The sequence below is a fragment of the Clostridium sp. AF35-15 genome, assembly GCF_003477745.1.
GTDB lineage: Bacteria > Bacillota > Clostridia > Lachnospirales > Lachnospiraceae > Otoolea > Otoolea fessa.
In genome coordinates, this window is record NZ_QUDY01000002.1 from 173,015 (window position 1) to 230,685 (window position 57,671).

Annotated in this window: 44 protein-coding genes, 2 tRNA genes and 1 riboswitch (2 of these 47 running past the window's edge); of the genes, 40 read left to right on the plus strand and 6 right to left on the minus strand. The window is 48.2% G+C overall.

Going from position 1 to position 57,671, the window contains the following annotated elements; all coding sequences use genetic code 11:
* The 9 genes from DWZ76_RS03895 to proC form a co-directional block, all read left to right on the plus strand.
* Positions 1-805 carry the 3' end of a transglycosylase domain-containing protein gene (locus DWZ76_RS03895; RefSeq protein ID WP_233430244.1) on the plus strand. It extends 1,772 nt beyond the left edge of the window, so 805 of the gene's 2,577 nt are visible here — the last part of the coding sequence; its start codon lies beyond the left edge, outside the window; its stop codon occupies positions 803-805.
* A 381-nt stretch (positions 806-1,186) separates the two neighbouring features.
* Complete coding sequence (locus tag DWZ76_RS03900; RefSeq protein ID WP_107001112.1) at positions 1,187-2,266, plus strand: Gfo/Idh/MocA family oxidoreductase; 1,080 nt, start codon at positions 1,187-1,189, stop codon at positions 2,264-2,266.
* Positions 2,267-2,282: 16 nt separating this feature from the next.
* Positions 2,283-2,999: a hypothetical protein gene (locus DWZ76_RS03905; RefSeq protein WP_107001111.1), complete on the plus strand. Its 717-nt coding sequence runs from the start codon at positions 2,283-2,285 to the stop codon at positions 2,997-2,999.
* A gap of 68 nt (positions 3,000-3,067) precedes the next feature.
* Positions 3,068-3,577 (plus strand): TRAP transporter small permease, encoded by a 510-nt coding sequence (locus DWZ76_RS03910; RefSeq protein WP_107001110.1) that lies wholly within the window; start codon positions 3,068-3,070, stop codon positions 3,575-3,577.
* Positions 3,578-3,593: 16 nt separating this feature from the next.
* Positions 3,594-4,874 carry a TRAP transporter large permease gene (locus DWZ76_RS03915; RefSeq protein ID WP_107001109.1) on the plus strand — a complete coding sequence of 427 codons (1,281 nt, stop codon included), beginning with the start codon at positions 3,594-3,596 and terminating at the stop codon, positions 4,872-4,874.
* Between the two features lie 30 nt (positions 4,875-4,904).
* Positions 4,905-5,963: a TRAP transporter substrate-binding protein gene (locus DWZ76_RS03920; protein WP_182430844.1), complete on the plus strand. Its 1,059-nt coding sequence runs from the start codon at positions 4,905-4,907 to the stop codon at positions 5,961-5,963.
* Between the two features lie 35 nt (positions 5,964-5,998).
* Entirely contained in the window at positions 5,999-6,970 is a 972-nt protein-coding gene (locus tag DWZ76_RS03925; protein ID WP_107001107.1) for a hypothetical protein, read from the plus strand.
* 189 nt (positions 6,971-7,159) lie between these two features.
* Entirely contained in the window at positions 7,160-7,774 is a 615-nt protein-coding gene (locus DWZ76_RS03930) for a GntR family transcriptional regulator (protein ID WP_181357223.1), read from the plus strand.
* Between the two features lie 105 nt (positions 7,775-7,879).
* Complete coding sequence (proC, locus tag DWZ76_RS03935; protein ID WP_107001105.1) at positions 7,880-8,710, plus strand: pyrroline-5-carboxylate reductase; 831 nt, start codon at positions 7,880-7,882, stop codon at positions 8,708-8,710.
* 96 nt (positions 8,711-8,806) lie between these two features.
* Here the strand turns inward: proC and DWZ76_RS03940 are convergent, their stop codons facing one another.
* Positions 8,807-9,715 (minus strand): AraC family transcriptional regulator, encoded by a 909-nt coding sequence (locus DWZ76_RS03940; RefSeq protein WP_107001104.1) that lies wholly within the window; start codon positions 9,713-9,715, stop codon positions 8,807-8,809.
* A 179-nt stretch (positions 9,716-9,894) separates the two neighbouring features.
* Between DWZ76_RS03940 and DWZ76_RS03945 the strand changes: the two genes are divergently transcribed.
* From DWZ76_RS03945 to DWZ76_RS03960, 4 genes are all read left to right on the plus strand, one after another.
* Positions 9,895-12,282, plus strand: a complete 2,388-nt coding sequence (locus DWZ76_RS03945; RefSeq protein WP_118471924.1) for a formate C-acetyltransferase/glycerol dehydratase family glycyl radical enzyme — start codon at positions 9,895-9,897, stop codon at positions 12,280-12,282.
* A 117-nt stretch (positions 12,283-12,399) separates the two neighbouring features.
* Positions 12,400-13,386, plus strand: coding sequence for a glycyl-radical enzyme activating protein (locus DWZ76_RS03950; RefSeq protein WP_118471926.1), 987 nt, complete (start codon positions 12,400-12,402; stop codon positions 13,384-13,386).
* Positions 13,387-13,597: 211 nt separating this feature from the next.
* Positions 13,598-13,885 (plus strand): DUF2325 domain-containing protein, encoded by a 288-nt coding sequence (locus DWZ76_RS03955; RefSeq protein WP_022358490.1) that lies wholly within the window; start codon positions 13,598-13,600, stop codon positions 13,883-13,885.
* Between the two features lie 241 nt (positions 13,886-14,126).
* Complete coding sequence (locus DWZ76_RS03960; RefSeq protein ID WP_118471928.1) at positions 14,127-14,537, plus strand: metal-dependent transcriptional regulator; 411 nt, start codon at positions 14,127-14,129, stop codon at positions 14,535-14,537.
* 181 nt (positions 14,538-14,718) lie between these two features.
* Here the strand turns inward: DWZ76_RS03960 and DWZ76_RS03965 are convergent, their stop codons facing one another.
* The 3 genes from DWZ76_RS03965 to DWZ76_RS03975 form a co-directional block, all read right to left on the minus strand.
* Positions 14,719-15,348, minus strand: coding sequence for a DUF4397 domain-containing protein (locus tag DWZ76_RS03965; protein WP_107001100.1), 630 nt, complete (start codon positions 15,346-15,348; stop codon positions 14,719-14,721).
* A gap of 240 nt (positions 15,349-15,588) precedes the next feature.
* Positions 15,589-15,660, minus strand: a tRNA-Glu gene (locus DWZ76_RS03970).
* An 18-nt stretch (positions 15,661-15,678) separates the two neighbouring features.
* Positions 15,679-15,752 (minus strand) — tRNA-Pro (locus DWZ76_RS03975).
* 317 nt (positions 15,753-16,069) lie between these two features.
* On the opposite strand from DWZ76_RS03975, the gene DWZ76_RS15020 reads away from it, so the two are divergent.
* Positions 16,070-16,213: a hypothetical protein gene (locus DWZ76_RS15020; RefSeq protein ID WP_022358601.1), complete on the plus strand. Its 144-nt coding sequence runs from the start codon at positions 16,070-16,072 to the stop codon at positions 16,211-16,213.
* 225 nt (positions 16,214-16,438) lie between these two features.
* Here the strand turns inward: DWZ76_RS15020 and DWZ76_RS03980 are convergent, their stop codons facing one another.
* A complete protein-coding gene (locus tag DWZ76_RS03980; RefSeq protein ID WP_182427335.1) occupies positions 16,439-17,122 on the minus strand; it encodes a 3D domain-containing protein in 684 nt (227 codons plus the stop codon).
* Positions 17,123-17,592: 470 nt separating this feature from the next.
* Between DWZ76_RS03980 and hrcA the strand changes: the two genes are divergently transcribed.
* The 17 genes from hrcA to DWZ76_RS04065 all read left to right on the plus strand — a co-directional run bounded on the left by hrcA (position 17,593) and on the right by DWZ76_RS04065 (position 45,803).
* Entirely contained in the window at positions 17,593-18,636 is a 1,044-nt protein-coding gene (gene hrcA / locus DWZ76_RS03985) for a heat-inducible transcriptional repressor HrcA (protein ID WP_118471932.1), read from the plus strand.
* Positions 18,637-18,667: 31 nt separating this feature from the next.
* Complete coding sequence (gene grpE / locus DWZ76_RS03990; protein WP_118471934.1) at positions 18,668-19,279, plus strand: nucleotide exchange factor GrpE; 612 nt, start codon at positions 18,668-18,670, stop codon at positions 19,277-19,279.
* A gap of 144 nt (positions 19,280-19,423) precedes the next feature.
* The gene (gene dnaK, locus DWZ76_RS03995; RefSeq protein WP_022359496.1) at positions 19,424-21,292 is read left to right on the plus strand and encodes a molecular chaperone DnaK; all 1,869 of its coding nucleotides are present in this window, start codon (positions 19,424-19,426) and stop codon (positions 21,290-21,292) included.
* Between the two features lie 385 nt (positions 21,293-21,677).
* Entirely contained in the window at positions 21,678-22,832 is a 1,155-nt protein-coding gene (dnaJ, locus tag DWZ76_RS04000; protein WP_118471936.1) for a molecular chaperone DnaJ, read from the plus strand.
* A 459-nt stretch (positions 22,833-23,291) separates the two neighbouring features.
* Entirely contained in the window at positions 23,292-25,400 is a 2,109-nt protein-coding gene (locus DWZ76_RS04005; RefSeq protein WP_118471938.1) for a L,D-transpeptidase family protein, read from the plus strand.
* Between the two features lie 167 nt (positions 25,401-25,567).
* A complete protein-coding gene (gene rpsO / locus DWZ76_RS04010; RefSeq protein WP_022358577.1) occupies positions 25,568-25,834 on the plus strand; it encodes a 30S ribosomal protein S15 in 267 nt (88 codons plus the stop codon).
* 216 nt (positions 25,835-26,050) lie between these two features.
* The gene (locus DWZ76_RS04015) at positions 26,051-28,150 is read left to right on the plus strand and encodes a polyribonucleotide nucleotidyltransferase (RefSeq protein WP_118471940.1); all 2,100 of its coding nucleotides are present in this window, start codon (positions 26,051-26,053) and stop codon (positions 28,148-28,150) included.
* Positions 28,151-28,315: 165 nt separating this feature from the next.
* Positions 28,316-28,987, plus strand: a complete 672-nt coding sequence (locus tag DWZ76_RS04020) for an ABC transporter ATP-binding protein (RefSeq protein ID WP_118471942.1) — start codon at positions 28,316-28,318, stop codon at positions 28,985-28,987.
* A 65-nt stretch (positions 28,988-29,052) separates the two neighbouring features.
* On the plus strand, positions 29,053-30,867 hold the full coding sequence (locus DWZ76_RS04025; protein WP_118471944.1) for a zinc ribbon domain-containing protein: 1,815 nt from the start codon (positions 29,053-29,055) through the stop codon (positions 30,865-30,867).
* A gap of 10 nt (positions 30,868-30,877) precedes the next feature.
* Entirely contained in the window at positions 30,878-32,071 is a 1,194-nt protein-coding gene (locus DWZ76_RS04030) for an ABC transporter permease (protein ID WP_118471946.1), read from the plus strand.
* Between the two features lie 3 nt (positions 32,072-32,074).
* Positions 32,075-33,184 carry an ABC transporter permease gene (locus DWZ76_RS04035; protein ID WP_118471948.1) on the plus strand — a complete coding sequence of 370 codons (1,110 nt, stop codon included), beginning with the start codon at positions 32,075-32,077 and terminating at the stop codon, positions 33,182-33,184.
* 371 nt (positions 33,185-33,555) lie between these two features.
* On the plus strand, positions 33,556-34,911 hold the full coding sequence (mgtE, locus tag DWZ76_RS04040; RefSeq protein WP_022360674.1) for a magnesium transporter: 1,356 nt from the start codon (positions 33,556-33,558) through the stop codon (positions 34,909-34,911).
* A gap of 162 nt (positions 34,912-35,073) precedes the next feature.
* Entirely contained in the window at positions 35,074-36,531 is a 1,458-nt protein-coding gene (gltX, locus tag DWZ76_RS04045; RefSeq protein WP_118472008.1) for a glutamate--tRNA ligase, read from the plus strand.
* 281 nt (positions 36,532-36,812) lie between these two features.
* Positions 36,813-38,654, plus strand: a complete 1,842-nt coding sequence (locus tag DWZ76_RS04050) for an ATP-dependent helicase (protein WP_118471950.1) — start codon at positions 36,813-36,815, stop codon at positions 38,652-38,654.
* A 531-nt stretch (positions 38,655-39,185) separates the two neighbouring features.
* Positions 39,186-42,485 carry a YDG domain-containing protein gene (locus DWZ76_RS04055; RefSeq protein WP_147353123.1) on the plus strand — a complete coding sequence of 1,100 codons (3,300 nt, stop codon included), beginning with the start codon at positions 39,186-39,188 and terminating at the stop codon, positions 42,483-42,485.
* 331 nt (positions 42,486-42,816) lie between these two features.
* A complete protein-coding gene (locus tag DWZ76_RS04060; protein WP_118471954.1) occupies positions 42,817-44,097 on the plus strand; it encodes a 2-hydroxyacyl-CoA dehydratase family protein in 1,281 nt (426 codons plus the stop codon).
* Entirely contained in the window at positions 44,094-45,803 is a 1,710-nt protein-coding gene (locus DWZ76_RS04065; protein WP_118471956.1) for an acyl-CoA dehydratase activase, read from the plus strand. The genes DWZ76_RS04060 and DWZ76_RS04065 overlap by 4 nt, the downstream gene beginning before the upstream one ends.
* Before the next feature lie 10 nt (positions 45,804-45,813).
* Here the strand turns inward: DWZ76_RS04065 and DWZ76_RS04070 are convergent, their stop codons facing one another.
* Complete coding sequence (locus tag DWZ76_RS04070; RefSeq protein ID WP_347561278.1) at positions 45,814-46,212, minus strand: GyrI-like domain-containing protein; 399 nt, start codon at positions 46,210-46,212, stop codon at positions 45,814-45,816.
* Here DWZ76_RS04070 and DWZ76_RS15025 point away from each other — a divergent pair.
* The 9 genes from DWZ76_RS15025 to ribD all read left to right on the plus strand — a co-directional run.
* Positions 46,144-46,293: a hypothetical protein gene (locus DWZ76_RS15025; protein ID WP_182431260.1), complete on the plus strand. Its 150-nt coding sequence runs from the start codon at positions 46,144-46,146 to the stop codon at positions 46,291-46,293. The two genes, DWZ76_RS04070 and DWZ76_RS15025, sit on opposite strands and share 69 nt — an antisense overlap.
* Before the next feature lie 595 nt (positions 46,294-46,888).
* Positions 46,889-48,202 carry an ATP-binding protein gene (locus DWZ76_RS04075; protein ID WP_118471960.1) on the plus strand — a complete coding sequence of 438 codons (1,314 nt, stop codon included), beginning with the start codon at positions 46,889-46,891 and terminating at the stop codon, positions 48,200-48,202.
* 135 nt (positions 48,203-48,337) lie between these two features.
* Positions 48,338-48,673: a pyridoxamine 5'-phosphate oxidase family protein gene (locus tag DWZ76_RS04080; RefSeq protein ID WP_118471962.1), complete on the plus strand. Its 336-nt coding sequence runs from the start codon at positions 48,338-48,340 to the stop codon at positions 48,671-48,673.
* Between the two features lie 228 nt (positions 48,674-48,901).
* Positions 48,902-50,770: a TIGR03960 family B12-binding radical SAM protein gene (locus DWZ76_RS04085; protein WP_118472009.1), complete on the plus strand. Its 1,869-nt coding sequence runs from the start codon at positions 48,902-48,904 to the stop codon at positions 50,768-50,770.
* A gap of 13 nt (positions 50,771-50,783) precedes the next feature.
* Positions 50,784-51,590 (plus strand): TIGR03936 family radical SAM-associated protein, encoded by an 807-nt coding sequence (locus DWZ76_RS04090; protein ID WP_118471964.1) that lies wholly within the window; start codon positions 50,784-50,786, stop codon positions 51,588-51,590.
* Positions 51,591-51,695: 105 nt separating this feature from the next.
* The gene (locus DWZ76_RS04095) at positions 51,696-52,973 is read left to right on the plus strand and encodes a ribonuclease E/G (RefSeq protein ID WP_118471966.1); all 1,278 of its coding nucleotides are present in this window, start codon (positions 51,696-51,698) and stop codon (positions 52,971-52,973) included.
* A 40-nt stretch (positions 52,974-53,013) separates the two neighbouring features.
* Entirely contained in the window at positions 53,014-54,375 is a 1,362-nt protein-coding gene (locus tag DWZ76_RS04100) for an NCS2 family permease (protein ID WP_022359656.1), read from the plus strand.
* A gap of 670 nt (positions 54,376-55,045) precedes the next feature.
* Positions 55,046-56,437, plus strand: a complete 1,392-nt coding sequence (locus DWZ76_RS04105; protein WP_118471968.1) for an MATE family efflux transporter — start codon at positions 55,046-55,048, stop codon at positions 56,435-56,437.
* Between the two features lie 134 nt (positions 56,438-56,571).
* A riboswitch (FMN riboswitch) is annotated at positions 56,572-56,687 on the plus strand.
* Positions 56,688-57,052: 365 nt separating this feature from the next.
* Positions 57,053-57,671, plus strand: partial view of a bifunctional diaminohydroxyphosphoribosylaminopyrimidine deaminase/5-amino-6-(5-phosphoribosylamino)uracil reductase RibD gene (gene ribD / locus DWZ76_RS04110; protein ID WP_118467254.1) — the 5' portion only. Its footprint extends 524 nt past the window's final position; only the first 619 of its 1,143 coding nucleotides appear in the window; it begins with the start codon at positions 57,053-57,055; its stop codon lies beyond the right edge, outside the window.

Here is a 57,671-nt window from a genome sequence, read left to right on the forward strand (position 1 = left end):
TATCAAGATGATCAATAACCAGGGCGAAGATATTTTTGAAGATTATGAATCGGTTCAGGTTTACCAGGAGAGCAGCGCCGTGATGATGACCGATATTTTAAAGGGAGTTGTCACAAAAGGTACGGCGGCATCGATGGGGTGGAGCGGCAATATAGAGGCGGCCGGAAAGACCGGTACGACCAACGGCAGCCGTGACGGCTGGTTCTGCGGCATGACGCCATATTATACGATGACGGTCTGGGTTGGCTACGACCAGCAGAAGACACTTTCCAGCCTGTACGGCGGCACGTATCCGGCGAAGATCTGGAAAAATGCGATGGAAAAGATGGTAGAGGGGCTTCCGGCGGCGTCCTTTGATACCCCGGAGACGGACAATGGACGCGGAGAAGGAACCTATCTGGCAGGTCATCCGGATGCATTTGAAATCACAACCAGCGGATATACCGCGGCGAATTTCAGAAGGGATCATTTGCTCTCGGATGAGGCGGCGAAGCTTCTGGAGTCTGCAAAGAGCGGCGATTCCGGCCGCAGCAGCAAGGAGTTAAAAGAAGACGCCAGCGCCAAGATCGAGCAGATCAAGAGCGAATCCATCAAAGAGCGGATGCAGCGGATCCACAAGACGGGTACGGCAGGAAAACGGTATTCAGCCCCGGCGGTGGTGCCGGAAACACCTGCCGAGACAGTTGAAGATCCGGCAGAATCTAGCACGACGATCGTGCCGGCAGGACCGGGCAGCGACATCGGACCAGGACACGGTCCGGCGCAGGAACCGGCAGTGGGTCCGGCGGCGGAGATTGGGCAGTAAAGAATTGAAAATGAGAAGAGTCATTTGATGCAGAGACATTAAATGGCTCTTCTTTGTTTTGTAGAAAAGAATTGTTCTATGAAATCTGTTCAAGATTTATGTGGAATCAATGGCGGAAGAATATTTGAATGAGAATAAAATTGACCGATTGTTTATGCAATAAGGGAAATATGGGGGAAAATGGATTGGAAATGTACAATACAATGAAATAAAACATGATAAAAGATCAATACGATTTAAAGTTCGTCAAATAAAATCAGAAAACGACTTGAAAATAAAAAAATAAAGTGCTAATATATCAGTAAGATATCTGAGATATATTAAAGAAAACAAAGTGCATGTACTAATAAAAGATTAAAAAAGAAAGGAAGGAAAAAGAGTATGGGCGACAAAATCAGATTTGGTATTATCGGCGGCGGTATGGCAGGTCCGTTAAATGCAGGAGCACTTCGGGATATCCCGGAAGCAGAGGTTGTTGCATTCTGTGACGTGAAAGAGGATGTGGCAAAGGAATTCAGCAAAGAGTACAATATTCCGTCTTATTACACGGATTATAAAGAGATGCTGAAACGAGATGATATCGATGCTGTCTGTGTAGTAACACCTCCATTCCTGCATGAGCAGATGGTTGTGGACTGTGCGAAGGCTGGCAAACACGTAATGTGTGAGAAACCAATTTCTGTCGATTGTAATGCAGCTGACAGGATGATTGCAGCATGTAAAGAAGCGGGCGTTAAATTTGGTGTTATCTTTATGTACCGTTTCATGGATCAGGCTCAGCTGATCAAGAAAGCGCTGGATGAAGGCAAGCTTGGTAAACTTCTTTCGGTTGATTGTTCTGGAAAATGCTTCCGAAGCGATGAATACTATGCTTCCGGTGCATGGAGAGGTACATGGAAAGGTGAGGGCGGCGGTTCCCTGATTAGCCAGACCGTTCATTTTATTGACTTAATGCTTTATTTAGTCGGCGATGTAGAGAGACTGACTGGTAATTATATGACAACCCTGCATCCGGATATTGAAGTAGATGACGTAGCCAACGCAATATTCAAATTTAAGAATGGGGCGTTGGGAAGCCTGGTAAGTAGTAGTGCAGTCCGTCCGGGTTATCCGCGTCACATCGAAATCCATGGTGAAAAAGGTACGATCAAGATTGTGGAAGAAGAGATCGTAGAATGGAAAGTAGAAGGCATGAACGAGGATGATTACCTGACCAAGGTAAAAGTTGACTCTGGTGATACAGCAACGGGTGCTGGCTATGTGGCAACCGAAAATCACAGAAGACAGCTTACTGATTTCATCCATGCGATCAAAGAAGATCGTGAGCCGATGGTAGACGGCGTAGAGGGAAGAAGAACACTTGAATTTATCCGTGCGATTTATCAGTCGAGCGACCTTGGTAAAGAAGTGCATTTCCCGATCCAGGAAGATGAAAAATACGGAAAGAAGACAGCTTGGTAATAAGGAGGTATAGATTATGGAAAAGAAGATGTATACAGAGACGTTGGAAAAGGTTCGCAATGATTATGCGGTTCGCAATATTGATAAATTAGAGGCAGCGATCAAAGCCGGTGATATGGAAAAAGCGCTGGAGCTGCACAAATTAAATGTAGAGAAAAAGACAGGATTTCACCATTTCGCAGTCCGCTGGGTAAATCAGACATTACGCAATTTCAAGAAATGGGCACCGGATGAGGCGATCTTTGAATGTATGGAAGACTATGCATTATGGTGCTATCCGCCATGTCTGCAGGACTGGATGGAGAAATATAAAGCGGGTCAGGCTACATATAAAGATTTCCCAATGGAAGATTTCCTGGAGAACCGTGCAGTATTATGGTCTGCTCTTCATGATAACGGCGATCAGATTTGGGAAGAGGATGAGGAGAAGATTACCTTTACACTTCCGCGTTGTAACAGCGGCGGCTGGCTGGTAACCGAATGTCAAGACAAGGTACAGACTTTAGATAAACCGGATCCAAGAGCTTATAATAAGGAAGGATTCCAGTGCTACTGCCTGAACTGTACAACCATGTGGGAGTTTGGTTGGTACAAATGGTTTGGATGGCCATTATTCATTATGGATGTGCCGACTATCGGCAGTGACGGTAAGTGCGTGATGGTTATGTACAAAGATCCGAAAGATATCCCGGATTCTTACTATGAGAAACGCGGCTTAGAGAGAAAGATCTAATAAAAAACCGGCGGCAGTTTCACCGGCTGCCGCCTTTGTAAAAACTATCCAGGAAAGGGGGATACATTATGAAAGAAAAGGGGAACCCACTTCTCCAGATAATTCGAAATGTAAATGATGCGGTAGTAGTTGTTCTTTTCCTTGCGATGACAATTACAGTTATTATTCAGGTTTTTTTTCGTTTTGTAATACAGAGTCCTCTTAGATGGACCGAAGAATTAGCGAGATATCTGATGATATGGCTGGTATTGATGGCATCGGCGATTGCGATGAGAAATCGTTCTCACCTTCAGGTAGATGTTCTGACATCTGCACTTCCGCAAAAGCCGAAACGCATTTTGACCGCGATTGTAGATCTTTTAACGATTGTTTTCTTATGTATTATGACATATTTCGGGTTCAAAGTAGTACAGTCTACGACGGCTCAGACGTCTCCGGCGATGCAGATTCCGATGGCTTTGATTTACGCGGCATTCCCAACCGGTGGAGTTTTGATGATTATGGAACAGCTCCTTACCTTTATCGAACGCTTAAAAAACAAGAATGCACCGGAAGAACCGAGAGAATTTATAGATTAGTAAAGGAGGCTGCGATATGTTAGGATTTTTATTTATCTGTATTTTGTGTCTGTTTCTAATCGGAGCCCCTATTTTTGTTGCACTCGGAATGGGAACGACACTTTCGATTATGCTTGAGGGAAATTTCCCATTGGTTCTGGTACCGCAGAGAATGTTTGCGGGTCTTGACAGCTGGCCGATCATGGCGATTCCGATGTTCATGCTGGCAGGAAATCTGATGGATCAGGGCGGTATGTCCAAACGGATTGTAGATTTTGCAAGTGCGTCGATCGGCTTTGTAAAAGGAAGTCTGGCGATGGTAGCCGTACTGGCATCCATGATTTTCGCGGCAATTTCCGGTTCAGCAACGGCTGGAACAGCAGCAATCGGTTCGATCATGACGCCTGCATTTAAAGAAAAAGGCTATAACATGAGTTTCGTAACGGTTCTGCTCTCAGCAGCAGGAAGTATCGGACCGATTATTCCGCCAAGTATCTTAATGGTTCTGATTGGATATTCCACAGGTGCATCTGTTGGTCAGTTATTCCTCGGAGGCGCTATTCCTGGAGTTATGATTGGTGTGGCACTGATGGTCTACTCCTATATTCACGCTTCCAGGGGCGGAGATGCATATATCCAGACAACCAAGTTTGATCCGAAAGAAGTACGGAGAACGATGTTTTCTGCACTTCCTGGTTTAGGACTTCCGATTATCATTATCGGTGGTATCATCAGCGGTATCTTTTCTGCAACTGAAGCAGCGGCTGTGGCGGTTGTCTATGGCTTCCTGGTAGGTATGTTTATTTACAAAGAAATTACATTGAAAGATTTACCTGGTATTTTTGTTAAGTCCGCGCAGACAGCGGCTGGCATCATGATTATCACAGGCTGCGCTTATATCTTTGCATGGTTTATCACAGCAAAACAGCTGCCGCAGCTCTTAATCCAGGTTATGAATACATTCATCACAAGTAAGACTGCATTCCTTATTTTCTTAAATATTGCGCTGTTCTTAGTTGGAATGTTTATGGAAAGTTTCTCTGCAATTATCGTTTTAATGCCGATCTTATTCCCGGTAGCAACCGCTTATGGAATCGACCCGATTCACTTTGGTGTTATTGTCTGCATCAACCTGGCGATTGGATACGTAACACCGCCTTATGGAGCAACTTTATTCGTTGCCTGTGGATTGACCGGCAAGAGTGTAAGAGAGGTATTCCCGTTTGTAATTCCTACGATTCTTGCAATGTTAGTTGTACTGATTATTGTTACATATCTCCCGCAGACCTATTTATGGCTGCCGCAGTTAATGGGATAAGAAGATGAAATGAAAGGAGGATTTATTGATATGAAGAAAAATGTGAAACGGTTTGTAAGCATGACGATGGCGATGCTGGTGGCAGCTGGCTCTCTGGCAGGATGTGGAGGAGGCGGCAGCGCTTCCACAGGAGAGTCCGCAAAGGCAGCGGCTAATACAGGCGGTTCATCCGGTGGTGCGGTGACCGTAAAGGTTTCCTTATCACAGGCAGCAACCGAACCTCCGGTAAAAGCAGCGGAATATTTTAAAGAGATTGTGGAAGAGCGATCCAATGGCGAAATTAAAGTAGAAATATATCCGGATAACCAGCTTGGCAATGAGCGAGATGTCATTGAGGGTATGCAGCTTGGCACCGTAGAGATGGCGATGACGTCGGTAGCGCCGTTCTCCAGCTTTGTTCCATCTGTTAATATATTCTGCCTTCCGTTCCTCTGGAGAGATAAGGAACATATGTATTCCGTTCTGGACTCTGACGAGATTGGAATGTCCTATAGCGGTGACTGTGAGGAGAAAGGCTTCCATCTGATGGGCTTCCTGGATTTGGGAACCAGACATATCATGACAACGCAGAAGACGATCAACAGTATCGAGGATTTAAAGAATCTCAAGATCCGGACCATGGAAAATCAGGTACAGCTGGATTCCTTTACCGCATTCGGCGCAAGCCCGCTGCCGATGGCATACGGCGAATTATACACAGCGCTGCAGCAGAACATTATTGACGGTGCAGAAGCGGCCAATACAAACTATTATTCCAAGAAGTTTTATGAGGCAGCGCCGCACTGGGCAATGGTTGGATGGACCAACGACTTAGGTATCTGCGTAGTTGCTAAGAATTTCTATGATTCTCTTTCGGACGAGCACAAACAGATTATCGATGAGTGCACCAAAGAAATGATCGATAAAGAGAGAGAACTTTATACAGCATCTGAGGATGAGTGCTTGGAACTGTTAAATGGAGAGGGCATCGAAATCACAGAGCCGGATCGCGAACCATTTATCGAGGCAGCCCAGAGCGTATATGATCAGTGGGGCGATAAAGTAGGCGGAAGAGATAAAATTGACGCAATCGTTAATTTTGGAAAATAAAATGTGTTCAGTGACAGAGAAAGGCAAAGGTGTATATGGGATTTGATTATCAAAGTTTTTTGAATGACAAGATTTTTGAAGAATTAAACAAGATAAAAGCCTTTTCTCCGGAGGTTATTGAGCAGGAAGCGGCGGCGCGAAAAAAACCGGGATTTCCGCATGATAAGCTGGTATTTGCGGCAGCGGATCACAATGCCAGAATGATCAATGAGTACAAAGGAAATCCGATTGGTTTAAGTAATAGGCGGGAGTATTTATCCCGCCTGGTGCGGATGCTGCAGAGTGATCAGATTGATGGAATCGAGGCGACACCGGATATTATTGAAGATTTATTTATCCTCAATAAGTTGCAGCGGGAACGTGGAGAAAAGGCGTTTCTGGATGGGAAGATGCTGGTTGGCACTGTGAACCGGGGCGGTCTGAAAAATACGGTATGGGAGATGGACGATATGCCGTCCTGTTATACAGTCGATCGCCTAGTGAAACTTCGGATGGACGGTGTAAAGTTTATGATCCGTCTGAATCCGATGGATGAGCGAAGCAAATATACGGTTCGGTACTGTGCAGAAGCTGTCAATGCAGCAGAGTCAGCTGGTCTTCCAATTTTTATCGAGGCGCTGTATGTAGAAACGACGGAAACGGGGTTTACGATGAAGACGGATTCAGAGAGTCTGTGTAAGGTAGTCGGCGTGGTAGGCGCTCTTGGCTGCCGTGCATCCGGCAAATGGATTGAAGTTCCGCTGAATCATGAATATGCAGTTCCGACGGCGGCGACCACCTGTCCGGTGCTGGTAGTTCCAGACGAGGTAAAGAGTGAGCCGATTGAGGTTGTAGAAGAGTACACGAAAGAGATCGGAATCAGCAGCAATATCCGCGGAATCTTGCTGGGACGAAATGTTATGTACAATGAATCGGATCCGCTTCCAATCGCGGAAGCGATCGCGGATATCTGGCATAAGGGCGGCAACGCGGAAGAAAATTACAAGCGATGCGTCGAAAAATTATAAAAAAAATAGGGCATATCAGGTTACTGGGCATGTATGCGTGAACAGTAACTATATCAGAAACGGGGTATATACAAAAGTCTAATTGAATTTGATCCTTATTTGCGCTATTATAAAAATAAGCATTCCTGTAGACTAAAAGAAGTTGGATGCAAATCACAGATTTGTTCTACAAGAAAGATGAGGGAAACAATGCGAGTTAGTGATGTGGCATACGAGAAGATTAAGATGATGATTATTACAGCCAGACTTCGCCCCGGACAGACATTAGTAGAGGCTGAATTGATGGAAGAGCTGGGGATGGGACGAACTCCCATCCGTGAGGCACTGAATCGACTGGCATGGGAAAACTTTGTGAAAATTGTCCCGAGACAATGTATTATGGTAAATGAGATTTCCTTATATGAAGTGGAATCGATTTATCAGATGAGATTTGCTCTGTCTCCACTTGAATCAGAGCTTGCTGCTATGAATCGGACGGAAGAAGATTTAAAGCGGCTGAAAGACAGCCTGGAAGTCCTGAGAGAGGAGACAGATGCGGAAGAAAGAGTTCTTTTGGATCGAGCATTTCATAGAATTATTTCTTCTATGACTAGGAATCCGTTTCTTGAGCGGGAGATGAATAATTACCAGGATTTGAGTATTCGTCTTCTGTTTTTAAACCGGATTAATTTATCTTCGATTGATGATATGGATATTGGACATCATGAGGAAATTTATCGTTGTCTTCAGGAGAGAGATGTAGATAAATTGATATCGGTTCAGAAAGCGCATGTTCAGGCATTTAAAGAAAAATTTATCCGCTGAGAGCGGGAACTTCCCTTCGCTGAAAGGCGAAGGGAAATATAAGCCACATAAGATATATTTGAAGTATATTACTAACTCGGACTTTAAGTTGAAAGGAGACCAGCTATGAAAAAAATTGCTTTTATTGGAAGTGGAACTATGGGTACAGCTCTTGCAACGGCAGCCTGCAAGGGAATTGATCCATCGGAAGTTGTGATTACAGATGTGGTTACAGAAAAAGGACAGAAATTAGCGGACGAGCTGGGATGCAACTTTGTTGAGACCAATGGAGAAGCGATCAAGGCAGCTCATTATGTTGTGTTCTGTGTAAAACCGCAGTTTTTAAAGAGTGTTCTGGAAGAGGTGAAACCGGTCTTTGCGGCATGTGCAGAAGAAGGGCAGGAAAAAATTATCGTTTCGATTGTAGCGGGTGTTGAGGTTTCAACCTATATGAAAGAATTAGAGTTAGAAGGAAAGAATGTTCCGGTTATCCGTATTCTCCCGAATACAGCCTGCTTGATTGGAAAAGGTTTTATCCTGATCGAACAGGGCGACAGCTACACGAAGGAACAGGAGGACGAATTCCGGTATATTCTACGTGAAGCCGGTGGATTTGACAGCCTTCCGGCCTCCCAGTTTGTGGCAGGCACGGTATTAACATCTACATCCCCGGCGTTTATCGCAATGTTTGCTAATTCTCTGGCAGACGGCGGCGTTTACAATGGTCTTTTACGTTATCAGGCGAGAAGATATGCACTGGAAGGAATCCTTGGAACCGTGCAGCTGTTTTTACAGAGCGAAAAGCATCTTGAGAATTTAAAAGATGATGTGTGTTCTCCGGCTGGTCCGGCGATGATCGGTGTGAAGACACTGGAAGACCGTGGGTTCCGCAGCAGCGTGATCAATGCGGTTGTCGATGCTTATAAACGATTTGATGAAATTGGAAAATTAAAATAATCGTTGCATCATCCTGAAAAAGCCCCCCTTTATATTTTTATACCACCTTAGCAGCCGGTCGGTTTCCCTGATGAAGAGAAGCCGGCCGGTTTTCCATTAACTGCTTGGGATATCTGGTTTTGATAAGTGTTGTTTCCGGTACTGTGCTGGTGTGCAGCCAATGATCCGTTTGAATGTGGCGATGTAATTGCTGACCTGGTTGTATCCGACCAGTCCGGCAATCTGTGAGATGGGCAGATCGCGGTGAAGGAGGGAAACACTGGTCTGGATGCGGTAATTAGTTAAATATCCATAGGGAGTTGTGTGAAGAATATTTTGAAAAATCCGGCAGCATTCTCCGACGCTGATATTGGCTGATGCAGCCAGGTCTGAGAGCTGTAAATCATCTGCGTAATGTGCATAGATGAACAGGAGAATGGATTGCAGGCGCTGCTGGCGCAGGAGGTTAATAGAGGTAGAATTCCCACTGCTGTGAAAATTGGAAATCAACAGATTCCACATCGAGGTAATCTTAATGCAGATAGAATATTCATTGCCTTTAACCTGATTGGAAAGAAATAAATCGGTTATTTTTTTGTGCAGTCCGATCAACTCTTTCTGCCATTCGGATTCCGGGTGAATAGAGAAAGCGGAGAATTTCCCGCCGGCGGTATAGGGCAGGACGTAGTCCTGATCCATGCGGCTTCCAGGAAAAAAGGCAAGAAGGCGGTAAGGAAAATTGAGGCTCGCATAGGAGCCGTCTTCCGACATCTGTGTGACGGCATGAATCAGGGAGGTGTTGACGAAAATCAGATCTCCAGCCTGTCCGGGCAGAGAAAGATTATCTACCTGCATTGTCAATGTTCCGCTTAGTACGAGGGTAAACTGCAGCTCATCATGCCAGTGGAAGTCGCGCAGCCAGCGTCCCGGCGGCTGCATGGAATGAATATCAGAATAGTAGACATTGACCGGAAAATCTTGATCTTGATAGTGGTTGATTTCCTGTAACTGGGAAGTAGATTTCAAAGGATCCCTTCTTTCTATAAAAATTCAATATGTTAAGATTTTGGTATTTTTAGTTATTGATATTGTACCATTTCCACATAAGAATTGCTATACTTTTAAACGAAAAGAGATTTATAGCAGGTGCTAAAAAAATAAATCCCACAGAATGGGAATGTGAGTAAAAAATAGGAGGAAATCAGATGGCAGCAATCGAAAGAAAACCATACATGGATCGGATTGACCGATTAAAACAGAGAGTATTAAAGACCAAGCCAGAGATGGATCTGGAAAATGCAATTATCCTGACAAAGGGCTTCCAGGAATCAGAGGGACAGCCGCTGTGCATCCGGAAAGCATATGCATTTAAGAAACAGTGCCTGGAGAAAACTGTAAAAATCTGGGGGGATGAGCTGATTGTCGGCAATGCCGGAAGCAAGCAGCGCGGCGGTATTTTAAGTGTCGATACCTGCTGGTCGGTTCTGGATGAGGAGCTGGATACCATCAGTACCCGTCCATATGACCCATTCTATCTGCGCCCAGAGGATCGGAAGGCATTTGAGGAGATCATCCGCCCGTACTGGAAGGGACGTTCCACGTATGAGCAGTGGCTGGTACAATGCCCAGATTTTGCGGCAACCTTACGTGACTGCGGCGCTCTTTACATCAACCGTAAATCGGTTCGTGGCTGGGGCGAGACGACGGCGGGTTATTCCAGAGTCATTAAAGAAGGCATAGAGGGAATCAAGGCGCATATCCATAAAGTGCTTGATACACTTGATATTACCCGTCCGGGTGACTATGAGAAGATTGAATACCTGAAAGCGATGGAGCTGGCAGCTGACGGTATCTCCGCATTGGGACACCGCTATGCGGCAGAGGCGAGAAAGCTGGCAGAGGCAGAGCCGGATGAGAAGCGCAGAAAAGAACTGTTACAGATTGCAGGGACCTGCGATCAGGTTCCGGAAAAACCGGCGCGTACCTTCCGCGAGGCGATTCAGTCGATGTATATTTACCAGACCTGTATTTTCATGGAGCAGAATGCAGCAAGCTACAACCCGGGACGTATGGATCAGTATCTTTACCCATTTTATAAGGCAGATATCGAGGCTGGCCGTTTGACAGAGGAAGAGGCGCAGGAACTTTTGGACTGCTTATGGGTTAAATTCTCTGAGCAGTGCCTGTTCCAGGATCAGGTAACCGCACAGTTTTCCGCCGGTTACCCAATGTTCCAGAACGTATGCTGCGGCGGTGTGGATGAGCGCGGCATGGACGCAGTCAATGACGTGTCGTACCTGATTTTGCAGGCAACCGCAGAAGTACAGTTATATCAGCCGTCCCTGTCTGTCCGCTACAATATGGCGAAGAATCCGAGCAGCTTCTTAAAGAAGATTGCAGAGGTTATCAAGCTTGGAACCGGTTTCCCGGCATTCCACAACGATGAAGTTGGTATCGAGATGCTCCTGAACAAGGGAATCCCGTTAAAAGAAGCATATAACTGGAATCCATGCGGCTGTGTAGAGACGAACCTGGAAGGAAAACAGAGATGCTACACCGCATATGCAGACTTCAACTTAGGTTCTGCGGTTGAATTTGCTCTGTTAAACGGTAAGAGCCGTAAATATGGCATTCAGGCATCTGAGGCGACCGGCGATCCGACTGCCTTTAATACCTACGAAGAGTTTGAAGAGGCAGTCAAAGAGCAGATCCGCTATGAACTTCGCGGAACCGTGGCTTCCAGCCATGTATGCGATGACATTGGCTTCCAGAGGGTCGTTCCGGCACTTTCCCTTTCTTTCTATGAGTGCGTAGAGAATGCGAAAGATTACGCATGGGGCGGTGCGAAATATAACCTTGGAAATGGTATTGATGCGATCGGCGTAGCAGACCTGATCAACAGCCTGATTGCAGTAAAGAAACTTGTATTTGATGAGAAAAAAGTAACGATGCAGCGTCTTCTGGATGCACTGGATGCAAACTTTGTGGGTTATGAGGATGTCAAGAAGATGTGTGATGAAGCTCCGAAGTACGGCAATGATGACGACGAAGTAAACGAGCTGACCGGTGATATGTTCTGTTTTATCGCGGACTATATCGAGTCGTTCCACAGCAAATTCGGCAAGATGACGCCAGGTATTCTTCCGGTATCTGGAAATACTCCGTTTGGTCTGGAGGTCGGTGCACTTCCGTCCGGACGTCTGGCTTGGAAACCGTTAGCAGACGGCGTATCTCCGAACCAGGGAACCGATACCGAGGGCATGGGCGCTGTATTGAAATCCATTTCCCACATTCCGCATGGCCGTTTCAATCAGGGAACCCTGCTGAATGTAAAGATGGATACGGTATTCCGCGACAGCCCGAACTCGACAAAAGAACTGATGAACTACCTGCGGAGTCTCTGCTCCCTGGGCGTATTCCACACACAGTTCAATGTCATCGATACGGAGACCTTAAAAGAAGCACAGAAGCATCCGGAGGATTACAACGGACTGCTGGTACGTGTAGCTGGTTATACAGCATATTTTACAGAGCTTGGAAAAGAAGTACAGGACGATATCATTTCCAGAACTTCACATTCCAATATCTGCTAGGAAAAAGAGTGAAATCTGCCGTGTTTCATAAAAAATGCGGCAAATCAGCTACCGGGGATGTGCATCATGCGCGGTGGCGGGCAGCAGGCAAGGTGTACTTGACAGGAGGAACAGCGTATGGAATTAAAAGCAAATATTCTTCGGATTGAGCGGTTATCCCTCTCCGATGGGAAGGGAATGCGGACGGTTGTATTTTTTAAGGGCTGTCCCCTGCGCTGTGCCTGGTGTTCGACACCGGAGTCGCAGTCGGGGCAGCGGGAAGTCTACTATATGAAAGAGCGCTGCACCGGATGCGGCGCCTGCATCCAGGTCTGTCCGGAACAGGCACTTCGCCGGAGCGAAAAAACGGGAGAGATCGTGAGGAACCACAGCCGCTGTAAACAGTGCTTTCAATGTGTGGATGCCTGCAATTACCGGGCACAGCAGATCTATGGCAAGGAGATGACCGTAAAAGAAGTAATGCGCGAGATCCAGAAGGATGAGATGTTTTTCTTCTATTCTGATGGTGGAGTGACACTTTCAGGAGGTGATCTGTTTTGTCAGACGGATTTTGCGGAAGCACTGCTGGAGGCCTGTGATGACGCCTGCATCAATGCGGCGGCGGAGTTAGATATGTTTACTTCGTTTGAAAATGTGAAACGGATCGTGCCGCATCTGCAGATGTTTTATGTGGATGTGAAAACTATGGATCCGGAAAAGCATAAAAAATGGACGGGGCAGGACAATGCCTGTATTCTGGAAAATATCCGCAAAGCCGATGCGATCTGCGCGCCGCATTCGATTCATGTCCGTGTGCCGCTGGTAGAAGGAGTCAATGATGATGTGGAAAATATTCGGAAAACGGCGCAGTTATGCCAGGAACTTAAAAATTGTCAGGAATTGGAATTTCTGCCATATCATAGACTGGGGCTTCATGCATACCGGCAGCTGGGAAGAAACTATCAATTAGAAGAACATGCGTCGATGAGCCGTTGGGATGTGTATCAGAAAATGGGATTTCTGTGCGAAACGGATTGGATGTTTGATATAGCGATATCAGGATTGGAGGTGTATAAAGCTGGAATAGGAAAAACGGGAGTAACAGAGGAGGTGTTAAAAGCGTAAAATACGATAAAAATTAGTATTGGATAAAAATGGATAATGGGAAAATGCGTACCGTGTAAGATAAGGTTGGTTGGTGAAAAATAGTCTTGCACGGTACGTTTATTTCTATGAATTTTCTATGAATTTCAATTTTCCTCTGGACAAACAAGATAAGTTAGTGTATACTAACTTCATCAGCAGTTAGATAAAACTAACTTTCGGAGGATAAAATATGAGTGTTGTAATTGTAGGTGGTCATGACCGCATGGTCAGCCAGTACGTGAAAATCTGCAAATCATTTAACTGTAAGGCAAAGGTATTTACACAGATGACGGCGGATTTCGGCAAACAGATCGGAGCGCCGGATCTGCTTGTACTTTTTACAAGCACCGTTTCCCATAAAATGATTCGGACGGCGGTTGATGGTGCAAAGGGAAGCCGGACAGAAGTTGTCCGCTGCCACACCAGCAGCAAAACCGCGTTGGAAGAAATTTTGCAGGAACACTGTGCAGCTTGCTGACGTATTTAAAGGCGAAGCCACGGCAAATTCCGTTACTGGGCACGTATGCGTGAACAGTAACTCCGTCGGTTTCTGGAAACGATAGATTGATTTCGATATGGTTTGAAATATTCTTCCAAATATGGTATTCTAGTATATAGTATTATGGTAACTGGTCGGCAGCTTGGGAAGACTATTCTGCGGGAGACGGGAAGGCACGAAGCCAGGCCGGTTATGTGTTAGAAGTTTGGAGGGAATCACTTTGAAAATACAGCAGTCAGCAGAGGATTATCTGGAAACGATTCTTATGTTAAGCTATCGCAAGCCGATGATCCGTTCGATCGATGTAGTCAATGAGCTGGGGTATTCAAAACCAAGCGTCAGCGTTGCGATGAAGAATCTTCGTGAAAACGGTTATATTTCGATGGATCATGAGGGATATATCACTCTGGAGCCGTCGGGACGGAAGATCGCGGAGATGATTTATGAGCGTCATACATTACTGACAAAGCTTTTGGTAGCGTTGGATGTGCCAAGAGAGGTGGCAGTGGAAGATGCCTGCCGCATTGAACATGTGATCAGCCCGCAGAGTTTTGAGGCAATCAAAGAATTTGCAGCCGCGCATCTGGCAAAGATCGAGAAAGCAAACCGGGCAGATGAGCCGGAAAAATAGATGGCTGTTTAAGATTCGGACAGTTATATTCTCATCATAAATTTATAATTGCAGAGGACACGGAAGAGAGACCGCACGCGTGAACGTGGCGGTCTCTTTTTTCATAGGAAATTACGTCCTATGAAAAAACGCTCCGCGGGATGTGCACTCGCGTGAAGAAGCTTTTCTCAAATAAAAGCGATCAGGCGTTGAGCATCTGCACCGAAAAATCATTAAAAGTACCCAGAACCGCCAGCGTGTAGCTGTAACCGCTGCGAAGCCGGATATTCGTGTTGACGATGGCGAAGCCCGGATTGGTCCGGCGGTAGACGGTCAGCTGGTAGATGCCGGGGATGATGTGCATGTAGCGCGTATAATTCATGTAATCCAGATCGGATACGACCAGACGTCCGTTCAGGTATATATCGATCGGTTCGCGGATGGAGGCGGCATTGTAAAAACGCAGGTGCGCGATCTCTGATGAGGTGGAAAAGAACGGCGAGAGAATGCCCCAGGTCCAGAGCGCGCCATTTGGAGATGGCTTCCAGTTGGAACCGCCGCAGTTTATGCAGCCACCGGTGTTCGGGCTGCCATGATTATTGGACGGCAGGGTGGGCATCACATCCCCGTATGGTCCGAAGCCCGGAGATACCTGAAGATCATTGGATGAGCTGTCCGGATATGTTAAGATAACAGGAGGCTGAGAACTAAATCCAGACTGTGCCGTATCACTGGTTCCAGCTGCTGCCGCATCCGTCTCCGGTGCCGCCGCCGGAGTCGTGTCAGCATCCCCCTCAGGCACTGCTGCTGCATCGTAGTTGTATGTTTCCATAAAAAGATACCTCTTTTCATATTGGCTATATTGCAGTATATGAAGAAGAAAAAAGGAGAGTTACTATTTGCAGGCAGGAATTTTCTGGACTGAAAATCCTGTTCGATACTGTAGAAAAGTGTATTTTGCCGATCTGGAATGCGGAGCATCGGCAAAATTCAGTTATAGTTTACATGATTTGGTGAAAGGTCAAGAATGAAGAAAATAAAAAAGAGACTCGAATCTCGAATCTCTTTCCAGTGACCTGTCCGGGAATCGAACCCGGGTTTACGCCGTGAGAGGGCGTCGTCTTGACCGCTTGACCAACAGGCCATATTTAATTTTATTCAATCGAGGCGACGTGATTCGAACACGCGACCTCTGCGTCCCGAACGCAGCGCTCTACCAAACTGAGCCACGCCTCGATATGATTTTCTCGCTTTTGAAGCGGTGCTCATCAGCGACTCCTATATACTATCACGCCTTCAAAAAAAATGCAAGCGTTTTTTTGAAAAAAATTGAAAAAGTTTTAAAAAATTGAAAAAACCCTTTAAAATCAATATTTTCACGCTTTTAACTTATATTTCGAAATTATTATGAATAACGTAAGAAAGCGAAAGGATGATTAAAGTCTTGCTAAGGATGCGCCGAAACTCTTTTCATTTTGGATAAAAAGAATAAAATGGGGAACAAAGCATAGTGAGCTTGCATTGAAAAATGAATGAGTCAGGAGGAATTAAGTATGAACATCATCGCAGCCATCTTATTTGGAATATATGGAGTGATCGGAGGCGTGAGTACCGTCGTATGTACCGTAAGCATTCCGGGTATCATTATTTGGAAAATTTACCGGAAAACGAAATATCATAAGGCGCTGACGGATTAAGTAAAATAAGGGTAACTGTTCAGTAGGTCTGTGCATTTACTGCGCTGACCGTACGAAAACATGGGCTAGCAGGCAAAAATCCCATTGCCGTAGGCAATTTTTAATGGATTTTTGCGCGTGACTGTGAAGGTACTGAACAGTTACAAATAAGAATTATAAAAAAAGGGTCTTGCAGGTAAAAGATTTTCTATCTGCAAGACCCTTTTTTGCTTAAAATTAATGTAATTATCGGACAATATAGACATCGGCGCTTCTCTTTCCATACTGCAGTGCCTGACTGTGGGAATTGAAGAAGATGTCCAGCTTGTTTCCGCGGATGCCGCTGCCGCTGTCTTCGACGGTATAGACAACGCCGTTGATGCGGAGTTTAGTTCCGAGCGGGAATACGCGCAAGTCGGCGGAAATGGTATGTCCTGCCTGCGGAATGGTGCCGGATTTAGTGCGGTTCTTTCCACCACGGCAGCATCTGCGGCAGCTGCAGTAAGCAGTTGTCGTAAAACGTCCGGCGTAGATTTCAGCAGGTGCCTCTGCTTCCTGTGCCTCGGCAGCAGCATTTGTGTCAGTATTTTCAGTCATTGCAGCTTCGTCAGCGTTCTCTGCCTCTGCCTGTGCAGACTCATTTGAAAATGCAGCGACTTCTGCCTCGGAAGAGTTCGTGTCAGCTGCTTCTTCCGCAGCAGCGTTTGTCTGCTTTCTAATCAGCTCCGGATCGGAAGCCGGACCAGATGGTGTCTGGGCTGCTTCGGTGGAAGTGCCGTTTGTTTCTTCACCGGCTGCCGCATCTATTTGGGAGACAAGCTCGGTTCCGGCATCTGTGGCTGCCAGTGTATTCATGGTGCCTGCCATGAGACAGACCAGGCTCATTGCCGTTGTGGCAAGTCCGCGCCGCATGGTGTTCATCATATTCATCAAATAAAAACCTCTCATTTCAATTTAGATTCATTTGTCTCACCGCAACGATTGTGTATCTCACAAATATTGCAATGCGTTTACAAATGTTATAATTTGTTACTATTATATTACAAAAATGTTAAATGTCAAGCCGGAGAGCCGGAAATAGGGCTCTGGGAGCGGTCGGAGGTTCGACAAGCCGAAAATTTGTTCGAACGCAAACAGGAAAGCGGGTGAGTGAGTTTCTACTTATAGAAAGTGTGAAAATCAGCGTGCCTAAAAACAGGGTATGCAGAATGGAAAATTTTATTCGAAAAAAGAAGAAAAAATTTTTTTTAAAAACCGAAAAAAATCATTGACAAATACTTGCGCAAGTAATATAGTATGAACTGTAGATATTAGCACTCTGATAGATTGAGTGCTAACAGAAAACTTCCAGAGCGGGTTTAAGAGACCGGCGGAAGCGGATGCACGGAAGGAGAGATTGGATGGAACTGGATGAGAGAAAAGAAAAGATTTTGAAAGCGATTATCCAGAACTATCTGGAGACCGGAGAGCCGGTTGGTTCCAGAACGATCTCCAAGTATTCCGATTTGAAACTCAGTTCGGCGACGATTCGAAATGAGATGTCGGATCTGGAAGAACTGGGATATATCATTCAGCCGCACACATCGGCAGGCCGGATTCCTTCAGATAAAGGATATCGTTTCTATGTGGATCAGTTGATTCATGAGAAGGAGACGGAGGTCACGCAGGTGCGTGATATGGTCATCCAGAGAGTAGATCGGGTGGAGCTTCTGTTGAAGCAGATGGCAAAGCTTTTGGCGAGCAATACGAATTATGCGACGCTGATCAGCGGACCGCAGTATCACCAGACGAAGATCAAGTTTATACAGCTTTCCAGAGTGGAAACCGGGAAACTCCTGATTGTCACTGTTTTAGAAGGCAACATTATCAAGAACTCGATTGTGACACTTGATGCGGAACTGACCGATGAGGACATCCTGAATCTGAATATTCTTTTAAATAGCGGTCTCAACGGATTGACGATGGAGCAGATTAATCTGGATGTCATTACCCGGATGAAAGGGCAGGCAGGTGAGCGCAGCCACATCGTGGATGTGGTACTAAGCGAGGTGGCCGAGGCGATTCGTTCCGGCGAGGAAGATTTACAGATTTACACCGAAGGTACGACGAACATTTTCAAATATCCAGAACTGAGCGATGGCGCGAAAGCCAGCCAGCTCATCGGGACACTGGAGCAGAAAGACCTCTGGAGAGAGATTCTTACCGAGGACGATGCGGACAGCGATAAGAAAAATGAGATTCAGGTCTACATCGGAAGTGAGACACAGGTGCAGTCGATGAAGGACTGCAGTATCGTTACTGCCAATTATGAATTGGGGGACGGACTTCGGGGAACGATAGGAATCGTTGGACCGAAACGAATGGATTATGACAAAGTTGTATCGACCCTGCGCTCATTAAAGAGCCAGCTCGATCAGACATTCAATCATAAAGATACCGAGTAGCACGGATGTGCAAAATAAAGAGGTGAGAGACATGGCAAAGACAGAGATAGATTCCAAAGCAGCCGAGGCAGCAAATGAGGAGCAGGTAAAAGAAACAGAAACCCAGGCAGAAGCTGAGGCAGTGAAGGAAAAGGAAGCTTCTTCGGAAGACGCACAAGCGCCGGAGGGAGAAAAAGAGAAAAAAGGATTTTTCTCCAAGAAGAAGGATAAGAAAGATGAGCAGATCGAGGAGCTGACGGATCGCCTGAAGCGCACGATGGCTGAATTTGACAATTTCCGGAAACGAACGGAGAAAGAAAAATCAGCAATGTATGAGATTGGCGCAAAGGACATCATCGAGAAGATTCTCCCGGTGGTGGACAATTTCGAGCGTGGTCTGGCGACCATCCCGGAGGGCGAAGAAAAAAGTGCTTTCGCCGAGGGCATGGATAAGGTTTACAAGCAGCTCGTAAAAACACTGGGCGATGCAGGTGTAAAGCCAATCGAAGCGGTTGGTCAGCCATTTGATCCGAACTTCCACAATGCAGTGATGCATATTGAGGATGAAAACCTGGGTGAGAATGTGGTAGCCGAGGAGTTCCAGAAAGGCTATGTATACCGCGACAGCGTGGTTCGCCATAGCATGGTAAAAGTGGCAAATTAAAATAGGTAACACGTAGACAGCTGGCACCCAGAATTCGGTGCTGGTGGTTGATTTGATATAATATAGACAGACAGGCGGCAGAATTTAGCTCCTATGAGGAGAAAGAGAACTGCCAGAAAAAGATAATTTCAGGAGGAAATAACTATGAGCAAGATTATCGGTATTGACTTAGGTACAACAAACAGTTGTGTAGCCGTTATGGAAGGTGGTAAACCGGTTGTTATCGCAAATACAGAAGGTATCCGTACCACACCGTCCGTTGTGGCATTTACAAAGACAGGCGAGAGACTGGTCGGCGAGCCGGCAAAGCGTCAGGCAGTTACCAACGCTGAGAAGACCATTTCTTCTATCAAGAGACACATGGGCAGCGACTACAAAGTAACCATTGATGACAAGAAATATACGCCGCAGGAGATTTCAGCGATGATTCTTCAGAAGCTGAAAGCAGATGCAGAGAGCTACTTGGGCGAGAAGGTAAACGAGGCAGTTATTACTGTTCCGGCTTACTTCAACGACGCACAGCGTCAGGCAACCAAGGATGCAGGTAAGATCGCTGGTCTGGATGTAAAGAGAATTATCAACGAGCCGACGGCAGCAGCGCTTGCGTATGGCCTTGATAATGAGAAAGAGCAGAAGATCATGGTATATGACTTAGGTGGCGGTACATTCGATGTTTCCATCATCGAGATCGGTGACGGCGTTATCGAGGTTCTGGCAACCAACGGCGATACACATCTGGGCGGCGATGATTTCGATAACCGTATTACCCAGTGGATGATCGACGAGTTCAAGAAAGCAGAGGGTGTAGACCTTTCCGCTGATAAGATGGCGCTTCAGAGACTGAAAGAAGCAGCTGAGAAAGCGAAAAAAGAGCTTTCTTCCGCAACTACAACCAATATCAACCTTCCGTTCATCACTGCAACCAGCGAGGGACCGAAGCATCTGGATATGAACCTGACCAGAGCTAAATTTGATGAGCTGACTAGAGACTTAATCGAGAGAACCGCAATTCCGGTACAGAACGCACTGAAAGATGCTGGTATCACTGCTTCTGAGTTAAGCAAAGTACTTCTGGTAGGTGGTTCCACACGTATGCTGGCAGCACAGGAAGAAGTAAAACGTCTGACTGGTAAAGAGCCGAGCAAATCCTTAAACCCGGATGAGTGCGTAGCAATCGGTGCAGCTATCCAGGGTGGTAAGCTGGCTGGCGATGCTGGTGCCGGTGATATCCTTCTTCTGGATGTAACTCCGCTGTCCCTGTCCATCGAGACTATGGGTGGTGTAGCAACCAGACTGATTGAGAGAAATACCACAATCCCGACCAAGAAGAGCCAGATCTTCTCTACCGCAGCTGATAACCAGACCGCTGTTGATATCCACGTTGTACAGGGCGAGAGACAGTTCGCAAAGGACAACAAGACACTGGGAACCTTCCGTCTGGATGGCATTCTTCCGGCAAGAAGAGGTGTTCCGCAGATTGAGGTTACCTTCGATATTGATGCAAACGGTATCGTAAATGTATCTGCAAAAGACCTTGGTACAGGTAAAGAGCAGCACATCACGATTACCTCTGGTTCCAATATGTCCGATTCCGATATCGATAAGGCAGTCAAAGAGGCAGCTGAGTACGAGGCACAGGATAAGAAGAGAAAAGAGGGCATCGATGCAAGAAATGAAGCTGACTCCATGGTATTCCAGACCGAGAAGGCTCTGCAGGATGTAGGCGATAAGATCGATGCAAACGATAAAGCAGCCGTAGAAGCTGACTTAAATGCACTGAAAGAAGCTATCAACAAAGCTCCGATCGACCAGATGACCGATGCACAGATTGATGAAATCAAGGCTGGCAAGGAAAAACTGATGAACAGCGCACAGGCACTCTTCAGCAAGGTTTACGAGCAGGCACAGGCAGCTGGCGCAGCAGGAGCACAGGGCGGAGCTCAGGGTGCAGCTGATGCAGGAAGTGCACCGCATGACGATAATGTAGTTGACGGAGACTTTAAAGAGGTATAATATAATAGGCAGCCATTTTTCAAAGAAAAATGAGCGGATTACGAATGTTTTTGAGGATTGCGGGAGCACGCAGTGCGGAGCAATCCGGGGCATCGGGGTATCAATAGAAAAACGCAGTGAGGGGCTGTCGCAGGAATCTGCGGCAGACCCCCATTTGTAGGTTGTGGGGTAACTGTTCAGTAGGTCTGCGCATTTACTGCGCTGACCGTACGAAAACATGGGCCAGCAGGCAAAAATCCCATTGCCGTAGGCAATTTTTAATGGATTTTTGCGCGTGACTGTGAAGGTACTGAACAGTTACGTTTTGGGAAGATAAATAGATACGATAGAAACTCTGCCGGATGCGGTCAAATGCACCGGCGGATTTTGGGAAGGAAGAGCTGAAATGGCAGAGAGTAAGAGAGATTACTATGAGGTCTTAGGCGTCACGAAGGATGCGGACGATGCGACACTCAAAAAAGCATACAGAACCCTGGCCAAAAAGTATCATCCGGATGCAAATCCGGGCGATCAGGCGGCAGCCGATAAATTTAAGGAGGCATCGGAGGCCTACAGCGTACTGAGTGATCCGGAGAAGAGACGTCAGTATGATCAGTTCGGCCATGCGGCTTTTGACGGCGGTGCAGGCGGCGCTGGCGGATTCGGTGGTTTTGATTTCAACGGCGGCGATATGGGAGACATTTTCGGAGATATCTTCGGAGATATTTTTGGCGGCGGACGCAGCCGCGGCGGCAGAAGCAACGGACCGATGCGCGGCGCGGATGTGCGTACCAGTGTGCGGATTACTTTTGAAGAAGCGATCTTCGGCTGTGAAAAAGAGCTGGAGTTAAACTTAAAGGAAACCTGTGAGAAATGCCATGGAACGGGTGCAAAACCGGGAACCCAGCCGCAGACCTGTCCGAAATGTAACGGTAAAGGCAAGATCATGTACACGCAGCAGTCGTTCTTTGGTCAGATTCAGAATGTACAGACCTGTCCGGATTGCAACGGAACCGGAAAGATCATCAAGGATAAATGCCCGGATTGCTACGGAACCGGCTATGTAGCGAAGAGAAAGAAGATCAAAGTGACGATCCCGGCAGGTATTGACAACGGTCAGATGCTGCGTGACCGCGGCAATGGCGAACCGGGTACCAACGGCGGTCCGCGCGGAGATCTACTGGTAGAAGTAGTGGTATCCCAGCACCCGGTCTTCAAGCGTCAGGATACAACAATCTACTCAACTGTGCCGATTTCCTTCGTGAAAGCAGCACTCGGCGGTCCGATCCGCATCAAGACGGTGGACGGCGAGGTAGAGTATGAGGTCAAACCGGGAACCCAGACAGATACGAGAGTCCGTCTGAAAGGAAAAGGTGTTCCGTCCCTGCGTAACCGCAACGTGCGCGGCGACCATTTCGTGACGCTGGTGGTACAGGTTCCGGAGCGCATGACCGAGGCACAGAAGGAAGCGCTTCGCAAGTTTGACGATGCCATGAACGGAATTGCACCGGAGGGCGAGAAACATAAGAAGAAAGGACTGTTCGGAAAGCTGGAGAAATAGAATACGGACAGGACAAAAATAGAAAAGAGCTGTCGGGCTGACATAAAAATGCGGCGCGGCAGCTCTTTGTTTCTGTTTCATAGAAAATTACGTCCCATTACGCGTTCTGTAACAGAATATAGTTACTGTTCACGCATACGTGACCAGTAACGGAATTTGCCGTGGCTTCGCATTTAAATACGGCAAATTCCTGCTGCCACCACGTTTTCTTACGGCACTTTCGGTTCCAAAAGTGCCTACCCGTGAACAGAAACGTAACAGAATATACCAGAAAATGACAGAGTTTTGTAAGTTGACTTCCGTTTAAAACTTATATACAATAGGACGATGGAGGACCAGCAACACAGATAGCATGGATTTTTGTCAGAAAAATATGCCAAATGATAAAATCATTACTTGAATGGCAGGTCCTTCCGGGAATAGGAACCCGTATTGGATTTTTAAAGGGAGAATAGGAAGATGACAGATAGAAACGGGAATTTGAATAAAAATTCACGTTCCGGCAGCCGCGAAGATGGGCGGGAGCCGGTGAGACGAAATACGGCGATGAACAGCCGGGAGATTATGCTGGAAGATGAAGATTATCTGGATGAGCCGGATGAGGGCTATTTGGATGATGATTATTTCGACCGGGATATGGAAGAACGGATCCTAAGGGAAGCAGAGCTGGACATGGAAAACATACACCAGCCAGAGCGTCAGGATCAGAACCGGTGGGAAGAGCCGGAACGCCTGCCGGAGAAAGAGCCGGAGGAGACAGCCAGTCGAAAGCGCAGCCGCGCCCGTGGAAATCAGAGCGCGGGTACAGGGCGGGAGGCAGCCCATGCGGCGCCGCAGCGGGGACAGGATTCCGGAAAGACGGCATCCTGGACGGAAGCCACCCCGGAAAAGGCAGCTCTGAAAGCTGAGCATAGAAAAAACGGTAAAAAGGCGGCGTGGATCGCTGCCTGTACGGCGGGCATTCTGCTCGTGGCAGCCGGAGGCGTCTATGTGGGAATGTCCCAGAAATATAAGACCCGGTTCTTTCCGAATACGCAGATCAACGGTGTTGACGCGTCCGGAAAGACAGCGGCAGAGGTGCAGGAACTGATTGCGGAAGGTGTGAATGGTTATACACTGACGATCGATGAGAGAAATAATCAGACAGAAACGATCGCCGGAACCGATATCAAGCTGCATGCGGAGTTTGACGGCAGCCTGGAAAAGATGGTAGCGGCGCAGAACCCGTTCGCATGGCTGTGGCATATGAAACAGGAAGAATATACGATCGGAACGATGGTGGCGTATGACGATGCGGCGCTGGAAAGCCAGATCCGGAATTTATCGTGTTTAGACCCGGAGAAAGCGGTAGAACCGGTCAATGCAAAGATTTCTGAGTATGTGTCCGGACAGGGATATTCGATTGAGCCCGAACAGGAAGGAACGGCAGTCGAGGCGGAGAAGCTGACACAGGCGGTAACGGGTGCGATCGAGAATCTGCAGGATCATTTATCGCTGGAGGAAGCAGATGTCTATAAGAAGCCGACGGTATTGAAAGACGATGCATCTCTGGCAGAACAGCTGGATAAGATGAATAAATACGCGAAAATGAGCGTGACATACCAGTTTGGCGATTCGACGGAGACCTTAAATGGAGATCAGATTCATGCGTGGCTGATTGCCAATGCAGACGGAAGTGTTTCGGTAGATTCCTCCAAGGTGTCGGAGTACGTGTCTGAGATGGCGAAAGCACACAATACTTCAAACAAAGCGAAAACATTGAAAACATCGTATGGTTCCACGATTCAGGTAAGCGGCGGAACGTATGGCTGGAAGATCAACCAGGCGGCAGAGACGGAAGCGCTGGCAGCGATTATTGCCTCCGGCGAGAGTACGACGCGTGAGCCGGAGTATTCCCAGAAGGCGGCGAGCCATGGGGCAAATGACTACGGTGACACTTACGTGGAGATCAACCTGACCGGACAGCACCTTTTCTTCTATAAAGAAGGAAAGCTGGTGGTAGAGTCGGATTTCGTATCTGGAAACCTGGCGAAAGGCTGGGGAACTCCGGCAGGCTCGTATCCGCTGGCCTATAAGCAGAAAAATGCGGTCCTGAAGGGTGAGAATTACCGGACGCCGGTTAATTACTGGATGCCGTTCAATAATGGTATCGGTATGCATGATGCGAAGTGGAGAAGCAGTTTTGGCGGTACGATTTACAAGACGGGCGGTTCCCACGGCTGTATCAACCTGCCGCCGAGTGTTGCGAAGACGATCTTTGACAATATTTCGGCAGGAACTCCGGTGATCTGCTACAATCTGCCTGGTACGGAGAAGAGTACGACGAGCGGTACGGCAAAACCGGCGGAGACGAAGCCGGCAGAGACTACGGCGCCAGCAGAAACACCAGCTCCGGCAGAGACGCAGGCGCCAGCACCGGCAGAAACACAGGCACCGGGTCCGGAACCGACCACAGCGCCGACGCAGGCGGAGACGAAAGCGCCGGAGACTGCGGCACCGACCCAGGCAGGACCGGGAGGTCCTTCGGGGGATAATGGTGGAAATATTGCAGTGGGACCAGGAGCATAGGAAGAAACGGGAATAAAAATCGAGAAAAAACCTGCATAAAATGATTTACACCGAAAACATATTGTGTTATACTAATTGCGTATGAGTCCGCCGGTGCTCAGTTTTTTGACGACTCCGACATAAACTTAGCATACGGTAAGAATAATTATTTTAAGGAGGAAATCACAATGATTTCAAAGGAAAAGAAAGCAGCTATTATCGAACAGTACGGAAGAAAAGCAGGCGATACAGGTTCACCGGAGGTTCAGATCGCAATTCTGACCGCTAGAATCGCTGAGCTTACAGAGCATTTAAAATCCAATCAGAAGGATCATCATTCCCGTCGCGGACTTCTGAAGATGGTAGGACAGAGACGTGGTCTTCTGGATTACTTAAAGAAATCCGATCTGGAAGGATACCGTGCACTGATCGAGAAGTTAGGCATCAGAAAGTAATTAAGATTAAAACGTATAGGGTGGAGCAATCCACCCTAGTTGTTTATGTAGAAGAAAAGTCCGAGACCGCTGCTGTACCCGTAAAGCAGAAAAACATATTTGCGGGCAGAGCAGTAGTTTCGGTATTACTTTTCACAGAAAGGCACTTTTGGAACCGAAAGCGGCGTATGAGAATGTGAAGGTTCTTCTGCAAAACAAGATGAAAGGAGATATGAGATGTACAAGAGTTTTTCGATGGAACTGGCTGGCAGAACTTTAACAGTGGATGTTGGCCGTGTAGCAGCTCAGGCAAATGGTGCTGCATTTATGCATTATGGAGATACAACCGTATTATCAACCGCGACAGCTTCTGACAAGCCGCGTGACGGTATTGATTTCTTCCCGTTAAGCGTTGAGTTTGAGGAGAAGATGTATTCGGTCGGAAAGATTCCGGGCGGATTTAACAAGAGAGAGGGAAAGGCATCTGAGAACGCAGTTCTGACTGCACGTGTTATCGACCGTCCGATGCGTCCGCTGTTCCCGAAGGATTACCGCAACGATGTTACCTTAAATAACCTCGTATTATCCGTTGACCAGGACTGCAGCCCGGAGTATACCGCGATGTTAGGTTCTGCAATCGCAACCTGCATTTCCGATATCCCGTTTGATGGTCCGTGTGCGACCACCCAGATCGGCATGATCGACGGCGAGTTTATCGTAAACCCGACTAACGCACAGAAGAAAGTATCTGATATGGCTCTGACCGTTGCTTCCACCCGCGAGAAGGTTATCATGATCGAGGCTGGCGCAAAGGAAGTTCCGGAGAACATCATGATCGATGCGATCTTCAAGGCACACGAAGTAAACCAGGAGATCATCAAATTCATCGACACCATCGTAGCAGAGTGCGGCAAGCCGAAACATTCCTACGAGAGCTGTGCAGTTCCGGAAGAGCTGTTTGCAGCGATTCGTGAGCTGGTTCCGCAGGAAGAGATGGAAGAGGCTGTATTTACAGACGAGAAACAGAAGAGAGAAGAGAATATCCGCGCAATCACCGAGCGCCTGGAAGAGGCATTCGCTGATAACGAGGAGTGGCTGGCTGTTCTGGGTGAGGCTGTATATCAGTACCAGAAGAAGACTGTCCGCAAGATGATCCTCAAAGATCACAAGCGTCCGGATGGCCGCGGTATCACCGAGATCCGTCCGCTGGCAGCAGAGATCGACATTCTGCCGCGTGTACACGGTTCCGGTATGTTCACTCGTGGACAGACACAGATTTTAAATATCTGTACACTGGCTCCGCTGTCCGAGGCACAGAAGATCGACGGACTGGATGAGAACGAGACATCCAAGAGATATATGCACCATTACAACTTCCCGTCCTACTCCGTAGGCGAAACCAAACCGTCCAGAGGACCGGGACGCCGTGAGATCGGTCATGGTGCGTTGGCGGAGCGTGCGCTTGTGCCGGTACTTCCGACTGCGGAAGAGTTCCCGTATGCAATCCGTACCGTATCTGAGACGATGGAATCCAATGGTTCTACCTCCCAGGCAAGTATCTGTGCATCCACTCTGTCCCTGATGGCAGCAGGTGTACCGATCAAAGCTCCGGTAGCTGGTATTTCCTGCGGTCTGGTAACAGGCGACACCGATGATGATTACATCGTTCTGACCGATATCCAGGGTCTGGAAGACTTCTTCGGCGATATGGACTTCAAGGTAGGCGGCACTCACAAGGGTATTACTTCCATCCAGATGGATATCAAGATCCACGGTCTGACCCGCCCGATCATCGAGGAGGCAATCGCTAAGACGAGAGAGGCAAGACTCTACATCCTGGATGAAGTTATGGCGCCGGTTATCTCCGAGCCGAGAAAGACCGTCAGCCAGTATGCTCCGAAGATCGTTCAGATCTCCATCGATCCGCAGAAGATCGGCGATGTAGTCGGCAAACAGGGCAAGGTAATCAACAAGATCATCGAGCAGACCGGCGTTAAGATCGATATCGAGGACGATGGCAGCGTAGCTGTATGCGGCACCGATCAGGCAATGATCGACAAGGCAGTTTCTATCATCAAGGGCATCGTGACCGACATCGAGCCGGGGCAGATTCTGACAGGTACCGTTGTCCGTATCATGAATTTTGGTGCATTCGTAGAGCTGGCTCCGAACAAAGATGGTATGGTTCATATTTCCAAGCTTTCGGACAAGCGCGTAGCGAAGGTAGAGGATGTTGTCAACATCGGCGATGAAGTTACTGTAAAGGTAATCGAGGTCGATAAGATGGGTCGTATCAACCTGAGCATGAAACCAGGCGATCTGGCTGAAAATAAATAATAAATAGATTGCAAATGCACACGATGTGCTGCAATCATCCATCATAAAATTAATGTGCCTGCATCGCTGCGGCGCAGACCAGATAAAGTAAGGAATGCTGCAAGGCAGAGAAGCGGTTCGCTTCTGCTTTGCGGTGTTCCTTTTTACTTTACAAAGAGGAAAAATATGTTAGAGGTAACAGGGATAGAAAAACGGTACCGCGGAAGGACGATCCTAAAAAATGTCTCTTTTCGGGCAAATCCAAGGGAATGCATCGGGATTGTCGGCGGAAATGGATGCGGCAAGACGACGCTGCTCTCGATCCTCGCGGGGATCCGCAAGCCGGATCGGGGGAGTATTCGGATTGACGGGCAGGAGGCGCTTGGAAGACATCGTCTGTTAGAAGAAAAAATCGCCTATGTGCCTCAGGAAAATCCATTGATCCCGGAGCTGACGGCATTTGATAATTACCGTCTCTGGTTCCGGGGGAAACGGCGGGAGATGGAGCGGGATCTGGAATGCGGCGTCGGTCATGTGCTGGGCGTGGACCGATTCTTGAAAACGCAGGCGGGACGGCTTTCAGGCGGAGAGAAAAAGAGGCTGAGCATCGCGGCGGCACTCTCCGGACGCGCGGATATCCTGATTCTCGATGAACCGGGGGCAGCGCTTGACCTGGAGGCAAAGGAGCAGATCCTGACTTATATCAGGAGCTATGTGAAAGCAGGGGGAACAGTTCTTTTAACGTCCCATGAGATGGGAGAGATAGGGGCGTGTACAACCCTTTATGTATTAAAGGACGGTGTGCTGGTTCCGACGGAGGCAGGGCTTTCGGCGCGGGAGCTGATACAGAGGTTTTAAGGTTACTGGGCACGTATGCGTGAACAGTAACGTTTTAAGAGTGAGAAAACAGGAGGAGGTACAAGATGGAAGAGAGAAATAATGCAAACAATACAAACAATGCAAACATGTCAAGCAATTCAACCCCGCTAAACCCGGCAGAGGCAGCGGCGCAGGCGCTTACGGCCGCATCTGACACAGCGGATGGAACCAGTGCAGGCGGATCCGATGGTGCTGGCGGCGGAATCGGTGGAAATGCTGCAGGCGGCAGTGACGGTGGCAGAACGGGCGGAAATGGTTCTGGCAGGAAGAAATGGCTCATTTCAGCCGGAGCAGCCGCAGCGGTGGTCGTGGTCGGCGGCGGTGTGATGCTCAGCCATCAGGCAGACCCGAAGGACACAGTGATCGATGCGTTCAAGAGCATCACGGCGGAAGGGCAGTTAAATCCGTCTGAGGAGATCTTTGGGACGAAAGAGCTGGAAAAACTTTTACAGAAGGGATCCGCGCAGACGGGGATGGAGTTAAGCATGACAGGTATTTCCGATGAATCCCTGAACCAGATGAGCGGTGCGGGCATCGGTCTGGATGTGAAGCGCGATGTGGACAGCGGACGGCAGCTGCTAAATCTTTCCTTGCAGTATGGCGGCGGAGAATTGGCGGACGCACAGCTTTACATGGATGATACACAGATCATGGCGGCGATTCCGGCACTTTCCAGCCGTATATTTACCCTTGATTATGTCAATGATCTGGAAGGACAGCTCATTAATTCTCCGTATGCGGCGCAGAAACTCGAAGAGCAGGGGATTGATATTGAGGGGCTGGCAAATTATCTGGGACAGTACAAGGAAGCGCTTTCGGACGAGGAGCCGATGATGGATCTGAAAGCACTCTGGAACCGCTACAAAGAGGGAAGCAAGGCGATTGATGACCTCAAAACGGCTATGACTGTCACTAAGAATGACAAAAAAGAGTTTACGATCGACGGACAGAGCGAGAACTGCCGCGGTTACCATGTGACTCTGCCGAAGGATGCGCTGATTCGCTTTGCAAAGACGACGAGAGAATTTTTCCTGAATGATGAGACACTCAAACAGGATGTGGTGCGCTATCTGGAACTGGCAGGCGACGCAAGCAGCATCTATGCAGCGGACGGGGACGGAGAGAGCGTGGATCCGGAGGAACAGCAGAAGGAACTCTGGGCGCAGGCGGAAGCGGTGCTGGACAATCTGGTAGAGGAAATGGAAAATACCATCGGGGATGTGACGATGGATGTCTATGTGAGAAAAGATGGCAAAATGGCTGGATTTTCCTATGAGACGGATGCAACGGTTGAGGAAGAAAATGTCCGTTTTTACGGCGATGTTTCCTTTGGCGGCGGTTACAACATGCTGTCGAATGTGAATGGGGCGTTAAATATTGAGGATTCGGACGGTCAGATTATCACGGTTTCCCTGGATAAAACAGGCGCTTACGAGGCTGGAAAGAGCTGGAGTGGTCAGGTAATTGCGACCCTGCAAAGCGACGAAGAGAAATACCAGTTTATCCTGGATGGCGACTATCAGATCGCGGACGGCAGCTATGAGGTAAAGCTGGATCTGCAGAGTAACGGTGCGTCTCAGGCGTCGCTCACGGCGAATGGCGCGGTCAGCGACCTTTCAAAGGGCGAGAGCGTCCATATCGATATGGATTCCCTGCGTCTGGAAACTACATTGTTAAATGGAAGCAGTTCTTATGTTGAATTTGCCGGTTCCTATTATGTCAACCCGCTGGAGGATGAGATCGTGCAGCCGGACGGCGTTCCATTTGATGTGCTGGCTTCCTCCGAGGAGGATTATAACCAGGTCACAACGGAAATAACAGGCAACCTGTTCGCGATCCTCCTGAAAGTCATGTCATAGGCGGCGGAAAATGCGAACATATATGATATATCTGCTGCTGACCGGAAAGCGCCTGCTCCGCCAGCTGCCGTATTTTCTGGCAGGGCTGGCGGTGATGGTGCTGCTCGTCGGCATGGCGGCATTTTCGGCGTCTAAGGTTTTATATGGGGAAACATCTTTAAAGAAAATCGAGGTGGGCGTGGTGCTTCCGGAGGACGATGCGCTTTCGGAAAAGATAACCAAAATGACTGCCTCGCTGGACAGCGTGGAAAGTCTCTGCGACTTTTCGTATCTGGAACACGATGAAGCGTTCCAAAAGATGAAAAGCGGGGAGCTTCAAGCGGTTTTCGAGGTGCCGTCCGGCATGGCGCGCGGCATTTTGGACGGTACGAACCAGCCAGCCACGATCTGGTTTCCGGATGAGAGCGGGCTGGAAGGCGCCGTTTTCCGGGAACTGGCAGAGTCGGGCAGTTCGATGCTTGGCACTTCGCAGGCGGCGATCTACGCGGCAGATGAATATTTGAATCTCCAGGGAGTGCCGGAACAGATTTCGGTGTCTGAACAGGATTTGAACCGTATCTTTTTAAAATATGCGATGAACCGCGAGGCACTTTTCCGGAAGAAAACGGTCAGCGCTGCAGGGAATGTATCGACGGCGGTCTTTTATGGAATTTCGGGGATTGTATTTCTGATGATTCTCACCGGAATCCCGGCAGCACCGTTTCTGGCTCCCCAGACGGAGGCGCTGGAACAGGGGCTTCGGCGCATCGGGATCCGGCGGTGGTATCCGCTTTTCTGCAAATGCTTGTGCATGACGCTTCTTCTGATGGCAGTCACGGCGGGCGGCTATGGCTGGGCGGTGCAGAAGGGATATGCGCTGGCGGGGCGGGAAGAACTGGCGGCGTGGGGGCTGACCTGCGCGGCAGTTTCGGCGTGGATTCTGCTGTTTTATGAGGTGTGCAGAAGTTCGGCAGCGGCGATTTTGACGTTGTTTGCGGTCAATGTGGTATTTCTCTTTCTGGCGGGCGGCATCATCCCGTCCGTCTTTCTGCCGGAGCTGGTTCAGAAAGTCGGAAATATGACGGTGACGGCGCTCTGGATGGATGGAATCCGCTTTATTGCTTCGGGCGGGGAGACAGGGGCGGTTCCGGTGCTGTGGAAACTGGCTGCGGCGGCATTGGCATGCTTTGCACTGGCGCTTGCCGCCGGAAAAAGGAGGGATTGACGGATGCGGAAGCTGGCGTGGTGGTTCTGTATGTTTGGAATGACGCTGCGGCGGGCTCTTTACCGCCCGGTGTTCCTCCTGTTTCTTCTGATCTTTCCATTGGGAATGGGCGTGCTCCATCAGGTGGAAAAACGGGATTCCGGGCGGATCGCGGTGGCGCTCTGTCCGGGAACGGATGCGTGGAATCAGGCGCTTGCAGAAAGACTGGAATCGGAAGAGAGCCGTTCATTTTTCTTTTATCCGTGCGGGACGGAGGAAGAGGCAAAGAAGGCGGTTATGACCGGACGGGCGGAGTGCGCCTACCTGTTTCCAGAGAGATTAAAAGAACGGCTGGACGAGGGGCATTATACCCGTGCGGTCCGCGTGCTGGTGTCGCCGTCCACGGTGGCAGAGAAAATTATATCAGAAAAGATATTTTCTGAACTGTTCGAGGTGTACGGGCGGGAACTGCTGGCAGACTATGGGAAAAATGGAGCGGCATTCCAGACGGTGATGGCGCGCTGCCAGACGACGGAGGCGCGGGAAAAGGCGTGCGGCGTGCTGATGGAACTTTATGAAAAATACCGCAGCAACGGAAGCACCTTTACCTTTGATTATCAGACCTTACAGGGAGGAACGGCACTGCAGACAGGGGCGATGAAGGTGGTCTTTCCGGTGCGCGGGCTGACTGCAGTATTCCTTTTTATCATGGGGCTGTCGGCAGCTGTCATGGCGGGCGAGGATGCAGAGCGAGGGCTTTATGCGGCGGTCCGGAGCCGGGAGCGCTGGCTGCTGCAGACGGCGGAGATCGCGGCGTTTGTTTTTTTAGCATCCATTTCGGCCTATGCGGCGCTTCTGGCGTCGGGAAATGGGGCAGAGCCGCTTTTAGAGGCGGGAAAGCTGCTTTTTTATCTCTTCTTCGTGACCATGTATGCCTTTGGATGCCTGGCAGTCTGCCGGAAGCCGGGATTTCTGGCGGCGCTGATTCCGGTGTTTATCCTTGCGAGCCTCCTGCTCTGTCCGATCTTTTTTGACGCTTCGCTCTTTTTGCCGGGAGCCGCGGGTGTGCGAAAGCTGCTGCCGCCGTGGTGGTATCTGAGCGGCATTTTCGGTTCCCAAAGTGTCTACCCGTGAACAATTACTTTTTAACAACGTTTTTTTGGATAACTTCGATAAAAAGATTGCTATTTTTTCATTCAATTATTATAATAAAAAGAGACATCCGGTATCGAGCATCAATCTGCCGGATGTTTTCATGCGAGAAAATCAGGAGAGGAGTGAACACAATGGAAAGCCGGAGTCATAAGGCGGAATCAGACGGCAGCTACCCAGAACCGAAGGCAGCGTACACATGCATTTGCAGGAATGACAGCTGCAAACAGCGGATTCCTTGTGTACACTGCCGCATCTGTGGATAAGTTTCCGGCATTCTGCCTGTGTGCAGGAGCAGGAAGGGAGCAGCCTGTCCGATTTCCAAAATGACAATATTTTGGAAGGAGACGGGAATGTTAGAAGAAGAGAAGAAAGAAGAGCTGTTGGCTCTGCTGACCGGGAAGAAGTACCGGGAGCTGAAAAGCCAGCTGGTCGAGATGAATGAGGTGGATATTGCCTCATTTATCGAAGAATTGGATTCAGAAAAGACGGTCGTTGTATTCCGTATGCTGCCGAAAGAGCTGGCATCGGAGGTATTTGCCTGTCTGGAAGTCGAACAGCAGCAGCACATCATTACCAGTATTACGGATAATGAGCTGCGTGCCATCATTGACGACCTGTATGTCGATGATGCGGTCGATATGCTGGAGGAGCTGCCGGCGACGATCGTGCGGCGCGTACTTCAGAACTCCAGCCCGGATACGAGAAAACTGATCAACCAGTTCCTCAATTACCCGGAAAACAGCGCCGGAAGCGTCATGACGGCGGAGTACGTGGGACTCAAGAAAAATATGACGGTGGAGCAGGCATTTGATTATATCCGGAAATATGGCGTGGACAAGGAGACGATTTACACCTGCTATGTCATGGATGAAAAACGCCGCTTAGAGGGCGTTGTGACGGTCAAGGATCTTCTGATGAATGATTATGCGGCGCTCATGGGCGATATCATGGATCCGCATGTGATCAAGGCGTATACGACGGAAGACCAGGAAAAGGTTGTGGAGACGTTCAATGAGTACAACCTCTTGAGTTTACCGGTTGTGGACGGCGAAGACCGTCTGGTCGGCATCATCACGGTCGATGATGTCATGGATGTCATGGAGCAGGAGGCGACGGAGGACTTTGAGAAGATGGCGGCGATGCTGCCGAGTGAGAAGCCGTACCTGAAGACGGGCGTGTTCCAGCTCGCGAGAAACCGTATTCCGTGGCTGATGATCCTGATGTTGAGCAGTATGGTGACCGGCGGTATTTTGTTAAAATATGAGAATGCCTTTTCGGTAATTCCGCTTTTGGTTACGTTTATTCCGATGCTGATGGATACGGGCGGAAACTCCGGCAGCCAGGCGAGCACGATGATCATCCGTGGTATGGCGGTCGGCGAGGTAGAACCGGCGGATATTCTGAAAGTTATGTGGAAAGAAATCCGCGTGGGAATGCTCTGTGGACTTTCTCTGGCGCTTGTCAATTTCGTGCGCCTGATGATCCAGTATCCGGGGCAGGTACTCATCTGCCTGACGGTAGTTATCAGCCTGTTCTGCACGGTTATCATCGCGAAGACGATCGGATGTGTGCTTCCGATTGCGGCGAAGACGATCCATCTCGACCCGGCGATCATGGCGTCGCCGATGATCACGACGATCGTGGATGCGTGCAGCCTGATGATTTATTTCCAGCTGGCGTGCCATCTGCTGAATATGAAGGCGTGATATAAATTACCTGCCTGCTGGCCCATGTTTTCGTATGGTCAGCGCAGTAAATGCGCAGACTTACGGAACAGTTACTTTATTTTATAATTCCAATATTTTAATTATTTCTAGGAAAGGAAAAACTGTTTGGAACATAAGCTTCCAGACAGCCGTGTGAAAAGTATGACAAAGATCAGAACCAGATACGCACCGAGCCCGACAGGCAAAATGCATGTAGGAAACTTGAGAACTGCATTATACGCATACCTGATTGCAAAACATGAGGGCGGCGATTTTATCCTGCGAATCGAGGATACCGATCAGGAGCGTTTCGTTGAAGGCGCGACCGAGATCATTTACAATACGATGCGCGATACAGGACTGAAACATGACGAAGGTCCGGACATCGGCGGTCCGGTTGGCCCGTATGTACAGAGCGACCGTCAGAAACAGGGCATCTACATGGAATATGCGAAGAAGCTGATCGATAAAGGCGAAGCTTATTACTGTTTCTGCGATCAGGAACGCTTAAACAGCTTAAAGAGAGAAGTAAACGGCGAAGAGATCATGACCTATGATAAGCACTGCCTGCACCTTTCCAAGGAAGAGGTAGAGGCAAACTTAAAGGCAGGAAAGCCGTTTGTCATCCGTCAGAACAACCCGACCGAGGGAAAGACTACCTTCCACGATGAGATTTATGGGGATATTTCCGTAGATAACTCCGAGCTGGACGATATGGTTTTAATCAAATCGGATGGATTCCCGACCTACAACTTCGCAAATGTGGTGGACGATCATTTACAGCAGATCACCCATGTAGTCCGCGGGAACGAGTACCTGTCTTCTTCACCGAAGTACAACCGTCTGTACGACGCATTCGGATGGGAGGTTCCGGTTTATGTGCACTGCCCGACCATCACGAACGAGGAGCACAAGAAGCTGAGCAAGCGAAGCGGTCATTCTTCCTATCAGGATCTGATCGATCAGGGCTTCGTTTCCGAGGCAGTTGTCAACTTTGTTGCCCTGCTTGGCTGGTCACCGGAAAATAATCAGGAGATTTTCTCCTTAGACGAGCTGGTAAAAGAGTTCAACTACAAGAATATCAGCAAATCTCCGGCTGTTTTCGATATGGTAAAACTGAAATGGATGAACGGCGAGTACATCAAGGCGATGGATTTTGATAAGTTCTATGAGATGGCAGAGCCGTACATCAAGAAAGTAATCACCAAGGATCTGGATCTGAAGAAGATCGCGGCGATGGTTAAGACGAGAATCGAGATTTTCCCGGATATCGAGGGACACATCGATTTCTTTGAGACACTGCCGGAGTATGATCCGCAGATGTATGTTCACAAGAAGATGAAGACCAATCTGGAGACATCCTTAAAGGTATTAAAAGATGTTCTGCCGATTCTGGAAGCACAGGAAGATTACTCCAACGACGCCCTGTACGCGGCGCTGTCCGAGTATGTATCCAAAGAGGGCGTTAAGACCGGCTTTGTAATGTGGCCGATCCGTACCGCTGTATCCGGCAAGCAGATGACGCCGGCAGGCGCGACTGAGATCATGGAAGTGCTTGGCAAGGAAGAGTCGATCCGCCGTATCAAGAAGGGGATTGAACTTCTGGAGGCACAGCAGTAGGCTGTCGTAATCGTAGATATTCGACTTGAAGCAAGTTTGGCTTCGCAGATTAAATCAGTAGGTAGTAAATAAACAACTGCTTTTTCATGTATCGTAGATGCATGAAAAGCAGTGAAAAGGTGCGCTTTGTGAGAAATACATTCCAAGGCGCACTTTTCTTACATTTGTACTTGACAGATTTGCTTCAGATGCGCGGCAGAAGTATGTCTTGCACATCAAAATGCGAATTTCGAAGCAAATATGCCGAGATATTCTTGAATTGTGGAGTAAGGAAACAGGAAATGGCATTCAGTAAAGCACAGACACAGGCAATCATGCATAAAGATGGTCCCATGATGGTTCTGGCGGGACCGGGATCAGGGAAAACAACGGTGATCACCCATCGGGTCCAGTATCTGACGAAGGAGTACGGAATCGACCCGGGGGATATTCTTGTGATTACCTTTACCCGGGCAGCAGCCGAGGAGATGCGGGAGCGGTATGAAGCATTGACCGGCGGCGGATCCAGAGTCACCTTCGGTACTTTTCATTCGATCTTTTTTAGGATCTTAAAGCTGGCATACCGATATACCGCTGACAATATTGTCCGGGAAGATCAGCAGATGCAGTTTGTCCGGGAGCTGGCTCAGGCCGGAGGTCTGGAGCCGGAGGATGAAAATGAGTTTGCAGCCTCCATTTTAAGTGAGATAAGCTCTGTCAAGGGAGAGAGGATTGCACTGGAACATTACTATTCCAAAAACTGTCCGGATGCAGTTTTCCGTCAGCTCTATGCAGGCTATGAAGAGAAAATGCGCCGGACCGGACTCATCGATTTCGATGACATGATGGTGCTGTGTCTGGAACTTTTTACGGAAAGAAAAGATATCCTGTCTGCCTGGCAGAGGAGGTATCGGTACATCCTGATTGATGAGTTTCAGGACATCAACCGGCTTCAATATGAGATCGTGCGGATGTTAGCCAAGCCGGAAGATAATCTTTTTATCGTGGGCGATGATGATCAGTCGATTTACCGGTTTCGTGGGGCCAAACCGGAGATTATGCTGGGGTTTGAGCGGGATTATCCGGGTGCCGGACGGATTCTTCTGGATGTGAATTACCGCAGTACCGAGGAGATCGTGGCACCGGCATTGCGGCTGATCGGAGAAAACCAGAAACGTTTTTCAAAGGCCATCCATACAACGGGACGTCATGGGAAGAACGTGATCACGAAGCTCTGGCAGGATCCGGGGGAAGAAAATCTGGCCATTGCCAGGGAGATACAGCTGTATCTGCAGTCGGGAGTGCGGCCGGGGGATATCGCAGTTTTATACCGGACCAATGCTGGTCCTCGTTTTCTGATGGAAAAGCTGATGGAATACAACCTTCCTTTCCGGACAAGGGATACGGTGCCGAACCTCTATGAACACTGGATTTCGCGAAATATCCTGACCTATATCCGGATCGCCATGGGAAGCCGGGCGCGGGAAGATATTTTGCAGGTCATCAACCGTCCGAAGCGGTATATCAGCCGGGATGCGATGCCGGATGAGACGGTTTCGTTCGAGAAGATGAAGGCATTCTATGCGGAGAAAGACTGGATTGCCGAGCGGATCGAGAGTCTGGAAGGGGATCTGCGGGCCATCGCCCGGATGTCACCTCTGGCAGCCGTCAATTATATCCGCCAGGGCATGGGATACGACGAATATCTGATCGAGTATGCGGCATTCCGGCGGATGCGGCCGGAGGAACTTTTAGAGACTGCCGATGAGTTAAAAGAAAGTGCGGCGGGTTTCAAGACCTTTGACGAGTGGTTTGCACACATCGACGCGTACAAGGAGGAACTGCTCCGGCAGGCGGCGCAGCGGCGGACGGAGACGGACGCGATCACGCTCGCGACGATGCACAGTGCCAAGGGGCTGGAATTTCCCATTGTCTATATTCTCGATGCCAATGAGGGCATCACGCCGCACAGCCGCGCGATGCTGGACGAGGATATGGAGGAAGAACGACGTCTGTTCTATGTGGCAATGACGCGTGCCAAGACCCGGCTGCATGTATATGCGGTGCGGGAGAGGTACCATAAAAAGGCAGAAGTATCGCGGTTTGTGTGGGAGTATCTGGGGCGGGATGGAGATAGCAGGTAACGAAATTCACAATGAAAATCGGGAAATCATATAAATGACGGTATTAAATATATATTGTGTACGGTTTGTTGACATTTTTTGAAAATTGTTTAATAATAACATCATAAGAATTAATCTTCATGGGCGTCAAAAGAGATGAAAGGTAAACAGAGAGGAGATGGGAGAATGAAAGGTATACGAAGGGCGGCAGCGGTGTGTCTGACAATGACATTGGCAGTATCGACATTATTTGGAAATACAGCATGGGCGGATATGCCGCAGAAGACAGAGAAGAAAAAATGTGTCCATGTGCATACCGAGGAGTGCTACGGCGAGCCGGATGAGGAAGCAACCTCGTCCCAGATAGGAGAAGAGCCGACGGAATGTACCCACGTCTGCACTGTAGAAAGCGGATGCATACGGAATACAGCCGCGTCTTCCGGTACGAACGAGGACGATTCTGAAACCGGGCCGGATGATGAAGAAACCAACGATCAGAAGGATTCTGCTAACAAAGCGGAGAATGCACCTTCCGTCAGTACACCATCGGATATGGAAGATACGACAGTTCCAGGCGGAACAGTGATACCGGCTGTGAAGTCCCAGATCTTCTCCTGGTCCTGGTATGATCCGGAGGAGAATCTGCTGGATGGCAAATTAGAGCTTAGCGGAGTTACCGAGGAAGCCCAGCCATCCTTCGAAGAAGTCACGGAGTACTTACCAGAGGCTATTATTGCCCAGGTCGGAGAAGAAAGCGAAGCTGGTAAAGAGGAAAAACTTCCGATCACTGGCTGGAGCTGTAACGAGTATGTGCAGGATGAAGAAGGCTGCTGGCCCCTGGAAGGCACCTATGAGTTTGCAGCAGAGCTGCCGGAGGCATATGAACTGGCGGAAGATGCAGAGGCGCTGGTGGTGGAAGTGTCTGTGACGGGAGACCAGGCGGCGATGCCTGTGTATGATTATCAAAATGTTGTGTTAAATGTAAATTTTGAAGAAGGGGAACCTCCTAAAGGCCTTGCCTATGATGAGAGTGGGTTTTCTAGTCTTAACAACGACGTAATGAATTTATTGAACGATCGCGGTATAAAGGTTACTAATTCAGGAGAAAATAGCTTTCAATTAAGAATGACGAATGCTACTACCATACAGAACCTTGAGTTAAGCCGGGGAACATGGGAGATAGTATTAAATGGAAGCAATGTATTAAAGGGAAAAGGGAAAGGTTTTTCAGGATGTGGCCTCAGGATTAATGACTATGTGAGCGCGACAATTAAGGCAGAAACAGCATCGGCTTCGTTGACAGTTAAGAATTCTCCAACGAAAAGAACAAGTGATGATGCATCCAGCGCAATAGTGGTCGCAGGCAGCTTGACGATAGAGAGTGGAACGATAGAAGCAGCTGCCTATGCGGAACAAAATAGCGATCCAGTTTCAGGAGCTATTGTTGTGCAAAGCAATGGAACTTTAAATATTAGCGGAGGCTCTGTTACTGCTGCGGGAACACACAAGAATGGTGTGTATGTCCGTAGAAATTTCCAGATGACTGGTGGAAGTTTAACGGTAACCGGAAGTGGAAAACCCGGAATTGAGAATGTGGGTAGTTTTGAACTTTCAGGTGGAACAATTTCAACAAATGGTGGACCAGGATTTTTGCAGAGGGGTGGAACTGCAACGATCCAAGCCAAGGAACTGAATACCGATCGATTATACATTAATGGAAATAGTTCTTTCACTGTTGCAAAAGGCGGAAAGGTAACCTCTGGAAGTACGATAATTGATAGTGGCACACTTACCAATGCAGGTGAATTTGTTTTAAACGGTGCATTTGAAAAAGGAAAATACGGAACATTTATCAATAACGGTACAATCAGCGGAACCGGAAGTCTACCCGATGGTGTAAAGCAGATTCCGGATAATATTACAGTTTATAAAGCGGAAATAAGTGCAGATTATTGCGATAATATGTCGATCAATGTTCAAAACCTTGCGGCTATTCAGAAACCGGTTAACGCCGGAAACCTGCAATATGAACTTGTTGAAGATACAGGAAGTGATAAGGGAGTAGGAACGATTGACAAGGAAAGGGGCCAGTTGAGGGTGACCAAGGCTGGTGTATTTAAAATCAAGGTAAATACACAGGCAAGTGGATTCTATAAAGCCGGAGAAAATCCAGTTTATATAACATTGACTGTTAATAAAGCAAAGTTTCCTGATTCCTGGAACTTGACCGTAACGGCTGCCAGCGGTGAATATAGGGGAGCCCAAGGATATCCGGCAGCTGCCATTAGCGCAAGTAGTATTCCTAGTGGTGCAAGATATGAATATCAGCTGAAGAGTACAAATCGTAAGGATGATTTACAAGAAGATCAGTGGAAGTCGGAGTGTCCGAAGATTGTGAATGTAGCAGAGTCTGGTCAGTTTGTATTTGTAAGAGTGACAGTAGATAATTACAAGTCGAAGATATTTTGCTCTGGCAACCAAACAAATATTACAAAACGGAAGTTTACAGATACAAAAGTAACACTTGAACCAGAGACCGTCATTTATAATGGTCAATCCTGGAGCCCGGAGATCAAGGTGGTTGAGAACTGGCAGGGAGCTTCCGAGGATGCAGTGGATAGGGCGGATTATATAATCCAATATTGGACATATTGGACAGGAACTGATAATAGTATAGTTACAGAGCGAAAAGATGCTGGAACATACACCGTTTATCTGTTGGGTCAGAGAAATTATACGAATGAATCGAAACAAGCTATACTTACAATCGACAAGTGTAAATTAAATGCACGGATAACAGGAGACTCTTTCGATAAAGTCTATGATGGAACGACAGATATTAAGGAGGAGCAGAATTTATCCGTTCAGCTTTACAGTGATTCCGGTACTCCTGATTCTCGGGATGTTCGTGCTGACCAGGTGAATTGGGCATATCAGAGTGCGGATGTTGGAGAGCACAATATTGAGGCGGCAAATATTACGTTAGCAGGTGACAATGCAAAGAATTATGAGCTGACAGAAAATAGCACATCTATCAAAGGCAATATCGTAGCACGTGATTTTGCATCCATGACTGTGTCGGCGGATCCGCTTACCTACAATGGTACCGAGCAGAAGCCGCAGATCCATGCATCTGTGGAAATCGGTCTTTCAAATGAGAGTCCGGATGCAGTGGTATTTACTTATTCTAAGAATGGAGTGGATTACCAGAGTGAGATCCCGGGCTTTACAGATGCGGGAACCTATCAGGTATATGTGAAAGCTTCGATGGCCAATTTCAATGATGCTGTAAAAACAGTCAATGTGACGGTTCAGCAAGCGCCTTCAAGCTCAGGCAGTCATTCAGGCGGCGGAGGAAAAGGCAGCAGTGGAAAAAGCAGCAGTGGAAAAAGCAGCAGCGGAAGTTCCGGCACAGTAACCAAAGATAGCCAGAAAGGCTACCGCAGCGAGGAACAAGGGGTTATCACCGGTGCATCGAATCAGGCAGTGAATGACGGTTACAGCCATTGGATAAAGGATGCCAGAGGCTGGTGGCTCCGCTACAGTGACGGCACCTGGCCTATGGGCAATACCGGTGCATTTCATTGGGAAAAAGTCAACGGCAGATGGTGGGCATTTGGCGCTGAGGGATATCTGAGTACCGGCTGGATCTATGACACCCTGCACCAGGGATGGTTCTATATGGACGAAAACCAGGGTATGCTTACAGGATGGCAGTTCATCAATGGAAAATGGTATTATCTGAATTCGAATCAAGACGGCAGTGCCGGCATCATGTATTCAAAACGCCGGACACCGGATGGCTGGTATGTGAAAGAAGACGGCAGCTGGGATGAAGAAGCGGGAAGATAATAGGTAAAAGAGTTATTTAAAGCGGTTGATCGGGAGGTCAGCCGCTTTTCTTTGCTCATATTGAGGTCTTAAAAATTGAAAAACGGTCACCAGAATTTGTGGGAAATGATAGGCGGTTGTTTGCTCAGTTTTTTGGAATATAGATGATTTTGTCACAGGTGTAAAGCTCTTCTTACCTCTGTTTCGCGTTTCATATCCGATATATTTACAATTCCCATCCAACTGACTATAATAAAGAATGTCCGTTTGCCTGCAACGGCGCGGAACCATATCCATCTGCATCAGGGCGATATGACAGAAAAATGAACTTAAAAGAATGGAAGAAACAACAATGGATGTAATTGGAAAATTTGGAAATAGGGTGAGCAGCCAGGCGCTTAAGGATCCGGAAAAAGCGCGTCGGCTGCTTCTTGCGGGATACCGCCTGCAGGAAAAGAAGCTTCAGTTTTTGCCGGATCGGGGGCTGCCGTCGTCGGGACAGTATGTGGCGCGGGTGGTTATGAAAAATATCATTCAGTCGCTGTCGGAACCGGAGAATGCGGCGATGGTCAGCATATTTGTGCCGGGAGAGCTGGTGATGGCGGCAGGGCTGACGCCGTACTCAGTGGAGGCGATGTCCTGTTTTATGGCGGGAACGAAGTGTGAGCAGACGTTTCTTCGGAAAACGGAGGAAGAAGGATTTCCGGAGACGATGTGTTCGTACCACAGGGTGTTTCTGGGGGCGGCGCTGACGGGGATTCTGCCAAAACCGAACTGCATGATTTATACGAACCTTGCGTGTGATGGAAATATGATGACGTTTCCGTATTTAAAGGATAAATTTGAATGTCCGGGCTTTTATATTGATGTTCCGTATGAGAAAAACCGGGAATCGGTTCTGTATGTGGCGGATCAGCTGCGGAAATTGAAACGGTTTCTGGAGGAGACGACGGACAGACGGATTTCGGAGGAAACAGTGCGGAGTGCGGTAGATAACAGCCGGAAAGCAGCGGCGAATTATAAAAAACAGCTTGCCTTGCGGTGTGCGCATGACCCGGTGACCTCTCTGACGAATGAATTGTATGCGCTTTTTATGTGCCATCTGATGGCTGGCTCAGAGACGGCGGTTACCTATACGGAAAAACTTCTGCGCGATGTGCGGATGTCACCGAGGGGAGATGGTCTTTCGGTAATCTGGATGCACATCATGCCATTTTTACAGGAGCCGGTTAAGGATATTTTTAATTATAGTAAGAAAATGCACATTCGCGCTTGTGATTTTATCGCAGATGGTTTTCAGGAGATGCATGCGGAAGACCCGTATGAGGCGATGGCAGAGAAAATGGTCTATTGCATTTACAATGGCAGTGTGAAACAGAGAGTTGAGGAAGCGGAACGGCTTGCCAGAATCACGGAAGCGGATGGTGCTGTTTTATTTGCCCACTGGGGCTGTAAGGGAACGATCGGTGCATCCAGCCTGATTAAGCAGTCCTTAGAAAAGACAGGACTTCCGACGATGATTCTCGACGGTGACGGCTGCAACCCTGCCAATACAAGCGACGGTCAGGTATCGACGCGGCTTCAGGCGTTTGTGGAAATGCTGGAAAAGGGCAAGGAGGAGAAACACGCATGATTTATTACGTCTGTAAGTACACCCCGATCGAGCTGTTCCGGGGGTTTGGAGAAGAATGTTCTGTTTTGGAGGAAATGCCGGAAAATTTCGAACAGTCGGATCAGATTGCACATGCAAATCTGTGCGGCTTTGGAAAATCGGTCATTCAGGCAGTGCTGGAAGGAAAGGTTGAACAGCTGGTGCTGGTAAACTGCTGCGATTCGATGCGACGCGTTTACGATATCGTGGAGAGCACGGGAAAATGTAAGTTTTTATATATGCTGGATCTGCCGCATGATGATAATGAATGTGAAAAAGTGAAATTTGCGGGCACGATCCGGAGGCTTAAAAAGGCATATGAGGCATATTCCGGGAAAGTGTTTGATAAACGCGCTTTTATCAAGTCCTTTATTACGCCGGAAATGAACACGGAGCCGTACATTGGTGTGCTGGGCGTGCGGGTCAGCGGCATTCTGGAGGATATGATCCGGGACAATATCCAGATGGATGTGGAAAATCTGACCTGTACGGGTGGGCGGAAACTGTCGGTCGTACAGGATGAAATGTGGAATATGGAGGAAGAGGAGCTGTTTCTTTCTTACGCGGACGTCCTGCTGGGACAGATGCCGTGTTTCCGCATGAACCGTTCGATCCGCAGAAACCGTCTGTATCTGGATCCGAATTTAAAGGGAATTATTTATCACACGATCAAGTTCTGTGATTATTATGGATTTGAGTATGCGAGTATCAAGCGGGATATCAAGGTTCCGCTCCTTAAGATTGAGACTGATTTTACGAGCCAGAGCGCGGGGCAGCTTTTGACGCGCATTCAGGCATTTGAGGAGACGATCGAGGGATCAGAGGATATGGATCCGGGAAAAGGTATCAGTGAGGAGGCAAGAAAGAAGATGGAGTCGGGCATTTTTTATGTAGCGGGAATCGACAGCGGTTCGACAAGTACGGATGTGGTCATATTGGATCAGGATGGAAAAATTAAATCGACGATGATTATTCCGACCGGCGGCGGTGCGATGATGAGCGCCGAGAAGAGTCTGGATCTGGCGATTGAGAAAGCGGGAATTAAGAAAGAGGAGATCGTGCGGATCGATACGACCGGATATGGACGATCCTACATTGACAGCGGGGATGACAGCATCACGGAGATTACCTGCCATGCCAAGGGCGCAAATTATCTGAATCCGAATGTCCGCACTATCATCGACATTGGCGGGCAGGATATCAAGGCGATCAGCATCGACGGGCAGGGAGCCGTGAAAAATTTCCTGATGAATGACAAATGTGCCGCCGGAACGGGACGTTTTCTGGAAATGATGGCGAAAACGCTGGGACTTTCCCTGGAGGAAATGAGTGTGAAAGGGCTGGAATGGAAGCATAATATCGTGATTTCCAGCATGTGTACGGTGTTTGCAGAGTCGGAGGTCGTGTCGCTGGTGGCACAGAATAAGGATGTGGCAGATATTATCCACGGTTTAAATGTGTCAGTTGCCTCAAAAGTCGGCGCGTTAGCAGCCCGCCTTGGAAAGGATCATCCAGGCGAATATATGATGACCGGCGGTGTGGCGAAGAACCAGGGTATCATCCAGGCATTGGAAGAGAAGCTTGGTGCTAAACTTTATATCTGTGATGAGGCGCAGCTCTGCGGTGCGCTGGGAGCGGCGCTATTTGCTTATGAGAAATGTAAAGGCAGTGCGGAGGAAACGCGATGAAGCGGCAGGGTTAAAACACTTGTATCGATATTTTCGTCAGATATTCACTGGGAGAGGCTGTGGCCAATTCGTCGATCACAGCCTCTTTATAAGAGTATTTGCCGGTTTTAAACTTGTGTTCATCGATCCAATCAAAGAGTTTTTCGTAGGTGGCTTTCGAGTCATAGTAATTTCCCATTAAGTAAGCAACTGCATAGGTTCCGGCCGGTTTTAAGTGATAGGGGTAATTTTTCGGTTTTGTTATAACTTTTGTGAAAAAATAAGCATAGGTATCCAGATGATTTTTTCGTAAATCTGCCACATCAAGCATGGCACCATAAGGATGACCGGCATTTAGAGCGTGGGCATTGCAGTAACCGATGTGGCGGCAAAGAGCCTGGATGATTTTCTGATGGTCATCTGTATGAATCGGATCGCTGAGAATCAGATATTCTTCCGGTGTCGTCTCGAGAAAAATACGACCGTTTTTATTTTCGGTATGGAAGAATAATTCATCTTCTGTACGTTCTGCCTGTTTCTGATTCAGTGATTCCTGGAGTGATACCAGGGATAATTTTATATGATTGGACTGTAAAGTGAATAAAAATCCAAGAATGCATCTACATTCTGAAATCAGAAATCAAATTAAAACATTATAATCTTCGATGCCTCGTTGGGAAGCCAACGGGGTATTTTTTTACCCAATCAGGCTGTATAGGACACCTCATTTTTGATGTCTTTGGACGGTGCGGGAAGCATACTGATTGGAATCCTTATATCTATGATATAGATTTTTGCAATACAAAAAGACTTTACATATGGCTATAAAAATCAACTGTATTCCAAGCGGAACCTTCCCCCATTTTCTGGAACACGAAAAAGAAGAAACGATTTCGGTCTATCTGGAGGTCGTCAAATGGGCGCTTCTGGAAGAATGAATATGTCCGAAAAAATGTTGGAATTATAATAATATTAATCGAAAAAATGTGATTTATAATAAAATAATGTCCGTAAAAATGCTGTTTAGCAATGGAAATATGCCCTGAAAAGTGTTAAGATAGAATACAGATGCTTTTGGATGTATATGTTGCGCAGGAGGTTTCTTAATGGAAAGAGAGCTGTTTACGAAACTGGAACGATGGATGAATAAAAAGAACAGAAAGCCGCTGATCATACAAGGAGCGCGCCAGGTCGGAAAAACCTGGATTATGAAGGAATTTGGAGCCAGGTTCTATGAAAATACAGTCTATATCAATTTTGATAATAATAAAGCAATGAAGGATGTATTTGACCTAGACTTTGACTTAAAGCGGATCCTTTCTGCAATCAAAATTGAGTACGGAAAGAGTTTTCAGGCTGAAAATACATTGATTATTTTTGATGAGATCCAGGAAGCACCAAAGGCGCTGGCATCTTTAAAATATTTCTATGAGAATGCACCGCAGTATTCTATCATTGCAGCTGGTTCCCTGCTCGGTGTTGCATTACATCAGGGAACATCCTTTCCTGTTGGGAAAGTTGATTTTTTAAAATTATGCCCTATGAGCTTCAATGAATTCATTTTGGCAGTTGGTGAAAAGGGGTTGCATGAAGCGTTGAGGTCCCAAGATTATGAACTGATCAATGCATATGCCGGGAAATATACGGATTTGTTAAAAAAGTATTATTATGTGGGCGGAATGCCAGAAGTAGTCCAGACATATATTGATTCCGATGATCTATTTGAGGTACGTGAGATCCAAAACAATCTTCTGCAGTACTATGAAGAGGATTTTAGCAAACATGCGCCAAAGGAAGTTGTTCCGCGCATCATGATGGTCTGGAATTCGATTCCTTCCCAATTGGCTAAGGAAAATCGTAAGTTTATGTATGGAGCACTACGAGAGGGTGCACGGGCAAAAGATTTTGAACTTGCAATTCAGTGGTTGGAAGATGCAGGGTTAATCCTGAAAAGCTATAGAGTATCAAAGCCAGATATTCCACTGATTGCGTACATGGAAATGAACAGTTTTAAAATGTTCATGTTCGATGTGGGATTGTTAACAGCAAAGACCGGACTATCAGCAAGACTTCTATTGGAGGGAAGCCGGATCTTTGAAGAATTCAAGGGGGCACTTACGGAACAGTATGTTGCACAGGAGTTACACGCTGCAGGATATCCGCTTTATTATTTTGCAACAGCACGATCAACTGGAGAGATAGATTTTATGTTGCAGGGAGATTTAGACTGCGTTCCGATTGAGGTGAAGGCAGAACAGAATCTCCGTGCCAGGAGTTTGAGGGCATTTTGCGATAAATATAAGCCGGGCATGGCGATTCGTAGCAGTATGTCAAATTATAAGCAGGAAGACTGGCTGACAAATGTTCCGTTATATATGCTTGCGGAATATTTGAAAAGAACAATATATGTGGTAAGCTGATAACAATTTACCTCAAAACCAACGGGGTATTTTTTGTTCTGAATCAGACAATACAGAAGTTCGCGCTAAGCGAACTAATGAAATGGAGGTTCTGGGTCCCTTCACGGCAATGTAGTATGTGCATTAGCTGCCGGAATCGGTGACTATGCGCGATGTACTCTCTTGGAATATAGCTATCACGATGGCCAGTTTTGGATTTTTACAGAAGGCGGCGAGAAGTTCATAGGACTTGAGAGGAATAAAAATGTCAGTCTTGCTGTCTTTGAAAAGCCCCCGGACTTTGGTGCGCTGAAAAGCGTACTGGTCATGGGAACGGCAAAGCTCATCGAGCCGATGTTATTTGAGGTTCCTGGATTTGATGAATATTCGGAAAACTTGATAAAAAGTTCGATGATAGGAGTTCGAAAAATTTCTTTCGGGAAAGAATCTGTTGCGGAAACGCGGGAAATACCGTATAATAATGCGGTCTGATCTGCACCTATGCAACAGATTTGTCCGTAAAAAAATGAAAAATCAGAATTGTGCGTATTTCAGAAACAATTTTTTGCTGTAAGAGTGAAAAAAGTTATGTAAACTGTCTGCAAAAAAATACTTGACAAGAATTTGTGTTTTTACGCTTACGGAGAAGAACAAAAAAAGAACTAAAAAACAGCGATGAACACATCGCAAAAAATGAGAAATGTAGGTAAAAATAATTTTATGAGAAAATTAGCATTAAGTGATGAAATCCTTCTCAAGATCTCCCAGCCGGCGCGTTATATTGGCGGCGAGGTGAATATGGTGAAGAAGGATCCGTCGAAGGTAGCAGTCCGGTTTGCCATGTGCTTTCCGGATGTGTACGAGATCGGTATGTCCCATCTGGGCATCCAGATTCTTTATGATATGTTCAACCGCCGGGATGACGTTTACTGTGAGCGCGTTTATTCCCCGTGGATGGACTTAGATCCGATCATGCGGGAGCAGAAGATTCCGCTGTTTGCTGTTGAAAGCCAGGATCCGATCAAAAATTTTGACTTCCTTGGAATTACAATCCAGTACGAAATGTGCTACACCAATATTTTGCAGGTGCTGGAATTATCACAGATTCCGCTCCATGCAGAAGAGCGTACCGAGGAGGATCCGATCGTTATCGGCGGCGGTCCGTGTACCTACAATCCGGAGCCGATCGCGCCGTTTTTTGATCTCTTCTATATGGGCGAGGGCGAGGTGGTTTATTTTGACCTGATCGACCGCTACAAGGAGATCAAGGCGCGCGGCGGCAGCCGGAAGGAATTTCTGGAGCAGGCGGCGCAGATTCCGGGTATCTATGTGCCGGGATTTTATGATGTGACATACAAAGAGGACGGCACGATCGAGGCGATGACGCCGAACAACCCGCACGCGCCGCAGACCGTTTCCAAGCAGCTTGTCATGGATATGAGCGATACCTGGTATCCGGAGAAGCCGGTGGTTCCGTATCTGCGCGCGACGCAGGACCGTGTGGTTCTCGAGATCATGCGCGGCTGTATCCGCGGATGCCGTTTCTGCCAGGCGGGCATGGTATACCGCCCGGTGCGCGAGCGCAGCCTGGAGGAACTGAAACGTCTGGCGCGGACGATGCTAAAGAGCACCGGACATGAGGAAATTTCGCTGAGTTCGCTGAGCTCTAGTGATTACACGAAGCTGGAGGGAATCGTCAATTTTCTGATCGACGAGTTTGACGGAAAGGGCGTCAATGTGTCCCTGCCGTCCCTGCGTATTGACGCATTTTCCCTCGACGTCATGAGCAAGGTGCAGGACGTGAAGAAGAGCAGCCTGACCTTTGCACCGGAGGCGGGATCTCAGCGTCTGCGTAACGTTATCAACAAGGGTCTGACCGAGGAAAATATTTTAAATGGTTCCGCCGAGGCGTTCAAGGGCGGCTGGAACCGCGTAAAGCTCTACTTCATGCTGGGACTTCCGACCGAGACGGTGGAAGATATGCAGGGCATTGCCGAGCTTTCGGAGAAGGTGGCGGAAGTGTACTATGACACGGTTCCGAAGGAACAGCGCCACGGCAAGGTGCAGGTAACCGCCAGCACCTCGTTCTTTGTGCCGAAGCCGTTTACCCCGTTCCAGTGGGCGCCGATGTGCACGAAAGAGCAGTTCTTAGAGCGTGCAAGCATCGTCAACCACCGCATGAAGGAGATGTTAAATAAGAAGAGTCTCCGCTATAACTGGCATGAGGCGGATGTGACCGTGCTGGAAGGTGTTCTGGCGCGCGGCGACCGCAAGGTGGCAGCTGTGATTGAGGAGGCATACCGTCAGGGTGCAATCTACGATTCCTGGTCCGAGTATTTCAACAATGATATCTGGATGAAGGCGTTTGAGACCTGCGGCGTGGACATTGATTTCTATACGACGCGTGAGCGAAGCCTTGATGAAGTGTTCCCGTGGGATTTTATCGACGCGGGTGTGACGAAGGATTTCTTGAAACGCGAGTGGGCGAACGCACAGGCGGAAACGGTAACGCCGAACTGCCGGATGCGCTGTTCGGGATGTGGTGTCCGTAAGTACGGCGGCGGAGTCTGTTTCGAAGAACGGGCATGAGGAAGGAGCGGTCATGAAGATACGAATTAAATTTCAAAAACAGGGAACGGTGCGTTTTATCGGTCATCTGGACGTGATGCGTTACTTCCAGAAGGTGATGCGCCGGGCGGAAGTGGATATCCGTTATAGCGAAGGATTCAGCCCGCACCAGATCATGTCGTTTGCGTCTCCGCTCAGCGTGGGGCTTATCAGCCATGCGGAGTATGTGGATATTGATGTCAATTCCAGCGGAAATTCGACCGGGATGGTGCGCCGCTTAAATGAGGTCAGCGCCGAGGGGCTGGAGGTGCTCAGCTACCGCGAGCTTCCGGAGACGGCAAAGAATGCGATGTCGCTGGTGGCAGCTGCTGATTACACATTCTGGTTTAAAGAGGGATTTGCACCGGAGGACGGCAGCAGTGTAGAAGAATTTTTCGGGAAATTCCTGACATTCTGCAAAAACGAGACAATTCCGTTTGTGAAGCAGACGAAAAAGGGCGAGAGAACCGTGGATCTGCGTCCGCTGATCTGTGAGGCGCGAATCGCGGAGCGGAAAGAGTATGTTCCGGCGATGGTCGCAGACTGGTATCCGGATCTGGAAAATGAGACGGTTGAGGAGGAAAAACAGGCAGAAGGAATCTGTGTCTTCCTGCGCCTCTTATCGGGCAGTGCGGCAAACGGAAAGCCGGAGCAGGTATTGCAGGCATTCTATGAGAGCCTGGGGCTGACCTACCGCCCGTTTGCCATTCAGGTCGAGCGCGAGGAGCTGTATGCGGACGAGGGCGCCGAGGGCGCACCGGAGTATGTGCCGCTTGAGGCGTATGGAAGCGAGATTGTGTAAATGCTTCAATGTTCATTAAGAGATGAAATGCGAAGCGCCAGCAAAATCCGGCTGCAGGTAGCGCAAAGTGTGAACGGCAGCAAAAAATGAGAGGAGACGAAGAGTTTGGATCAGTTAATAGTGACAAAATGGAAGGATCGAAGCCTGACGGCGCTCCTCTCGGACGGGCACTGCCGGTCGCTGACGCTGGAATCTGGAGATGAAAGCCTGCTGGGGAATATTTACATCGGCAAGGTGAAAAATGTGGTAAAAAACATCAATGCCGCGTTTATTGACCTCGGCGGTGGAAAAACCGGATATTTCAGCCTGGCGGAAAACCCGGTTCCGCTTTATACAGACGAGCTGAACCAGCTATGTTCATTCGGATATTCTGGAAATTCTGAGAAGAAAGTAAGTCCACGGAAACTAAAAGCTGGAGACGAGCTTCTCGTCCAGGTATCCCGCGACGCCCTGAAAACCAAGGATCCGTCCGTGACCTGCTGTCTGAATTTTCCGGGTACCTATATGGTTCTGACGGTTGGAAAACCGCAGATCGGATTTTCGACAAAAATCAAGGATAATGCCTGGAAAGAGAAGGTGCGGGAGGAACTTCTGACACATAAGGATGAGCGTTTTGGACTGATTGTCCGGACGAATGGGGCGTCGGCTTCCATCGAAACACTCTGTGCAGAAACAGAGAAGCTGAAACAGCAGATGGAAGAACTTTTTGCCCGGGCAGCCTGCCGCACCTGTTACAGCCTTTTAGAGCAGGGTACGCCGCCCTATATCCAGAGTCTTAGGGATGCGAAGAAAGGAACCCTTTCGGAGATCATCACAGATGTGCCGGAGTATGCGAAGAAGATTGAGGCATGGCTGGAGGAAGAGAAGGAAGAGGACAAAGAACAAAAAGAAAATCAGCCCCAGGCAGATAAAAATGAAAGCATAAAACAGGCGGTTCCGAACTTGTCCCTATATACAGATGAGAACCTTCCATTAATGAAGCTGTACCGCCTGGAATCGGTGCTTAAAAGTGCATCGGATCGCCGTGTCTGGATGAAATCCGGTGGATATCTTGTGATTGAACCTACGGAAGCGTTGACAGTTATCGATGTCAATACGGGGAAATACACCGGCAAGAAGACACCGGCGGAGACCATTCTTAAGATTAATCTGGAGGCGGCGCATGAGGTGGCGCGCCAGCTTTCCCTTCGCAATCTTTCCGGTATTATTATTGTGGATTTTATCGATATGGAATCGAAAGAAGATCAGGAGACGCTGATGCGGACGCTCGGGGAAGAGCTTTCCCGTGACCCGGTCAAAACGATCCTGGTGGATATGACGCGGCTTGGGCTGGTGGAGATCACCCGCAAAAAGGTGCGCCGTCCGCTTCATGAGATTTTGTAGCGGTTGAATCATAGAATGAAAAACACAAGGAGAAGAAAAGATGTTTGAAAAAGTATTTAAGCTATCCGAACATCAGACGACCGTAAAGACGGAAGTCATGGCTGGAATTACGACCTTTATGACGATGGCGTACATTCTGGCAGTCAATCCGAGCATCCTCGGATCGACCGGCATGGACCCGACTGCGGTGCTTCTGGCTACGGCTCTGGCATCATTCATCGGTACTGCCTGCATGGCATTTATGGCGAACCTGCCGTTCGTTCTGTCCGCAGGCATGGGACTCAACGCGTATATGGCGTATACGGTGTGCGCGGGCTATGGCTATAGCTGGCATGTTGCACTGCTGGCTGTATTTGCAGAGGGTCTGATCTTCATCGTGCTGTCTCTGACAAACGTGCGCGAGGCGATCTTCAATGCGATTCCGTTGACTTTAAAGCGCGGTGTGTCCGTCGGTATCGGTCTGTTCATCGCATTTATCGGTCTTCAGAATGCGGGACTTTCAGTAGACTCTTCCACACTGGTAACGATCATCAGCTTCCCGGAAAATTTCCATACCGCGGGTATTTGCGCGCTGCTGGCGCTGATCGGTCTGTTTATCATGGCGGTTTTATACACCTACCGTGTGAAGGGCGCGATTCTGTACGGCATTCTGGGAACCTGGATTCTCGGTATGCTGTGCCAGGTAACCGGCATTTACACACCGGACGTAGAGAATGGTTTCTACACCCTGTTCCCGACCCTGGGAATCACCGATTTCTCCAAACTGGGAGAGACATTTGGTAAATGCTTTACCGTTGACTTCGATGCAGTTGGAATTATCAATTTTATCGTAGTTATTTTCTCATTCCTGTTTGTAGATATTTTTGATACACTTGGTACATTAATTGGTGTAGCAACCAAGGCAGACATGCTGGACGAGGAAGGTCGTCTTCCGGGTATCCGTCCGGCGCTGATGGCAGATGCGATCGCAACTTCCTTTGGTGCGGTATTAGGTACTTCCACAACGACTACCTTCGTTGAGTCTGCATCGGGTGTTGCAGTCGGCGGACGTACCGGTCTGACTGCCCTGGTATCGGCACTCCTGTTCCTGCTTTCCACCCTGTTTGCACCGATTTTTACGGCGATCCCGTCCTTTGCGACGGCTCCGGCATTAATCATGGTTGGCTTCCTGATGGTGGGAACTGTAACCGAAATTCGTTTCGATGAGGACAATATCACCGAGGCAATCCCGGCATATCTGGCAATCATCGCCATGCCGTTGTTCTACAGCATTTCCGAGGGTATTTCCATGGGAATTATCTCTTATGTGCTTTTGAATGTGGCAGCAGGAAAAGCAAAGAAGATCACTCCGCTTATGTATGTGCTGGCGGTGCTCTTCGTTCTCAAATACATTTTCCTGTAACAACTTGTAATAATTTAACCCCTGAAAACTTGACGAAAACAGGTTTTCATAATAAAATAGTCTATATCAAAAAAAGTTTTTAAAATTTTTTTGATTAACGTGCAATAAAATGCGTATGCAGCGCATTAACTTATTGAACGGATGAAAATCATTCCCGCGCGGAAGAACGTGGACGGAGACGAACAAAAACAAATCAAGTTACTCGAAATTCCTTGATGCATTACACTCCGTTACGAACTGTCCAAGATTTTCTGCTGGGATCTTTTCGGTATCGGTTGACAACCAGCAACCGATATTGGGTAAAAAGCGCCGGACCTGCTTGCAGTGCCGGCGCTTTTTACTGTACAAAAAAAGGGTAATTTTTACCAGGAATATCTCATTGACATTTTGGCGGGCAGACGGTATAAAGGACAGAGGGTAACTGTTCACAGGTAGGAATTTTCTGAACTGAAAATTCCGTACGATACAGTTCTGGCAGCAGATTTTGCCGATTTGGAATGCGCAGCATCGGCAAAATCTCGTTGCTGGGCACACGTGTGTGAACAGTAACGACAGAAGAGGGAGTAGACTCTGGCGAAAGAAACACGCATGGAACCAGTTCTGGGAGGAAAAGTTAAGAAAACATGAAAACAAAACAGCAGGGCGGGTTTCATACGGAGGTAGGGTACATATGAAGATAGAAAATGATTTGGGGCGGGACGATATCCGGCGGCTGGTGCTCCGTCTGGCGATTCCTTCGATGCTGGCGCAGTTTATCAATGTGCTCTACAGCGTGGTCGATCGAATCTATATTGGAAATATCCCGGTGATCGGGGAGACGGCGCTTGCGGGCGTCGGCGTCAGCGGACCGATTGTGACGCTGATCTCCGCGTTTGCCTATCTGGTCGGTCTGGGCGGCTCGCCGCTCATGAGCATCCGTATGGGCGAGGGGCAGAATGAGAAAGCGAAAAAGATTCTGGCGAACAGCTTCTGGATGATTGTCGGGTTGTCGGCGGTTCTGACGTTGGTTTTGTTTGTGTTTAAACGTGAAATTTTGACGCGGTTTGGTGCGAGTGAGGCGATTCTGCCGTATGCGGAATCGTATTTTACGATCTATCTGCTGGGAACGGTCTTTGCACTGCTTTCGATCGGAATGAACCAGTTTATTATCTGCCAGGGATTTGCGCGGATTGGAATGATTTCGGTGGCGCTCGGCGCGGTAACGAATATTGTGCTGGATCCGGTGTTTATTTTTGTGCTTGACATGGGCGTGGCGGGGGCAGCGTTTGCCACGGTTTTGTCACAGCTTGCGTCGGCGGTCTTTGTCCTTCGTTTTCTGCGTGGAAACCGCGTGCTTCTGCGGCTTGAATTTGAATGTCCGCAGGTAAAGACAGTCTGTAAGATTGCGCTGATGGGACTGTCGCCATTTTTGATCATCGCATTTGATAATGTGCTGATCATTTCGCTCAATACGGTAATTCAGATGTATGGCGGCGCGGAGGCGGACATGCTTTTGACCTGTACGACAATCGTGCAGAGCTTTATGCTGATCGTGACGATGCCGCTCGGAGGCATTACATCGGGAACGGGGGCGATCCTGGGATTCAATTTCGGCGCGGGACGCCCGGATCGGATCCGGAGCGCACAGAAGTATATCACATTGCTGGCGGTGGTGCAGTGCAGCATCATGTTCCTGTTTTCCCGGACGCTGGCGCAATATTTTGTGTATCTCTTTACGCGCAATGAGTCCTATGTGGAACTGACTGTCTGGGCGATCCGGGTCTACACGATGGGGATTATTCCGCTGGCAGTCCAGTATGAGGTCGTAGATGGATTTACCGGAATGGGTGTGCCGTCGGTGGCGATCTCGCTGTCAATGTTCCGGAAGCTGCTGTACCTGGTCAGCGTGTTCCTGATTCCGGTGTTTGCGGGAGTTGAAAATGTTTTCTATGCAGAAGTGGTATCGGATTTCGGCGGAACGACGGTGTCGGTGATCGTGTATCTTCTTTTGATTGGGCGCATTATGGGGCGCTGTGTAGAGCGCGCTAAATTGAACGGGAAAGCAGTGGAAGCAGACACTTGAAGCGGCGCTTAAAATGGCTGAAAATGTGTGTCAGATAACGTTGTCATCAATCAATAAATGAAAAAAATAATGGATTGACAAACGGATTCTCTGGATCTATAATGCAATACAGATAATGAATGACAACAAAATAACGATATCTTCAGGGCAGGGTGTAATTCCCGACCGGCGGTAAAGTCCGCGAGCGCATGGCGCATGATTTGGTGCAATTCCAAAACCGACTGTATAGTCTGGATGAAAGAAGAGAAAACGTAAATAAAAACGGCGGTGCCGGGAAGCTTCCAGATACACTCCCCCGGATGATGGATATGGCGGATATATACCGCTATGGCAAAAGAGAGAGAAAAGTCATCGAGAATGGATGTAAAAAAATATTTACGATAATTAATATCATGAAAGATATTATAAAATAGAAATTATAAGCCCTGAGATGTGAAAATAAAAGTATTTCACATTTCAGGGCTTTTTTGTTTCAATAGAAAATTGTATCATATGAAACAAAAAACGCTCCGTGAGGATGCACACTTGCGCGAAGCAGAAATATGTCGCAGGCGACCGCATTCGGTGCGAGAATGTGCCTTGGCACATTCTTTTGATAGAAAGGTGGGGAAAAAGATGGAACGAATCCATGTAAAGGTTCCCGGTGAGCAGCTACAGGATCGGGAATATATGAAGCAGGCGTTAGCACTGGCAGAAAAAGGGCACGGATGGGTCAATCCGAATCCGATGGTCGGCGCGGTGCTGGTAAAGGATGGACGCATCATCGGCGAGGGATATCATACACGATATGGACAGCTTCATGCAGAACGGGAGGCATTTAAGAATGCGGCAGAGCGAGGCGAAGAGACGGCGGGAGCAGATTTGTATGTGACGCTGGAACCCTGCTGTCACACCGGAAAACAGCCGCCGTGTACGGAAGCGGTGCTGGCATCCGGGGTGAAGCGCGTGATTGTCGGCTGCACGGATCCGAATCCGGTGGTGGCAGGGCGCGGCATCCGGCTTCTGAGGGAAAAAGGGCTGGAAGTGGTGGCCGGAGTTTTACGCGGAGAGTGTGAACGGCAGAATGAGGTGTTCTTCCATTTCATGCGGACGAAACTTCCGTTTACGGTGCTGAAATACGCGATGACACTCGACGGAAAGACAGCGACGGTGTTGGGTAAATCCCAGTGGATCACGGGCGAGGCGGCGCGGAAGCGGGTGCATGAGGACCGCGGGCGTTATATGGCGATTCTGA

Bases quoted from the DNA above. Each gene is read 5' to 3' on its own strand.
- DWZ76_RS04025 (WP_118471944.1), top strand. From the start codon at position 29,053: ATGGAAGAGAGAAATAATGCAAACAATACAAACAATGCAAACATGTCA.
- DWZ76_RS04005 (WP_118471938.1), top strand. From the start codon at position 23,292: ATGACAGATAGAAACGGGAATTTGAATAAAAATTCACGTTCCGGCAGC.
- DWZ76_RS04050 (WP_118471950.1), top strand. From the start codon at position 36,813: ATGGCATTCAGTAAAGCACAGACACAGGCAATCATGCATAAAGATGGT.
- hrcA (WP_118471932.1), top strand. From the start codon at position 17,593: ATGGAACTGGATGAGAGAAAAGAAAAGATTTTGAAAGCGATTATCCAG.
- dnaJ (WP_118471936.1), top strand. From the start codon at position 21,678: ATGGCAGAGAGTAAGAGAGATTACTATGAGGTCTTAGGCGTCACGAAG.
- DWZ76_RS04075 (WP_118471960.1), top strand. From the start codon at position 46,889: ATGGAAAGAGAGCTGTTTACGAAACTGGAACGATGGATGAATAAAAAG.
- DWZ76_RS04020 (WP_118471942.1), top strand. From the start codon at position 28,316: ATGTTAGAGGTAACAGGGATAGAAAAACGGTACCGCGGAAGGACGATC.
- DWZ76_RS04060 (WP_118471954.1), top strand. From the start codon at position 42,817: ATGGATGTAATTGGAAAATTTGGAAATAGGGTGAGCAGCCAGGCGCTT.
- DWZ76_RS04065 (WP_118471956.1), top strand. From the start codon at position 44,094: ATGATTTATTACGTCTGTAAGTACACCCCGATCGAGCTGTTCCGGGGG.
- DWZ76_RS03950 (WP_118471926.1), top strand. From the start codon at position 12,400: ATGGAATTAAAAGCAAATATTCTTCGGATTGAGCGGTTATCCCTCTCC.
- mgtE (WP_022360674.1), top strand. From the start codon at position 33,556: ATGTTAGAAGAAGAGAAGAAAGAAGAGCTGTTGGCTCTGCTGACCGGG.
- DWZ76_RS03955 (WP_022358490.1), top strand. From the start codon at position 13,598: ATGAGTGTTGTAATTGTAGGTGGTCATGACCGCATGGTCAGCCAGTAC.
- DWZ76_RS04105 (WP_118471968.1), top strand. From the start codon at position 55,046: ATGAAGATAGAAAATGATTTGGGGCGGGACGATATCCGGCGGCTGGTG.
- DWZ76_RS03920 (WP_182430844.1), top strand. From the start codon at position 4,905: ATGAAGAAAAATGTGAAACGGTTTGTAAGCATGACGATGGCGATGCTG.
- DWZ76_RS03930 (WP_181357223.1), top strand. From the start codon at position 7,160: ATGCGAGTTAGTGATGTGGCATACGAGAAGATTAAGATGATGATTATT.
- rpsO (WP_022358577.1), top strand. From the start codon at position 25,568: ATGATTTCAAAGGAAAAGAAAGCAGCTATTATCGAACAGTACGGAAGA.
- DWZ76_RS04030 (WP_118471946.1), top strand. From the start codon at position 30,878: ATGCGAACATATATGATATATCTGCTGCTGACCGGAAAGCGCCTGCTC.
- DWZ76_RS04035 (WP_118471948.1), top strand. From the start codon at position 32,075: ATGCGGAAGCTGGCGTGGTGGTTCTGTATGTTTGGAATGACGCTGCGG.
- DWZ76_RS04090 (WP_118471964.1), top strand. From the start codon at position 50,784: ATGAAGATACGAATTAAATTTCAAAAACAGGGAACGGTGCGTTTTATC.
- DWZ76_RS04085 (WP_118472009.1), top strand. From the start codon at position 48,902: ATGAGAAAATTAGCATTAAGTGATGAAATCCTTCTCAAGATCTCCCAG.
- DWZ76_RS15020 (WP_022358601.1), top strand. From the start codon at position 16,070: ATGAACATCATCGCAGCCATCTTATTTGGAATATATGGAGTGATCGGA.
- DWZ76_RS03900 (WP_107001112.1), top strand. From the start codon at position 1,187: ATGGGCGACAAAATCAGATTTGGTATTATCGGCGGCGGTATGGCAGGT.
- dnaK (WP_022359496.1), top strand. From the start codon at position 19,424: ATGAGCAAGATTATCGGTATTGACTTAGGTACAACAAACAGTTGTGTA.
- proC (WP_107001105.1), top strand. From the start codon at position 7,880: ATGAAAAAAATTGCTTTTATTGGAAGTGGAACTATGGGTACAGCTCTT.
- DWZ76_RS03980 (WP_182427335.1), bottom strand. From the start codon at position 17,122: ATGAATATGATGAACACCATGCGGCGCGGACTTGCCACAACGGCAATG.
- DWZ76_RS03925 (WP_107001107.1), top strand. From the start codon at position 5,999: ATGGGATTTGATTATCAAAGTTTTTTGAATGACAAGATTTTTGAAGAA.
- DWZ76_RS03945 (WP_118471924.1), top strand. From the start codon at position 9,895: ATGGCAGCAATCGAAAGAAAACCATACATGGATCGGATTGACCGATTA.
- DWZ76_RS03905 (WP_107001111.1), top strand. From the start codon at position 2,283: ATGGAAAAGAAGATGTATACAGAGACGTTGGAAAAGGTTCGCAATGAT.
- DWZ76_RS04015 (WP_118471940.1), top strand. From the start codon at position 26,051: ATGTACAAGAGTTTTTCGATGGAACTGGCTGGCAGAACTTTAACAGTG.
- grpE (WP_118471934.1), top strand. From the start codon at position 18,668: ATGGCAAAGACAGAGATAGATTCCAAAGCAGCCGAGGCAGCAAATGAG.
- DWZ76_RS03915 (WP_107001109.1), top strand. From the start codon at position 3,594: ATGTTAGGATTTTTATTTATCTGTATTTTGTGTCTGTTTCTAATCGGA.
- DWZ76_RS04055 (WP_147353123.1), top strand. From the start codon at position 39,186: ATGGAAGATACGACAGTTCCAGGCGGAACAGTGATACCGGCTGTGAAG.
- DWZ76_RS04100 (WP_022359656.1), top strand. From the start codon at position 53,014: ATGTTTGAAAAAGTATTTAAGCTATCCGAACATCAGACGACCGTAAAG.
- gltX (WP_118472008.1), top strand. From the start codon at position 35,074: ATGACAAAGATCAGAACCAGATACGCACCGAGCCCGACAGGCAAAATG.
- DWZ76_RS03965 (WP_107001100.1), bottom strand. From the start codon at position 15,348: ATGGAAACATACAACTACGATGCAGCAGCAGTGCCTGAGGGGGATGCT.
- DWZ76_RS03910 (WP_107001110.1), top strand. From the start codon at position 3,068: ATGAAAGAAAAGGGGAACCCACTTCTCCAGATAATTCGAAATGTAAAT.